At 46.5% G+C, this 57,671-nt stretch carries 61 protein-coding genes, 1 riboswitch and 1 other annotated feature (1 of these 63 running past the window's edge); of the genes, 2 read left to right on the top strand and 59 right to left on the bottom strand.

The window, feature by feature from the left end:
* The 22 genes from ACXX53_RS20395 to ACXX53_RS20290 all read right to left on the bottom strand — a co-directional run.
* Positions 1-797, bottom strand: the 5' portion of a protein-coding gene (locus tag ACXX53_RS20395; RefSeq protein WP_458570533.1) for a methyl-accepting chemotaxis protein. The gene continues 940 nt to the left of window position 1, outside the view; only the first 797 of its 1,737 coding nucleotides appear in the window; the start codon lies at positions 795-797; the stop codon falls past the left edge of the window.
* Positions 798-1,116: 319 nt separating this feature from the next.
* On the bottom strand, positions 1,117-1,866 hold the full coding sequence (locus ACXX53_RS20390; protein WP_458570532.1) for a hypothetical protein: 750 nt from the start codon (positions 1,864-1,866) through the stop codon (positions 1,117-1,119).
* Positions 1,860-2,207, bottom strand: coding sequence for a 2Fe-2S iron-sulfur cluster-binding protein (locus tag ACXX53_RS20385; RefSeq protein WP_458570531.1), 348 nt, complete (start codon positions 2,205-2,207; stop codon positions 1,860-1,862). The genes ACXX53_RS20390 and ACXX53_RS20385 overlap by 7 nt, the downstream gene beginning before the upstream one ends.
* Positions 2,204-2,830 carry a hypothetical protein gene (locus ACXX53_RS20380; protein ID WP_458570530.1) on the bottom strand — a complete coding sequence of 209 codons (627 nt, stop codon included), beginning with the start codon at positions 2,828-2,830 and terminating at the stop codon, positions 2,204-2,206. The genes ACXX53_RS20385 and ACXX53_RS20380 overlap by 4 nt, the downstream gene beginning before the upstream one ends.
* A gap of 57 nt (positions 2,831-2,887) precedes the next feature.
* Positions 2,888-3,187 (bottom strand): 2Fe-2S iron-sulfur cluster-binding protein, encoded by a 300-nt coding sequence (locus tag ACXX53_RS20375; RefSeq protein WP_458570529.1) that lies wholly within the window; start codon positions 3,185-3,187, stop codon positions 2,888-2,890.
* A gap of 12 nt (positions 3,188-3,199) precedes the next feature.
* The gene (locus ACXX53_RS20370; protein ID WP_458570528.1) at positions 3,200-3,379 is read right to left on the bottom strand and encodes a DUF2768 family protein; all 180 of its coding nucleotides are present in this window, start codon (positions 3,377-3,379) and stop codon (positions 3,200-3,202) included.
* 136 nt (positions 3,380-3,515) lie between these two features.
* Positions 3,516-3,794, bottom strand: coding sequence for a stage VI sporulation protein F (locus tag ACXX53_RS20365; RefSeq protein ID WP_458570527.1), 279 nt, complete (start codon positions 3,792-3,794; stop codon positions 3,516-3,518).
* A gap of 64 nt (positions 3,795-3,858) precedes the next feature.
* The gene (locus tag ACXX53_RS20360) at positions 3,859-4,890 is read right to left on the bottom strand and encodes an NAD(P)H-dependent glycerol-3-phosphate dehydrogenase (protein WP_458570555.1); all 1,032 of its coding nucleotides are present in this window, start codon (positions 4,888-4,890) and stop codon (positions 3,859-3,861) included.
* Complete coding sequence (gene plsY, locus ACXX53_RS20355) at positions 4,880-5,494, bottom strand: glycerol-3-phosphate 1-O-acyltransferase PlsY (protein ID WP_458570526.1); 615 nt, start codon at positions 5,492-5,494, stop codon at positions 4,880-4,882. The genes ACXX53_RS20360 and plsY overlap by 11 nt, the downstream gene beginning before the upstream one ends.
* Before the next feature lie 12 nt (positions 5,495-5,506).
* Positions 5,507-6,829 (bottom strand): ribosome biogenesis GTPase Der, encoded by a 1,323-nt coding sequence (gene der / locus ACXX53_RS20350; RefSeq protein ID WP_458570525.1) that lies wholly within the window; start codon positions 6,827-6,829, stop codon positions 5,507-5,509.
* Between the two features lie 68 nt (positions 6,830-6,897).
* On the bottom strand, positions 6,898-7,509 hold the full coding sequence (locus ACXX53_RS20345) for a hypothetical protein (RefSeq protein ID WP_458570524.1): 612 nt from the start codon (positions 7,507-7,509) through the stop codon (positions 6,898-6,900).
* An 83-nt stretch (positions 7,510-7,592) separates the two neighbouring features.
* The gene (rpsA, locus tag ACXX53_RS20340; RefSeq protein WP_458570523.1) at positions 7,593-8,804 is read right to left on the bottom strand and encodes a 30S ribosomal protein S1; all 1,212 of its coding nucleotides are present in this window, start codon (positions 8,802-8,804) and stop codon (positions 7,593-7,595) included.
* 115 nt (positions 8,805-8,919) lie between these two features.
* Entirely contained in the window at positions 8,920-9,510 is a 591-nt protein-coding gene (locus ACXX53_RS20335; protein WP_458570522.1) for a lysophospholipid acyltransferase family protein, read from the bottom strand.
* A gap of 5 nt (positions 9,511-9,515) precedes the next feature.
* Complete coding sequence (gene cmk / locus ACXX53_RS20330) at positions 9,516-10,217, bottom strand: (d)CMP kinase (protein ID WP_458570521.1); 702 nt, start codon at positions 10,215-10,217, stop codon at positions 9,516-9,518.
* A 425-nt stretch (positions 10,218-10,642) separates the two neighbouring features.
* Entirely contained in the window at positions 10,643-11,290 is a 648-nt protein-coding gene (locus ACXX53_RS20325) for a flagellar brake protein (protein WP_458570520.1), read from the bottom strand.
* A gap of 96 nt (positions 11,291-11,386) precedes the next feature.
* Positions 11,387-12,727 carry a germination protein YpeB gene (gene ypeB / locus ACXX53_RS20320; protein WP_458570519.1) on the bottom strand — a complete coding sequence of 447 codons (1,341 nt, stop codon included), beginning with the start codon at positions 12,725-12,727 and terminating at the stop codon, positions 11,387-11,389.
* Positions 12,728-13,039: 312 nt separating this feature from the next.
* On the bottom strand, positions 13,040-13,843 hold the full coding sequence (gene prsW, locus ACXX53_RS20315; protein ID WP_458570518.1) for a glutamic-type intramembrane protease PrsW: 804 nt from the start codon (positions 13,841-13,843) through the stop codon (positions 13,040-13,042).
* A gap of 144 nt (positions 13,844-13,987) precedes the next feature.
* Positions 13,988-14,599, bottom strand: coding sequence for a genetic competence negative regulator (locus tag ACXX53_RS20310; protein WP_458570517.1), 612 nt, complete (start codon positions 14,597-14,599; stop codon positions 13,988-13,990).
* A gap of 290 nt (positions 14,600-14,889) precedes the next feature.
* Positions 14,890-15,459: a hypothetical protein gene (locus ACXX53_RS20305; protein WP_458570516.1), complete on the bottom strand. Its 570-nt coding sequence runs from the start codon at positions 15,457-15,459 to the stop codon at positions 14,890-14,892.
* A gap of 72 nt (positions 15,460-15,531) precedes the next feature.
* The gene (locus ACXX53_RS20300; protein ID WP_458570515.1) at positions 15,532-16,383 is read right to left on the bottom strand and encodes a metallophosphoesterase; all 852 of its coding nucleotides are present in this window, start codon (positions 16,381-16,383) and stop codon (positions 15,532-15,534) included.
* Positions 16,384-16,389: 6 nt separating this feature from the next.
* Positions 16,390-16,767, bottom strand: a complete 378-nt coding sequence (locus ACXX53_RS20295; protein WP_458570514.1) for a hypothetical protein — start codon at positions 16,765-16,767, stop codon at positions 16,390-16,392.
* Positions 16,764-17,354, bottom strand: a complete 591-nt coding sequence (locus ACXX53_RS20290) for a CPBP family intramembrane glutamic endopeptidase (RefSeq protein ID WP_458570513.1) — start codon at positions 17,352-17,354, stop codon at positions 16,764-16,766. Before ACXX53_RS20290 ends, ACXX53_RS20295 begins: the two co-directional genes overlap by 4 nt.
* A gap of 528 nt (positions 17,355-17,882) precedes the next feature.
* Positions 17,883-18,123 (top strand) — a binding site (T-box leader).
* Between the two features lie 136 nt (positions 18,124-18,259).
* On the opposite strand from ACXX53_RS20290, the gene serA reads away from it, so the two are divergent.
* Positions 18,260-19,846 carry a phosphoglycerate dehydrogenase gene (gene serA / locus ACXX53_RS20285; RefSeq protein ID WP_458570512.1) on the top strand — a complete coding sequence of 529 codons (1,587 nt, stop codon included), beginning with the start codon at positions 18,260-18,262 and terminating at the stop codon, positions 19,844-19,846.
* A gap of 147 nt (positions 19,847-19,993) precedes the next feature.
* Here the strand turns inward: serA and ACXX53_RS20280 are convergent, their stop codons facing one another.
* The 31 genes from ACXX53_RS20280 to ACXX53_RS20130 form a co-directional block, all read right to left on the bottom strand.
* Positions 19,994-21,418: a HAMP domain-containing sensor histidine kinase gene (locus tag ACXX53_RS20280; protein WP_458570511.1), complete on the bottom strand. Its 1,425-nt coding sequence runs from the start codon at positions 21,416-21,418 to the stop codon at positions 19,994-19,996.
* A complete protein-coding gene (locus ACXX53_RS20275) occupies positions 21,419-22,135 on the bottom strand; it encodes a response regulator transcription factor (protein ID WP_458570510.1) in 717 nt (238 codons plus the stop codon).
* A gap of 87 nt (positions 22,136-22,222) precedes the next feature.
* Positions 22,223-23,467, bottom strand: a complete 1,245-nt coding sequence (ccsA, locus tag ACXX53_RS20270; protein WP_458570509.1) for a cytochrome c biogenesis protein CcsA — start codon at positions 23,465-23,467, stop codon at positions 22,223-22,225.
* Positions 23,464-25,128: a cytochrome c biogenesis protein ResB gene (resB, locus tag ACXX53_RS20265; protein ID WP_458570508.1), complete on the bottom strand. Its 1,665-nt coding sequence runs from the start codon at positions 25,126-25,128 to the stop codon at positions 23,464-23,466. Before resB ends, ccsA begins: the two co-directional genes overlap by 4 nt.
* Before the next feature lie 19 nt (positions 25,129-25,147).
* On the bottom strand, positions 25,148-25,681 hold the full coding sequence (gene resA / locus ACXX53_RS20260; RefSeq protein ID WP_458570507.1) for a thiol-disulfide oxidoreductase ResA: 534 nt from the start codon (positions 25,679-25,681) through the stop codon (positions 25,148-25,150).
* Between the two features lie 158 nt (positions 25,682-25,839).
* Positions 25,840-26,574, bottom strand: a complete 735-nt coding sequence (locus tag ACXX53_RS20255) for a pseudouridine synthase (protein ID WP_458570506.1) — start codon at positions 26,572-26,574, stop codon at positions 25,840-25,842.
* A 123-nt stretch (positions 26,575-26,697) separates the two neighbouring features.
* Positions 26,698-27,231: a spore maturation protein gene (locus tag ACXX53_RS20250; protein WP_458570505.1), complete on the bottom strand. Its 534-nt coding sequence runs from the start codon at positions 27,229-27,231 to the stop codon at positions 26,698-26,700.
* 36 nt (positions 27,232-27,267) lie between these two features.
* Positions 27,268-27,909: a nucleoside recognition domain-containing protein gene (locus tag ACXX53_RS20245; RefSeq protein ID WP_458570504.1), complete on the bottom strand. Its 642-nt coding sequence runs from the start codon at positions 27,907-27,909 to the stop codon at positions 27,268-27,270.
* Between the two features lie 93 nt (positions 27,910-28,002).
* Positions 28,003-29,115, bottom strand: coding sequence for a D-alanyl-D-alanine carboxypeptidase family protein (locus ACXX53_RS20240; RefSeq protein WP_458570503.1), 1,113 nt, complete (start codon positions 29,113-29,115; stop codon positions 28,003-28,005).
* A gap of 172 nt (positions 29,116-29,287) precedes the next feature.
* Positions 29,288-29,734: a GerW family sporulation protein gene (gene ytfJ / locus ACXX53_RS20235; protein ID WP_458570502.1), complete on the bottom strand. Its 447-nt coding sequence runs from the start codon at positions 29,732-29,734 to the stop codon at positions 29,288-29,290.
* Positions 29,707-30,309 carry a DUF2953 domain-containing protein gene (locus ACXX53_RS20230; RefSeq protein ID WP_458570501.1) on the bottom strand — a complete coding sequence of 201 codons (603 nt, stop codon included), beginning with the start codon at positions 30,307-30,309 and terminating at the stop codon, positions 29,707-29,709. Before ACXX53_RS20230 ends, ytfJ begins: the two co-directional genes overlap by 28 nt.
* A gap of 148 nt (positions 30,310-30,457) precedes the next feature.
* Positions 30,458-31,183 carry a metal-dependent hydrolase gene (locus tag ACXX53_RS20225; RefSeq protein ID WP_458570554.1) on the bottom strand — a complete coding sequence of 242 codons (726 nt, stop codon included), beginning with the start codon at positions 31,181-31,183 and terminating at the stop codon, positions 30,458-30,460.
* A gap of 108 nt (positions 31,184-31,291) precedes the next feature.
* A complete protein-coding gene (scpB, locus tag ACXX53_RS20220) occupies positions 31,292-31,900 on the bottom strand; it encodes an SMC-Scp complex subunit ScpB (RefSeq protein ID WP_458570500.1) in 609 nt (202 codons plus the stop codon).
* The gene (locus ACXX53_RS20215; RefSeq protein WP_458570499.1) at positions 31,869-32,660 is read right to left on the bottom strand and encodes a segregation and condensation protein A; all 792 of its coding nucleotides are present in this window, start codon (positions 32,658-32,660) and stop codon (positions 31,869-31,871) included. Before ACXX53_RS20215 ends, scpB begins: the two co-directional genes overlap by 32 nt.
* A 63-nt stretch (positions 32,661-32,723) precedes the next feature.
* Positions 32,724-33,191 carry a 6,7-dimethyl-8-ribityllumazine synthase gene (gene ribH / locus ACXX53_RS20210; RefSeq protein ID WP_458570498.1) on the bottom strand — a complete coding sequence of 156 codons (468 nt, stop codon included), beginning with the start codon at positions 33,189-33,191 and terminating at the stop codon, positions 32,724-32,726.
* A gap of 54 nt (positions 33,192-33,245) precedes the next feature.
* Complete coding sequence (locus ACXX53_RS20205; RefSeq protein ID WP_458570497.1) at positions 33,246-34,487, bottom strand: bifunctional 3,4-dihydroxy-2-butanone-4-phosphate synthase/GTP cyclohydrolase II; 1,242 nt, start codon at positions 34,485-34,487, stop codon at positions 33,246-33,248.
* A gap of 57 nt (positions 34,488-34,544) precedes the next feature.
* Positions 34,545-35,219 (bottom strand): riboflavin synthase, encoded by a 675-nt coding sequence (ribE, locus tag ACXX53_RS20200; protein ID WP_458570496.1) that lies wholly within the window; start codon positions 35,217-35,219, stop codon positions 34,545-34,547.
* Positions 35,204-36,349, bottom strand: a complete 1,146-nt coding sequence (ribD, locus tag ACXX53_RS20195) for a bifunctional diaminohydroxyphosphoribosylaminopyrimidine deaminase/5-amino-6-(5-phosphoribosylamino)uracil reductase RibD (protein ID WP_458570495.1) — start codon at positions 36,347-36,349, stop codon at positions 35,204-35,206. The genes ribE and ribD overlap by 16 nt, the downstream gene beginning before the upstream one ends.
* A 336-nt stretch (positions 36,350-36,685) precedes the next feature.
* Positions 36,686-36,840, bottom strand: a riboswitch (FMN riboswitch).
* 211 nt (positions 36,841-37,051) lie between these two features.
* On the bottom strand, positions 37,052-37,315 hold the full coding sequence (locus tag ACXX53_RS20190; RefSeq protein ID WP_458570494.1) for a hypothetical protein: 264 nt from the start codon (positions 37,313-37,315) through the stop codon (positions 37,052-37,054).
* Between the two features lie 102 nt (positions 37,316-37,417).
* Entirely contained in the window at positions 37,418-37,846 is a 429-nt protein-coding gene (locus ACXX53_RS20185) for a peptidylprolyl isomerase (protein WP_458570493.1), read from the bottom strand.
* Between the two features lie 146 nt (positions 37,847-37,992).
* Positions 37,993-39,324, bottom strand: a complete 1,332-nt coding sequence (lysA, locus tag ACXX53_RS20180) for a diaminopimelate decarboxylase (RefSeq protein ID WP_458570492.1) — start codon at positions 39,322-39,324, stop codon at positions 37,993-37,995.
* Between the two features lie 129 nt (positions 39,325-39,453).
* Positions 39,454-41,115, bottom strand: a complete 1,662-nt coding sequence (locus ACXX53_RS20175) for a spore germination protein (protein ID WP_458570491.1) — start codon at positions 41,113-41,115, stop codon at positions 39,454-39,456.
* 228 nt (positions 41,116-41,343) lie between these two features.
* Positions 41,344-42,099, bottom strand: coding sequence for an RNA polymerase sporulation sigma factor SigF (sigF, locus tag ACXX53_RS20170; protein WP_458570490.1), 756 nt, complete (start codon positions 42,097-42,099; stop codon positions 41,344-41,346).
* 11 nt (positions 42,100-42,110) lie between these two features.
* A complete protein-coding gene (gene spoIIAB, locus ACXX53_RS20165; protein WP_458570489.1) occupies positions 42,111-42,563 on the bottom strand; it encodes an anti-sigma F factor in 453 nt (150 codons plus the stop codon).
* The gene (gene spoIIAA / locus ACXX53_RS20160) at positions 42,563-42,916 is read right to left on the bottom strand and encodes an anti-sigma F factor antagonist (protein WP_458570488.1); all 354 of its coding nucleotides are present in this window, start codon (positions 42,914-42,916) and stop codon (positions 42,563-42,565) included. Before spoIIAA ends, spoIIAB begins: the two co-directional genes overlap by 1 nt.
* A gap of 89 nt (positions 42,917-43,005) precedes the next feature.
* Complete coding sequence (locus tag ACXX53_RS20155; RefSeq protein ID WP_458570553.1) at positions 43,006-44,139, bottom strand: D-alanyl-D-alanine carboxypeptidase family protein; 1,134 nt, start codon at positions 44,137-44,139, stop codon at positions 43,006-43,008.
* 430 nt (positions 44,140-44,569) lie between these two features.
* Positions 44,570-45,898 (bottom strand): pyrimidine-nucleoside phosphorylase, encoded by a 1,329-nt coding sequence (locus ACXX53_RS20150; RefSeq protein ID WP_458570487.1) that lies wholly within the window; start codon positions 45,896-45,898, stop codon positions 44,570-44,572.
* A gap of 63 nt (positions 45,899-45,961) precedes the next feature.
* Positions 45,962-46,795: a purine-nucleoside phosphorylase gene (locus ACXX53_RS20145; RefSeq protein WP_458570486.1), complete on the bottom strand. Its 834-nt coding sequence runs from the start codon at positions 46,793-46,795 to the stop codon at positions 45,962-45,964.
* Positions 46,796-46,895: 100 nt separating this feature from the next.
* Positions 46,896-48,077 carry a phosphopentomutase gene (gene deoB / locus ACXX53_RS20140; protein ID WP_458570485.1) on the bottom strand — a complete coding sequence of 394 codons (1,182 nt, stop codon included), beginning with the start codon at positions 48,075-48,077 and terminating at the stop codon, positions 46,896-46,898.
* 68 nt (positions 48,078-48,145) lie between these two features.
* Complete coding sequence (locus tag ACXX53_RS20135; RefSeq protein WP_458570484.1) at positions 48,146-49,087, bottom strand: tyrosine recombinase; 942 nt, start codon at positions 49,085-49,087, stop codon at positions 48,146-48,148.
* An 84-nt stretch (positions 49,088-49,171) separates the two neighbouring features.
* The gene (locus tag ACXX53_RS20130) at positions 49,172-49,408 is read right to left on the bottom strand and encodes a DUF4227 family protein (protein ID WP_458570483.1); all 237 of its coding nucleotides are present in this window, start codon (positions 49,406-49,408) and stop codon (positions 49,172-49,174) included.
* Positions 49,409-49,623: 215 nt separating this feature from the next.
* Between ACXX53_RS20130 and ACXX53_RS20125 the strand changes: the two genes are divergently transcribed.
* Positions 49,624-50,943, top strand: a complete 1,320-nt coding sequence (locus tag ACXX53_RS20125) for a S8 family peptidase (RefSeq protein ID WP_458570482.1) — start codon at positions 49,624-49,626, stop codon at positions 50,941-50,943.
* 121 nt (positions 50,944-51,064) lie between these two features.
* Here ACXX53_RS20125 and fur read toward each other — a convergent pair whose 3' ends face one another.
* The 6 genes from fur to ACXX53_RS20095 all read right to left on the bottom strand — a co-directional run.
* Positions 51,065-51,532: a ferric iron uptake transcriptional regulator gene (gene fur, locus ACXX53_RS20120; protein WP_458570481.1), complete on the bottom strand. Its 468-nt coding sequence runs from the start codon at positions 51,530-51,532 to the stop codon at positions 51,065-51,067.
* Positions 51,533-51,662: 130 nt separating this feature from the next.
* Positions 51,663-52,280 (bottom strand): stage II sporulation protein M, encoded by a 618-nt coding sequence (gene spoIIM / locus ACXX53_RS20115; protein WP_458570480.1) that lies wholly within the window; start codon positions 52,278-52,280, stop codon positions 51,663-51,665.
* A gap of 107 nt (positions 52,281-52,387) precedes the next feature.
* On the bottom strand, positions 52,388-53,578 hold the full coding sequence (locus tag ACXX53_RS20110) for an endonuclease Q family protein (protein ID WP_458570479.1): 1,191 nt from the start codon (positions 53,576-53,578) through the stop codon (positions 52,388-52,390).
* A 22-nt stretch (positions 53,579-53,600) separates the two neighbouring features.
* Positions 53,601-54,188, bottom strand: a complete 588-nt coding sequence (locus ACXX53_RS20105; protein WP_458570478.1) for an NUDIX hydrolase — start codon at positions 54,186-54,188, stop codon at positions 53,601-53,603.
* A gap of 267 nt (positions 54,189-54,455) precedes the next feature.
* Positions 54,456-55,097 carry an NUDIX hydrolase gene (locus ACXX53_RS20100; RefSeq protein ID WP_458570477.1) on the bottom strand — a complete coding sequence of 214 codons (642 nt, stop codon included), beginning with the start codon at positions 55,095-55,097 and terminating at the stop codon, positions 54,456-54,458.
* 137 nt (positions 55,098-55,234) lie between these two features.
* Positions 55,235-57,671 (bottom strand): S-layer homology domain-containing protein (locus ACXX53_RS20095; protein WP_458570476.1); only part of this gene is annotated, 2,437 nt, incomplete at its 5' end.

Below are 57,671 nucleotides of genomic sequence, written 5' to 3'. Positions count from 1 at the left end.
TGACTGATCATCGTATTGACTCCTGCCGATAAGCGGCCAATCTCATCATTAGTTTTGACAGGAACAGATACTGTAAGATCGCCTTCTGCAGCAAGATGAGCAGCTTTAGCAAGTCTCTTTAACGGGAGCATCATGGCATAAATAAACCAAATAATCAGTCCAACGAAAATGACGCTTACCGCAATTCCAACTAATACGTTTTCTTTCAGCATGGCATCAAGTCCATTCGAGATTAGACCACTGTTCAGATCAAGTACAAATATAGCGACTGTCTCATTCCCCGACTTAATTGGAGAATAGATAGTCATCCATTGGCCGGAATCAGTCTCATATTCTCCGCTGAATCCTAAACCTTCAGCTTTATATTGTTGATACGCTACTTCTGATCTTTCCATAGGCTCACCAATCTTGTGGCCGCTCTTCAACATGTCATCATTGGCGGCAAGTAACACATTAGACTTCTTGCCGTCTTTTTCAACCTCATGCGTTGAGAGTATGTATGTATTTCCGATAATTCCATGATGGCTCATATTGCTTAATACTTTCGTAAACCGTAGAACATTCTGATCCTTCAGGTAAGCTTCAACGCCACCTTCTTTTAATGCGTTATCCAATTCCTTGATGTTGTCTGCCTCTAGATTAATCTCGCGCTGCAATATTTCAAACGCTGTAATTAGTCTAGTTTCTTCATGTAGTTTACCTTCCTTATAAGTCCGATAGGTGTAAATCGTGTTCATCGCCAAAGTCAATATGGCGACAACAACTGTTAGTTTAACAATTATACTCGTGTTTTTCATAGAGTACAGCAGCTCCTCTCACTATTATTTATATTTTTGAGTAGTCAATATCGAACATTTCTTTATCGACATTTTAAGATGATAAATTTATATATTCATCAATTCCCAACAATCCTCTTCTTCATTTTTACGCCAAAAATCGACAAATTTCACAGTTCTGACACAGTTTTTCTGACCATCAATCTATTTATTGAAATACAGATTTTTTTGCGTACAAAATGGTTCTGATGAATATAAAAGGTACAGCCAATCACTTCGAAAGCATAAAAAAGAGGCTTGCCCCAGTACTTCTGGGACAGCCCCTGCTTAAATCTTAACGTTATGTAGTCTGCGGCCACGGAGCATTATCTCTCCATATATAAGGCACAGATTTAATTGGTGAATACAAACCTACCTCGACTAAGATCTCGCGAAGATCAGTCAGCTCCTTGGCAGCTGCTGGATCAGCGGTCCGTTCCATAGCTTGCATCAGATCTCGTGCATAATCTACATAAATGTTACCTTTCTCATCCATCATAAACTGCAGCGGTTCACCGCTGTAAGGACTCTTCACTGTGACGTCGCGCGCTCCTATATCAGATAATGGAATCGTATAATATCCAGGATACAGCTCATCACCTCGCGGCGCTTGCCCCTTCTTCGACTTCGCCAGGTCCATAAGCCGCTGCAAATCATTGGCACGCTGTGCGGTTACAAGATCCATCACCCTTACAGTTGGATTCGTTTCTTCATTCAAGATGAGGTATTGATCTGTGCCGCCGTTCTCAAATGCATTCTGAGGTATGCTGCTCAACAGTCCAGCAGTTTCTAATTCCTTGAGATTCACCTTAAACTTTTCATACTCAGGCGTTTCCATATCTGCGTTAATAAGCGGTAGCAAGCCGTCAAGCTTCTGATATTCATCCACAGCATTCTGCACGAGCAATATTCCGTCCTTCACCGCTGCTTGATTATCCTTTCGAAGTTCCTTCGGATATAAACAGCCTTGAAGCAGCCCGCTTATCATTAGGATAATCGTTATTAATGCTAATCCATTGATTTTGCTTCGATTAAACCTAATATTCACCACAAACGGTCATCCTCCTGTTGCTCTAATTGTTTTCGCACGGCGGCTTTAAGCGGATCTTCTGGAATCGTAACGATCAAGTCACATGGTCCCGATGTATTGATCTTCGCCTGACAGGCTAATCGCAAGCCGTTGCTCTTCGTGATGCCTAATTTGCGTCTTTCCGCATCTGAAGGGGGCATTATTCCTTCACCCTGCACATCAACCTTGCACATCAAACAACCTGCTTTCCCTAAACAGCGGGTTCTTATCGGAATACGGGATTGCTGCGCCAGATCCAGCAGCGACCTTCCAGCCTTAGCTTCAACTACTTGTTCTCCAGGAAGAAATCGAACAAGTCTCATAGGTGATCCAGCTCCTTATCATACGCTAGCCTATTCATGAGATCCGGCAGCAGCGCTTGAAGCTGATTGATTATCGCATTTGTTGGAGCACATTGTTCTAGTACGGCCTTCATCGCGTCTACATGCTGCTCTACATGCCCACTCATAGCTCCGGCAATCGCTTCAACCCGATCCTCACGTTCGCGCAATATATTGAACACAAGCTCGTGAGATAGCGGCATTAACGGTATGCTTACGCCATCCAGCTCAGCAGATGAGCGATGCTGCCACAAAACAGTAGTAACCTTCGTCTCATAGCGGCACCAATCCGTAGCGATGATAAATTGTCCGACAAGCTCAACAGATGAGTCAGAGCACCCATAATGACTTAATAATGAGCGATAGATCTTGCTCTCGTTCCATTCCTGTTCATCTATCGCAGCATCTCGCCAGTAGTTATGCAATGTGGCAGCTTCTTGCGAATCAGCATAAATATCAATGTCCCTCGGCGGCTTCGCCATATGTACACCTTGCAAGAGCAGGCTGCAGCTGCCGCCAAGCAGAAACTTTTCATGTGTCTCGTTGTGTTCGCTCAGCCACTGTAGCGCGCGGACAATGGAGTTAGGCATCTCAGTACAATTCATCATGTAGGACTCCAATCCAGTCTTAAATAATTATCAAGGCATTACTAAGCAAACCTATTAGATATAAGGCTTGTTTGTTGCACGAATGTCGCCTTCTGTTTCAATCACCGCTTGGCATGCGAGACGATATCCTTGATCGAACTCACCTTCCTCTAAACGGTTCCATTCTGCATCCGTTACTTCACCCAAATACTGCGCGCCTTCCTCCACGATACAGCGGCATCTTGCGCATGTCCCCTTCGTGCATCTATGATTCCAATCCACATCTTGATCAATCGCAGCGCGAAGTAAAGTAACTCCTGTAGGAGTTTCAATCTCCACTTCTTTAGTCAATCCTCTTAATACTGTTTTTCCCATGCTGCCACTCCTCTATATGATTGATATTAAGCCATACAACATACCTGCAAGAAGCAAAATAAACGCTACAAAAGTTAATACGCTTCTAATCCAACCTTTCGTCTTATATCTAGCAAAAGCTACGATTAAAGCAGAAAGCGCCATGAGGCCAATTCCGATTAAGGATACCCACATCTTAGTTAAAGCGTCCATTGCCAAGTCTCCCATCCCCCAAAGTCTACCTTATTATACCATCCGACTTATGGAAACAAAAGACGACAATGTCCGCTTACAAGCGGGCTTTGCCGTCTTTATACTTTCAGTATGAATGAATCTGGGACTGTGCAATCTACTTCTTCAAGATAAATTTCATTAATGCTTCCATCGAATTGGCATTTACGCCGCTCTTTTTAACTGCAGCCACGATATCATTCACTGTTGATTCCGTTACCGGAACATTAGCCATCTGCGCAACTTGTTTGATGAGCTGACGAAGCTGTGTTTCATTCTCAAGTGTCGACGGCTTCACCGATTCGCCCAATTTTTTAATTTGCTTTTCGGTTATTGGCTTCTTAATTTTTTTATTGATAGCATTTAATGCGTCCTTGGGGATATTGTTGTTCGACATTTCGTCCCTCCTTGTGTCTATACTCCGTATAGTGTATGAGCATACGGGTATAGAGGTGAGACTACTAGGTCCATTCCGTCTGGATAACATCCTCATTCTCATGTTTGCGGACGCGACCCATCAACTGCTCAACAGCAATCCTTGGGTTAAGACCTTCGAATAATACACGATACAATACATCCGTTATTGGCATCTGGATATGATGTTTCTGTGCTAGGAAATGAGTTGCCTTTGTCGTTCTGATCCCTTCGACGACCATTCCCATGCTTGATAGCACATCATCTATCTGCTTGCCTTGTCCAATCATCGACCCTGCTCGCCAGTTGCGGCTGTGCTTGCTCGTTGAAGTAACAACTAAGTCTCCAACCCCAGCCAAGCCGGCAAAGGTTAGTACATTGGCGCCGAGATCAACACCAAGTCGCGCAATTTCGGTTAAACCTCTCGTGATGAGCGCCGCCTTGGCATTATCTCCGAAGCCTAAGCCATCTGACATTCCCGCTCCTAGAGCAATTATGTTCTTTAAAGCACCTGCAAGCTCCACTCCAAGTACATCTGTATTCACGTACACACGGAAATACGAGTCGTTCATGAAAAGGTCTTGTGCTCGTTCAGCTGTTGTAACTGAAGTGGATGCAATGACGACTGTCGTTGGACACTTGTGAACGACCTCTTCCGCGTGGCTTGGGCCGGATAAGACAGCAATTCGATCCATACCACACGACAGCTCCGATTCCAGCACTTCCGACATTCTAGCTAGTGTCTCCGTCTCAAAGCCTTTTGTCGCATGTACGACGAACATATCATCTGTCAGATAAGGTTTCATCTGTGAAGCTACCTGCCGCATCGCTGCCGAAGGTGCGACAACGACACAAGCTTGTGCGCCATCCATAACCTCTTGAACGGATGTGGTCGCTTGTATGTTAGGATGCAACCTGATATCCGGCAAGTATTTGGCATTTGTATGCCTTGTATTGATCTCCTCTGCTTGTTGTTCTGATCGAGTCCAAACCATCACTTGATGGCCGTTATCCGCCAGAACCTGACAAAGCGCGGTCCCCCAACTACCGGCTACAAATACAGCTACTTTACCGGACACGAGATACTCCCCCTTTATTCGATCCAAGCTTATTCTCCGTCCCTTGTATAAGCTTGATAATATTCGTACGATGTCGATAGAACGCAAATAAGCATAGAAGCAAGCTGCCGATAAAGATGCTCATATCCATTCTAAACAGCAGGATGAATATTGGTGTTAATCCAGTGAACAATAGCGAGCCTAGTGAAACATACCGCTTCCATACAATAGAAAGAATCGCAATGATTCCTGCAATAAGAGCTGGATAGAACGCTAGTAAAGCTAGTACACCAATTGTCGTCGCAATCCCCTTGCCTCCACGAAATCGAAAGAAAATCGGCCAATTATGTCCGATGATGGCAGCGATTCCGCAGGCGACCGCAACCCAAGATTCATCAGACACTAAATATCCAATCAGTACAGCCGTAATACCCTTAAGCACATCTAACGCCAGTACTCCAATAGCTGGACCTTTACCAAGAACACGCAGCGTATTCGTTGCCCCTGCGTTGCCGCTGCCATGATTACGGATATCGATGCCTTTTACCCACTTGGCAATCAGCACACTAAAGCTAATTGATCCAAGCAGGTAACAGCCGACGATTGCAATGAAGGATAACGTCATTGTCGCTCGCTCCTATCCCTCGTCAGATTTACGCCGTGTAAAGAGACGCAATGGGGTTCCTTCAAAGTCAAATGAAGCCCGAATTCGGTTCTCTAAGTAGCGCTCATATGAGAAATGCATTAGCGATGGGTCGTTAACGAATACGACCAACGTTGGCGGCTTCACAGCAACCTGGGTTACATAATTAATGCGCAAACGTCTGCCCTTATCTGTTGGAGGCGGGTTGTAGGCAACAGCATCTCCAATGACATCGTTCAACAGATGTGTCGGAATGCGCTTAGCGTGCTGTTGAGCCACGTGCGCAATTACCGGAAGCAACTTATGTAGACGCTGCTTCGTCTTAGCTGACAAGAATACGATCGGCGCATAGGTCATAAACAGGAAGTGGTCACGAATCGATGTTTCGAATTGATGCATCGTCTTGTCATCCTTCTCGACTACATCCCATTTATTGACGACAAACAGTGCCGCTTTTCCAGCTTCATGCGCGTAGCCAGCTACATGCTTATCTTGTTCAATAATGCCTTCCTCACCGTTAATTACAATTAGAACGACATCTGCGCGTTCAATCGCTTTCATCGCGCGCATGACACTGTACTTCTCAGTCGTCTCATACACTTTGCCGCGTTTGCGCATACCAGCTGTATCGATGAGAACGTACTTCTGGCCATCCTTCTCGAACGGTGTATCGATCGCATCGCGAGTCGTGCCCGCTATATCACTGACGATAACCCGATCTTCACCAAGAATCGCATTTACCAGAGAAGACTTTCCAACGTTCGGACGACCGATAAGTGCCACTTTAATCACATCGTCATCGTATTCATCATCTGTCAAGTCTGGCATTTGCTCCACTATGACATCAAGAAGGTCGCCAATTCCAGTACCATGGGAGCCGGACAGTGCGATTGGTTCACCGAATCCCAGGCTGTAGAATTCATACACATCGTCCATACGATTCAAATTATCGACTTTATTCACAGCGACGATGACCGGTTTGCCGGAACGGAATAGGATCTGAGCCACTTCTTCATCCGCCTGTGTAACACCAGTCTTAGCATCGCACATAAACACGATTACATCCGCTTCTTCGATCGCGAGTTCCGCTTGCATACGAATAGAGCGCAGGATAACATCCTCGCCGTCGATCTCAATGCCGCCCGTATCGATGATACTGAACGGCTTCCCGTTCCATTCACCTGTTCCGTATATTCTATCTCTAGTTACGCCAGGTTTGTCTTCCACGATTGCCAAACGGTCGCCGATGATACGGTTAAAAATCGTCGACTTTCCGACATTCGGCCGCCCGACGATGGCAACTACGGGTTTTGCCATGCAGTTCACTCCTTCATTATCTTAAACATATACACGTACAACATCATATCAAAAAATGACCCGCTTGGCTAACTATTATCGATTTTAGCGCGAGGCATTTGCAATACATACACGACAAATATGACAAAAACCCGTGCTGTAGCAAAAGCAACCCACCAAGCATCGAACGTGTTCAGCGAGCCGAGAGTGATGATCGAATCCTCAAGCGTTCGAGATTGTACGATTCCCTCGCCAATCGCTAAGCTAAGCGTTATGATGATCCATTGACGAAGCACATTCGCATACAGCATACCACATATTAAACCCAAACCAATGGCGATCAACCAAGATGGAATATTAGGCAGTCTGGTGTATCCAGCGACCTCCCAGAATTCCACAAAACACCAGATGGATCCAAGCAAAAATAAATGTCCCAACAGAAGCGCGCTGAGCGATATATCATGTTGGTGATAGATGCAGACCACTAAACCAATAGCAGCGGCAACAACCCACAATGCCCAAGCCATATCAAGCTGCACTTGTCCAATCGTAAACTGACGCCCCGCACACAGCGCCCACACGAGGAGCACGGTCAGTATTGTATAAGGTGAATAGCCTCGAAACAAGATGCCGCACCAGCCGCTTAAGATAAGAATACCGATGCAGATGACGATGATCGTAGACAGCATTCCCGGTATCATGATATCCCCCCTTATCTACATTAGTATGGGATTCGAGGGAATATAATAAACGGCGGACCCAGAAGGATCCGCCGCCGCGTTAATTATTTCAATTTGTTCAGGATATCGCCGAAACGCTCGCCAAGCGTAACGTTCATCGCCTGCTTTGTTAAGGAAACATTAGGATTGTTCAATTCTTCCTTCATCTTCTTCTCTGGCTTAGCCGTTGGAGCAGGTGCTTCTTCCGTTTCCTTAATGCTCAAGCTGATACGCTTCTCAGCAGGATTGAAGTCAAGCACTTTCACTTGAACTTCTTGTCCTTCTTTCAGAACTTCGAACGGAGTTGCGATATGGCGGTGGGAGATCTGGGAAATGTGAACCAGACCTTCAACGCCAGGCGCAACTTCAACGAATGCACCGAAATTCACCAAGCGCTTCACTGTACCTGTAAGCACATCGCCGATGTTGACAGAAGCAGAAGATTGCTCCCAAGGACCAGGCAGTGTCGCTTTCATGCTAAGGCTGATCTTACCGTTCGAAGGATCAACTTTCAACACTTTAACTTTCACTTGTTGACCTTCTTGTACAACATCAGAAGGCTTCTCAACATGGCTCCAAGCCAATTCGGAAACGTGCACCAAACCGTCGACTCCGCCTACATCGACGAATGCGCCGAATTGAGTCAAGCGCTGAACTGTACCGTCAATTTCTTGACCTTCCTTCAGGCTCTCCATTACGCGCTGCTTATTGCTCTCGAATTCCGCATCCAATACGTCCTTCTGGGACAGAATCAGCTTGTTGTTCTCACGATCTACTTCTTTAACTTTGACACGCAATGTGCGGCCTTTATAATCAGAGAAATCCTCAACAAAATGACGTTCTACCATCGAAGCAGGAATGAAAGCGCGAACGCCTACATCTGCAACTATTCCGCCTTTGACTACGTCAGCGACAGTAACTTCGAACACATCTTGGTCTTCAAAGTGCTTCTGCATGGCTTCCCAAGCGGATTCACTATCTACTTGGCGCTTGGAGAGTACTAGGCGCTCTTTATTATCGTCAACTGTTACAACTTTAGCTTCAACTTCTTGACCTAGTTCTACTAGATCAGATGCTTTGTCTGCAGATACGGAAGACAGTTCACGAATTGGAATAATACCGTCATATTTATATCCAATGCTTACTACAGCTTGGTTGTCTTCAATTTTGACAATCGTGCCTTTGACGGTATCTCCTTTTTTAAGAGACATGATATTCTCCATAGCCTCTTGATTTGCCGTTTCGGCAGATGCATTTACATTTGTTTCTTCGGACATGAAATAACCTCCTCAAATAAAACCCATTTATAGAAACCTGCAATACGCAGAATCCATAACAATAACTAGTTAAATAACGAATATAATACCTGTAGTATCCTACCAATTCGTACAATTATACACGTTTCATCTCTTCTTGCTTTATGATGGTATGAATGCGATCCATGATCCGATCAGTCGCCTGCTCCAGCATATCACTGTCTTTATTGGCCAGCAGATCTGACATGTCGATAGGAGGTCCGTATACCACGTATGTCTTGCGGAACAAGCGATACTTGCCGCATACAGCTACTGGAACAACTGCTGCGCCGCTCTTCAAAGCAATCATGGCCGCACCCTTCTTAGCGGCAGCGCCTCCCATATTGCGAGTTCCTTCTGGAAATATACCCATGATCTCGCCGCTCTGGAGCAGCTTAAATGCCGTCTTGATCGTTTCTTTGCCTACTCCGCCTCGCTTGACAGGAAAAGCACCTAATCCTCTGATCAATGTACCGAACACCGGTATCTTGAACAACTCCTGCTTCGCCATGAAGTTGACTTTGCGTTCAAGCAATATGCCAATGGATGGCGGATCCAATAAGCTGATATGATTCGAACACAGTACAACTCCCCCTGTGTCCGGAACAAGTTCAGTTCCCTTTGCTTCAAAGCGGAAGAAGAACCGGTATAGGATACGCAACACTGCGCGACAAAATCTATATAACATAATGGCTATTGCTCACCGTCCATCTGTAGTTTGGCTTCATCAACGATATGCTGAACAATCTGTTCCACCGATAGATGGGTAGAGTCAAGCAGTACCGCGTCTTGCGCCTGTCGTAAGGGAGAAATAGCGCGCGTTTCGTCCTGCTTGTCACGCTCTGCGATGTCACGCATGAGTTCCTCCAGAGTGATCGCTTCTGAACCGTTCCACTCTGCGAATCTTCTTCTAGCACGTTCCTCGACGGAAGCGGTTAGAAACCATTTCATCTCCGCGTCAGGAAGCACTTGCGTTCCAATATCTCGACCGTCCATCACGACACCTTTATTCGCAGCAAGCTTGCGCTGCATATCGACAAGATGTTCACGAACCTCGGCGATCTGGGCGAATAACGATGCATACTTGCTGACATCCGCTGTACGAATGGCGTCCGTTACATCTTCATCGTTCAACAGTACAAGTTGTCGTTCTTGGCCGGGTCTAAGCGCTATATGAACATTCTTCATCTCTCGGACCGCACGATCTGTCTGTTCTGGTAAAATATTTGCGCGCAGCATATGTAAGGCGACTGCACGGTACATGGCGCCTGTATCGATATATATATATCCTAATACACGAGCAACATGACGGGCAACTGTACTTTTACCTGCACCTGCAGGTCCGTCGATGGCAATATTTATTCGATTATGGTTATGCTGAAATGATTGATTCAACAGGTCTTACTCCTTCCATCAAGATGAGCGCAACATTTCAGGCCTATTCAATAAAAAAGCAGGCTGTGCCTGCAGACGTGTAAATTATACCACACCTCAATAGGTGTTGCAAAACAGCTGCATCCTCATCCTGCGATTATCTTTAGTTTTAATAGGCTTTATTCACTAGCTAAGGAGTTATTATTGGAACACCTTCCAAGCGTTCGACTAGAATGATCCACTGCCGAAGAGCGGGTATTTGCAACAAGCATTGGATCAGTATACACAGAATCACAGCTGCAATACATATTCGCTTTAAAGCAGTGCATATCCTGTCCCATTTCGCTATCATACGCTGTTCTTGCAATGACCGTTTCAACCGACCACCGTCTTCCATTAATTGGTGATGCTAGTATGCGGTATTTATCAGAGATTTATGTACGACTTTAAACGCGTTTTCGAGCTTCCAATTGCCGTTCGAAGCAGTATCGAATCACCTTCTGCTGATCGCCTTCACTAATCTCAGAGAACTTCAGCATGACAACAGAATGCTTGTCCGTTTTCGCCTGAATGCGAACAATCTCAGCATTGAATTGAACATATTCAAGCTCATCGTTGCGAAATGGAAGTACGATCCAACAGGATAAATGCTGCTGCTCTTGCAGCCCCCATGCGGTCTCGGCAATAAAGGAAGCACCGCCGCCGCTAATGTCTTCGGTATGGACAACAAACCGGATATCCTCTGGCGTACGAATCGCAAGCTCTAATGAAGAGTCCACACGCAGGAACGATCTCCGCTGCATCTTTGTAATATGTTCTGGATCCGGCTTCGACAAGGCAAGCATGCGTATGCCATCTTGACGACTGCCGACTACGCTCGTCAGAAAGTGGCACTTCATGCCGTCCGGTTGAATATATGTAATCTCAAGAATTTCACCTGTATGGAATAATCCAAATTTTCTCGTTTGCTCTTGAAGCGGCACCTCTATCCATATACGAGTCTCGTCCAACTCCGAGACGCGAGCCTTGTACTCAGGCTTATCCGCGGCAGATGCTGGCAATATATACAGTACGTCATTAATATTCGGCAACATACGAATCTCCCCCTCCTCTCGATTATATCACCATATTCGTACATATCACTACAAAAAAGACCGTTATTCCACTAAGGAACAACGGTCTTCTAGAAGCTATGTTTTGGAAACCGATTCAACTATTTCTTCATTGCCGGTTTCAGCGTTTATATAGATACGGTAGTTCTGATCGTCGGTTGTACCACCAATCTCATAACATAAAACAGGTTGGGAAACCTCATTCTTAATGACAACCAAGCGATCATAGGATACCTTCATATTCGGGTTGACTCGTGCAAGAGCCTGTTCTTTCGTGAGCTTGGGCTTTATGGAGACCGATTTCATATCCGATGCGCCATAGATGTAGTCTGCTGCTTGTACTCCAACGATATCGCCAGTATCCAAAGCTACTCGGACCAGAACCTTCATCGGATACAGCAATACATCTTCTTTTACAGGTACGTAAGTAAAGGTTTCTAAGCCGTCATAGGATTGAGAACGAACTTTGTTCATATTCTCGAATCCGTGCCGCTTGATAAAGCTGGCTGCATTATCAGCGGCTTCATCGATGCTAACCTGCTTCTTACCGATGCTGCGGGTATCCATGAACGACAGAACCACGCCCTGCTTCGTGAAGTCAATCGAGATTTCACCATCACCATTTTTATGTTCAGCTCGAGCCGTATACGTCATGTGATCAGGTGAATTTCCATTTTTACGAATCGTAATCTCTTTCATCTCATGCGGCTTCATCAGCTTGGCTGCTTTTTTCTTGATCTCATCCTCAGAAACCTCGGGGCCTTCAAGCATCGTTAAGGTTCGTTTCGAAAATAAGCTCGCCACAGAAGTTCCCCAGTCAATCTCAGGATATTCACTGACCTTGCCATCTAAAGATTTAAAGCCGTCTGTAATAGCAGTGTTTCCTGAAGTCGATTTGTTCGACATCGCGGATTGCACATCCATCCAACGCAGTCCGTTCGCCAACACCTTATTTTGAACATCTTGAAGATCGGCAGATATCTGCTTAGAATTCGCATACAACGTCTTCAGGGTATTCATTTCTTCATTAGTCAACGGCTGCTTCGTCATATCCCGGACGGATGCTTGATAAGCATAGCTGGAGATTCTAGACAGAAATTCCTCAGTCTGTTCGAACGGAAGCGTGGATAGAGGCAGTTGACTAATATCACTCTGGGCTTCACTCGTTGTTTTCCATACATTAGCTAGGCCTTTTCGGTGCATTCCCTGTGATGTGGAGTGTACCGCTAGCGTCTGGCCCAACTGATCCTGAAGCTTGTCCATGTGGAAAGTCAAATCATGAAAAGCTCGTTGGTATTGATTCTCTGCTTGCACCATCAGCGCATTCTTTTGTTGAAACTCTTGATAGCCCCACAATGCGGTTCCGATAAATAAAAGCGTGACGATCGGAAACATCACAGCACTCAGTCGTTTATACATCGTACAAACGTCTCCTTTCACAGCAAAATTAGGATTATGCCTATTGTGCTGGAAATAGGAAGTCTTTATGCATCACTGATGAACCTTCGTCACGCTTTTATTGGGGAAGCTCCTCGATTAAGAAATCTTCCCGATTATCGCAAACACATTGTTTAAATCCGGTCTCAATTCGCCCTTTCTCTCTCTTACCCCGAAGTACGAACTTCTCACCGCAATTTCTGCACCGAATCGTTACCTTAACTCGCACGCTCTCGCCACCTTTATCATCACTAGCTGGAACAACGTATATACGTGCAAGTATGACCAGATTGGTTAAGGATTAATCTCTTCCGATGCTATTTGCTTGGATGCGCTTGATGCTTGAGCACGATTACGATCATTTCTCCATCCATTATCGTGCTCCTCGTCATGTTTCAACATGCGAAACGGTGATCTCAGATTGGCTCTGCGTACCATCGCCATCCCAAAGTACCATAGAGACACCATCAAAGGAACAGCAGCCCATATCCAATAACGTGTAAAAGATGTCATGATCATATCGTAAACACCATGCCAGAAGATTGGAACTATCAATGAAATAGCCAAATACTTCTTCGAGGTGTTATCGTTCGTAAACTTTGCCTTGCCCATATAATATCCCATCAAGATACCGAACAGCGCGTGTCCAGACACAGGCAATAAAGCTCGGGATAACAGAAATCCGAACGAGCTGTTGTTAGATAATGCATACATTACGTTCTCTATTGTAGCGAAGCCTAGCGAGACCGCAACAGCATATAGAATACCGTCATAATGTTCATCGAACTCAACGTGGTTATATATCATATGATAAAGCACGAACCATTTCACAGCTTCTTCCACGCCGGATGATATCACAAATGAGTACATCAATCGATTACTGCCCCACCACATCGTCAAGCCATGCTGGATAATCATAATGGGAAATACGATCAAGAAGCCAACAAGAAATACGCGGAGAACCATGGATATCGGTTCAGCAGCATATTTATCCTTCAAGTAAAAATAGATGAGCAGCGCGATACCAGGAGCCACTGCTGCGGTCAGCAAGGCAATAATCGGTGTTGTTGCAGAAGTAACCTGAACAGCTAAATTCATCTTGTATTTGCTCCTCCTATGCTATCCAGATTCTTGACTCACACACCAATAGCTTGCTCGTCCCACATTACTGAACTGCCTAATTGATATGACACGAAAAAGGAGCCCTAGTCCTTCAACCAGGAACTCCCCATCGACGGTTTATTATTCACTGCGCGGCTTAAAGTGTTCACAGGTGACGGCAATTGCATCTTCACGCATAATGCATGTACCGTATTCCTCTAGAACTGCAGTAGTCACCGACGTGGCTTCACCATACTCAGCCAATATCGCAATTAACGCCTGAAGTCGGTTAGATTCCAAGGAAACCGGCTCGACGTAATAAATCCATTGACTATTATATTGATATAACGCGCCTGATACGGAAAAATGTCGATTTACCGCATGAGCAGCTTCAATAAAGTGCTCAAAATCGCGGAATGAAAATGCGACAGTATCGCTTTCCTCCAACGTCACTTCCATCTCGTAAACGTCATCCATGTCTTCGTCGTCCGTTTGAGGAGCGCCCTTCTCCCAACGAGAGCGAGTAACGATAACAACCATGCCTTGCGCAGGCATAGCAAACACTTCCACAGCTAATGGCCCAGTCGCGTCAAATCCGAGTTCAGTATACGCCTGATCCATCATTTCTACGAATAAATCCTGCAGTTTCGTCATTTCTCGCCACAAGTCATCGCGTTGGATCCCGCGCTCAGATAAATCGTCGAACGTAAGGAAAATGCGAATCTTATCTTGACTTAAGCGTTCGATCTTCATGACAGGACCCTCCTTTGCAACTTCGGTTATAACAGATTATGAAGCAACATATAATATGTGCTGAAAATGGTTCTATGTAATCAATGTTATCATTAATTGCTCCAATTTGCACCTACTAAAAATGAGAAGGTTTCAAAGAGTCTGCATTGGCAAAGGAGCAATATAAAAGAGGCAGCCACCAATGGCGGCTCCCCTTATGGGTATTCCATATTCTCTTGGGCTGATTACAACATAGTGCCACTTTTGCGTCTATGACGCTTCTGGCTTCTTATGCGGTCATGCTTGCCCTTTCAATGGGTAGTACTGGACGCAGAAGTTGGCTTGGAGCTTGTTGAAGTAGTCGATTTCGCTGCACCCGCCGTCTGATTAGCCGATTGGCTAGCTGCATTCGAAGAACTTCCAGCTTCCTGCAAGATCGCATCGACTTGACGCTTTAATTGCGGATCGCGAGCAATCAATTCTTTAATGCGTTCTAGGCTGACGTTGTCTTGCTGCGAGCTCTGCTGCTGTGTTTTTTGCTGCTGCGCGCCACCAGCCTGAGCCTGCTGCATGCTACCTGCTTGAGCCTGCTGCTGGTTGCCTCCAGCCTGAGCTTGCTGCTGATTGCCGCCGGCTTGAGCTTGCTGTTGTGCGCCACCTTGAGCTTGCTGCTGTGACTGACCGCCCAAAGCAGACACTTGGGACAAAGCTGTCATTGCTGTATCCATCACCTTGCCGCCTGCCATGCCAACTACATCAGTAACTACATCCCCAGCTAATTGAATCCTCGATTGAAGATTGGTCAGTGTGCGGCGATCTGCCAAACACATGCCTGCAAGCGCGCCTACTGCCATACCTGCTATAAACGTTGTAACTCTCACTGCTGTTCCCTCCTTCAGTAATGGGATCAACAGTATTGTGAGCCGTATAGCGCAATCACATTCGATTCAATTTTAGGAAAACGACTGCCACGAGCGAAGGGTGATAAAACTCGCTTCTGGAGGTGCGCCTAAGCGAAGTGGTAAGTGCGTCGTTCCGAACCCCTTGCTGATAAATAGTTGAACCTTCCGTCCATTTTGTTCAGAATTTACGTTTAACGTGTGCCAACCATGCAAGTATTTTCGATAAAAGGGACTTGTTCGCACAGGTCCGTACATAGGCAAATTAATTTGTCCGCCATGGGTATGGCCAGCAACGACTAGATCAATCAGCGGATGCAATGGCCGCTTTAACAGCGCAGGATCATGAGTTAACAAGATGCAGAGGTGCGGATCGCTTTCCGGCCCATCCATCGCAAAACGCATATTAGCACGACCCGATCGAAGATCGTCAATGCCTACGAGCCATATACTTTCGCCTTCTTGCTCAAGAAGAACAGCATCATTATCCAACACTTTGACGCCCATATCAGCGATAGCCGTATCCAATGTACGGACATTGGCCTTGTAATCATGGTTGCCGTGTACCAGATATGTTGGACCTAATTGACGTATTAATCGTATGTTGGCAATCGCTTGTTCGAGGTCCCCTTTTTGCTCGGTGACATCTCCCCCGATAAGATATAGATGGGCAGGGCTATGCTTCGATATCTCTTTCATATGGGATTCAGTCAACGAACGGCGATGAAAGTCGCTGATAAAAAATAATCGCATCCCGTCAAATGCTTGCGGGAGCCGTTCTAGAACAACTTCTTCCTCTGTGACTGTAAAACTGTTTGCTTCTCGGTACATCAGGTAAATGAGAGCAAAGATGAAAGCTATGATCAACAATAAGCCTGCAGCCGCGATAATGATGACATCCGCCATCTACGATTACCCCTCCGTCGTCATCACATGATTTCCCCAAAACAGTAGAAATACTAATAACCCAAAGAACAGCAAAAACAGAATATTGTAAAACCATTTTGTCAGCTTGCCATAATTAGAAGGGAACAAGGCTCTTCTCGGAGGTAATGTCCGATCCTCTTCCTCCTTGACTTGCTGTGGTTCAAGCTCAGAATTCATCGCATCAACATCTGCAGCCTCCTCTTGAGATCGCTGCGGTTGTTTCAATTGCTGCAGCGCTGCAAGTGCCGGGCTGTTACTGAATGTTTCATCTTTAGTTGAGTTGGGAGAAGCGTTAGACTGATAAACTTTCTCTTTCTCTTCCTGTTCCTTAAAGCGACGACTTGAATAATACGACTTGCTCATACTTCCCTCCGGTAACGCAATATTAAGCCCATAATAAAATCAATCAAGAAATGCGCGGCAATCGGAGCCCATAAGGAGCCGCTCCATTCGTATATATAGCCTAATCCATAGCTTATACTAAACACCATCAATGTAGGCAGCCAATGTCTTAAATAGCGCACATGAATCGCGGCAAATGCTACACTCGTCCAGTAGATGCCAAGTGTATGCTGCACAGCACCCCGAAACAACATCTCTTCACATATACTTACAACAAATGCTATCACAAATATATGCCAGAATGGCCGATTACGGAACAAGCGCTCATTAATGCCACCATCATCTGTCGCTTCTTCCGGCACAAACTTGGATATTAGAAGATCCAAAATGACGACGATTACCGAGAGTCCTGCCCCCAATAACCACGGCTTGTATCCCTCTGGAGGCTGAAGCAGCAACAGCGGGTTACGACCTGAAAAAAGAATCCAGACGGAGCCTATAATCAGTGTCAGAGCCTGCGTCAAATAAAGATTCAACAGCAATGTTTTATCATCTATTTGATCAATTTGAACTTGTTGTTGTTTGAACCTTTTCCACTTTTCTTTCATTTCATCACTACCTGTAAGTTATCGTCTAACTATTTTACAATAAAAAACTATACTAATATTCGAAATTAATAGACATATCATGCACATAAATGGTAACTAATAGTTAATTATCCATTACATGCTCCTCGCTTCACCCGCTTTCCCTTTCAACAGCACCTAAGGAGTGGTATCGTGGATCGCAGACCGAAGAACGTTTCAATAAGAAGCAAAAGCATCGATGCGCAGAGTTTACCAATGATAAATACGATAAACAAGTAATCGTCTTATCTAATCATACCGTATTGTTGCCATATCGTGAAACTGCTCTTCACGCTTAATATCAAACCGTATGTAGGACAAGTGATCATACCATCACAGTCGTTATTTGGTGAGCCAGGATCAGCCTGTTTTAGCATCATATCAGAAACAATGAACAGTATTCAACCACACCCTGTAACTTTTACTGTGCTGCAGCCAGCTAACAACTTAGAAGTACAACCTATTGACACTAGACATGAACCGTGTTAGATTTTAAATAATTTCATGATGATAAACACGGAGAAGGAAACGAACCATCTTATAAAGTCCCCAGAGAGCCGATGAATGGTGTGAATCGGCGGCGTTGAGATGGATTCCAGCAGTCCTGAGTTATTGTACTGAACGATGATTACTATTAGGTACAATCGGTTAGAACCCGTTAACGTTCTGCGTCTTTCATTAGACGTCAAGGCTGAATCGCGCGAGCGGTTAGCGAATTAGGGTGGTACCACGGTCAACTCTCGTCCCTTACTACGGCAGTAGTATGTGATGAGAGTTTTTTTGAAACGTGGATTTTTAATTATCTAAAGCATTAGCGCGTCGAAGCGGTGATAACAACTGCCTTTGCGGTTGACACTATATAGATGGATATGAGGGAGGAATACGTAATGTACAAAGTATTAGTTTCAGATCCGATCAGCGATTTTGGTATTCAGCAATTGGTAGATGCTGCAGATGTAATCGTGGACAAAAAGACAGGGCTTTCGGAAGATGAACTCATCTCCATTATTAGTGAGTACGATGCACTTCTCGTGCGTAGTCAGACGAAGGTTACCCCACGCATCATGGAAGCAGCCAAAAAGCTCAAAGTGATAGGACGCGCTGGGGTCGGCGTCGATAACATCAACCTAGAAGCAGCCACACAACGCGGAATTATCGTCATTAATGCACCTGACGGCAATACCATCACAACTTGTGAACATGCCTTTGCGATGATGATGGCACTTGCTCGACATATCCCGCAGGCGTATAACAAAACGATTCAAGGCATCTGGGACCGCAAATCGTTCCTCGGTGTAGAATTGCGCAACAAAACCCTTGGTGTAGTCGGCATGGGGAGAATCGGAAGCGAAGTAGCTAAACGCGCTAAAGCATTCGGCATGGAAGTCATTGGATATGACCCTTTCATGACAGAAGAGCGTGCAGAGAAGCTTGGCATCAAGCTTGGAAGTGTAGATGATATCATCCGTCAGGCTGACTTTATGACATTCCATACTCCGCTTACTGCTGAGACGAAGCATATGATTGCTCGTCCACAATTCGAGGTTATGAAACGCGGGATGCGCCTGATCAACTGCGCTCGCGGCGGTATCGTCGATGAATTGGCTTTAGTTGAAGCTATTAATGAAGGCATCGTCGCAGGTGCAGCATTTGACGTATTCGAGCAAGAGCCGCCAGCGGCAGATCATCCTTTCTTAAATAACCCTAACATCATCGTTACACCTCATCTTGGAGCATCAACGGTTGAGGCCCAAGAGAATGTCGCGATTGATGTTTCGGAGCAAGTGCTTCACATTCTGCGCGATCAACCGTTCAAGAATGCGGTTAATATGCCGCCAGTGCCAGCGAATGTATTGAATAAGATCCAGCCTTACTTCCAGCTGGGAGAGCGTCTTGGCCAGTTTACTGCACAGATGGCGAAAGGACCTTTGCTTGAGATCGTAATCAATTATTCCGGTGATCTTGCTGAAGTAGATACTGCCCAACTCACCCGCTACATCGTTAAAGGCGTGCTGCAGCAGCATCTTGGACCAGATGTCAATATTGTCAACTCAATGCATCTGGCAAAGGTAAGAGAGATATTGATAACAGTTCAGCAAACGCATGTCGCTAAGGGCTTCACGAATCTTGTCTCTGTCACTCTGCGTACGAAAGATGAAGAACGCATGGTAGCTGGCACATTATTGAACGGTTATGGCGCAAGAATCGTACAGATAGACAAATATCCGGTTGACGTCGCGCCAGAAGGTCACCTGCTGCTAGTCAAGCATAACGATAAGCCTGGTATGATTGGATATGTTGGAACGCTACTAGGAAACAATGACATCAACATTGCTACGATGCAGGTGGGACGCAAGATTGTCGGCGGCTCCGCTATTATGGTTCTAGCTGTTGATCGCGCCGTACCGAAAGAAGTCATTTCCGACCTGAAGAACATCTCGGGAATTAATAAGGCGAAGGAAATTGTATTTTAACATCTGATTGTTTCACGAACAACAAGATTAGTTTCTCTATTATGACGTCTGCCAACTGCAGACGTCATTTTTATGCCGCATACTTCGTTATTTGCTGTCGGAATGTCATGAACTCACACAAAAAGACCGACACAACCGTGTCGGCCATTAGGCTCGTCGTTCATATGGAAGTCCTATGGAGAATGTCGTTCCCATTCCTAACGCACTCTTCACTTCAATAATGCCATGATGAACGTCTATAATATTTTTAACAATGGCGAGCCCAAGACCAGTCCCTCCGCTCGTTCCTCTAGTTCGGGCTTTATCCGCCTTATAGAAACGTTCAAAGACATAGGGTATGTCTTCATGCGGAATCCCTTCTCCATGGTCTTCGACATGTATCCAGAGCCGTTCTACATGTCCACTAACCTTGCGTTCGGTACGGATCACGATCTCCTCTCCAGCTTGAGAGTGTCGAATCGCGTTATCAAGCAGATTCGTAAGCACCTGCTCCAACCGATCTTCATCCGCCTGACTGACAACCGGATGCGCTGCTAGAAATTCATAAATAATCGGTATCTCACGTTCTTTAGATAGAACAGAGTATTTACGAATAACACGAATAATCAGATCATTAAGATTAACCGGTCCCAATTGCATCTGAAGATGGCCGCCTTCCATTCGAGCCAGATCCAGTAGATCCTTTACAAGTCTGCCCATACGAAGCGATTCATCGTGTATCACCTGTGCCAGTTCCTTGCGCTCTTCAGGTGATGCCGCGATATCATCCAACAAAGCTTCGCTATAGCCTTGCAGCATCGACAGCGGCGTGCGTATCTCGTGCGATACATTGGCAACGAAGTCCTTGCGAAGCTTCTCCAGGCGGACCTCTTCCGTCACATCGCGCAGTACAGCTACAACGCCTCGAACCGTATTATCGTTATACAATGGTCCCATAACGACCGACCACACTTCTTGCTGGACATGAATTCGGCTGACAACTTCAACAGCCTCAGAACGGGCCTTATGATACAGCGGACGAAGCGGTTCAGGAACAGACGATAATTGAAACTCATCATCCGGATCATTCCATCCAATCTCGCTCCACTTCTGCAAATTGATTTCCCCTTGCGGGTTAGCCAGCAGCACATTTCCATTCGCATCAAATGTGATCACGGCATCCGTCATGCTTCGCAAGATGCTGAACAGCTGCTCCTTCTCCTGATGTAAATCACGTATGAGGAAATTCAGCTCTTCAGCCATGTGATTGAACGTGCTCGACAGCTCGCCAATTTCATCAGAAGATCGCAATTCCAGCCTAGTCGTATAATCGCCCTGCCTTATCGTTTCAGCCGCCTTCTTCAGCTGGCGCAAAGGCTGCGTAATCTTGGTGAATAGAAAGAAAGCAAAAAACGTCGTTAACGAAAAGCCGATAATTCCTGTATATATAAAGAGCAGCTTAATGTCATTCGGATGGGCGAAATTGCTGTCGATGTATTGAAGCAGGTAAGTTCCCAGTGTCAACAGCACTAACGCCACAAGTCCGATGATCGTCATCCACAATTTGCCGACTACACTCCGCCAGAATTTCACTTACTTCGGCACCTCTAATTTGTATCCGACGCCCCATACTGTAGTGATCATAGTTGCAGCCTCTGGCGATACTTTGTTCAGTTTCTCTCGCAGACGCTTCACATGAGTATCCACCGTGCGAAGATCTCCGAAAAATTCATAGTTCCATACATCCTTAAGCAGTTCTTCCCGACTGAACACTTTATCAGGAGATACAGCTAAATAATGAAGAAGCTCATACTCCTTCGGAGTCAAGCTGATCTCTTGTCCCCCCGCTGTTACGCGATGAGCATCATGTTCGATAATCAGGTGCGGAAATACGATGTTATTGCTCGTTTTCGGATCATTCGTCAGGAATGCAGTAGCCGAAGAACGACGCAGCACCGCCTTCACCCGGTAAATGACCTCTCTAGGGCTAAACGGCTTCACGACATAATCATCAGCACCAACCTCGAACCCTTGAACCCGGTTCATTTCCTCACCCTTGGCTGTCAGCATAATAATCGGAGTCGCTTTGACCTGACGCAAGCGAGTGCATACTTCGATACCGTCAATGCCAGGCAGCATCAGATCGAGCAGAATTAAATCATAATCCTCGACAACAGCTTTACGAAGTGCATCTTCGCCGTCTTCTGATTCAGTTATAATGAAGCCTTCCTTCTCTAGATACATCTTGAGCAAACGTCTAATCCGTTCTTCATCATCCACTATAAGGATACGATTCTCTTGTTCGGACATGTACGATTCCCCTTTCCTGATCGAAACGAGCTATATGTAAATAAGTGGTCATCTTGTACAGCGCATCCTTCAAGCATCCGCTAAACATCAGACGCCAGCATATGAATGCAGCCCTGAGATAATTAGGTTCACACCTAATAAAGTAAACATAATAATGATAAAGCCTATTACGGAAAACCATGAGGACTTGGAGCCTTGATATCCGCGTGACAATCGTAAATGTAGATATACACTGTAGAATAGCCATGTAATGAGAGCCCATACTTCCTTCGGATCCCATCCCCAGAATCGTCCCCAAGCAACCTGTGCCCATATCATCGCAAATATTAGCCCGCCAAGCGTAAAGATTGGAAATCCGATTGCATTAGCCCGATAGCTGATTTCATCTAAATCATCCGGGTCAATACCACGCAGCATCGGTTGAATCACGCGTGCAATAGGTTTACGGATAATGAGCTGAATTAGAGCATATATCACAAGACCTGCGATAACAGACCAGACAACAGTGTTCAGCTTACGTGCGGCATTCTTGCCTTCCATCCATTCAGGAGCTTCAAACAATGGAAGCGGTATGCCTGCGAGAGAAACTCCCTCTAATTTTACACTATTATATGGTGCTACCAAAGGCGGAATCGTATAGGTGACCGATTCTATTTTACTATTGATTTGACCCTTGTCAACAGTTTCAACAGTTTGCTGCACTTGCACTTCGTATGAAGCAGCGCGGAAGCCAAAGATAACGGCTATGAAACCAATGATAATGACAATGAGTACCATTGTACCTTCCAGAAACAACCGGGAGCGTTTAGCCGAAGGATCGTCCCATCGCACTGTTCTCAGCAGATACATTAAGCCTGCAATGAAGCCAATCCCGAAGAATGCGTAGGACACCGCAGCCAGTGTAACATGAATCTTCAGCCAGACTGAATCCAACTGAGGGATCAACGGCTGAATTTCACTTGGAAATACAGACGCATAAGCCATAATCAGAATCGCCAGCGGCAAAGCGAATACACCAAGAATTGATTTGCGGTAGATGATATATATAATAACATAAGCGCCAACTATCATAATAGCTAAGAACGACATGAACTCATACATGTTGCTTACTGGAATATGCCCTGCTGCCCATCTCGTAAAGAAATAGACGAGCTGTGCTGCAAAAGCAACTAGCGTTATAATGAAAGAAACGTTAATCCATCTCTGTTGGCGCTTCTCTGAATTCTTCATGGTGCGCGTTGCCATTGAGAATATGTGCACGATAAACGCGATACATAATAAGAAAAACGCGATTAAATAGGCATCCTGACTAATCTCTAACAAGCGATTCACGCTTTATTCCCCCCACGGTCTATGGCTTTGACATCTACTTGAATATCGCTGTCGGCTAGCGCTCGCGCAACCTCATGACGCATTCCGTACCAATTCTTATTGGTATGTGCGCCTAACAGCAAATTACTGCCATCAATCTTGAGCCAGATGCGTCTATGCTGCCAGTAGAACCCCATAACCAACCCTACCATGCTGATGAGCGCACCTACCCAGATAAACGGGAGGGCTGTATCTTTCCTAACGTTCAAGTAGCTGACGGATTGTGAAATATTCACATCTTTCATCGACTGAACTGTAATCCGAAGCTTGTCGTTAATCTCCGCGTTCACGACATCTTCCTGGAAAGCAGCCTTATCCTTCTGCAGTGGAAAATACATATAAGGCTCGCCAGTTTCCGCTAAGCCTGGTCCTTTGATCAAAAATACAAATACCGGGGCATTCGGATCTGGCGACTTCGTGTACGGCTTGCCATCAGCGCCGAAACCGAAGTCCATATATTTTTCTCTTAGCTCAAGTGTGTAAGGGCCTAGTTCATAAAGCGTTTGTGTATTGTTCATCTTTAAATCGAATGAACCATATACTTCGCCGGTTTCCGTGTTTTCTAATATCGGCTTGACCGATACTAGCTTGGGAGTTAGATCAAAGTCATATTGATAAATCATTAAACCATCATATTCTAATGGATCATTCACTCGGATATCGTGCTTATATACTTCCTCAAGCACAGGATCAAGTATCGGATCATCACAGTTCGCCGTACAACGATATAAGGTTGCTTTCGTCTCAAACAGCTTAGGGACTACTCGACCTTCCTTGACGAACTTCTCCGGCATCTCATCATCCGTGTAATACTCAACAGTAAATTGATCATTCTGCAAATAATAAGGCGTATTCGGGATTGGCGTTGGCTGACCTTGCGGGAAGCCAGAGTAGAACTCCATATGCCAGCCTGGGATGCTTCGAGCCAGCAGCGCCAGCAGGAAGATGATCAGTCCTATATGATTAATATAGGGACCCCAGCGGCTAAAGCGATTCTTCTCAGCCATTAATGCGCCTTCATTTTTATATATGCGATACCGTTTCTTACGAAGAGACTTCTCCATCGTGTTCAGCCATGCATTGGCTTCCGTCGGCAGTTCGGTCTCAACCACGATTCGCTGACGCCGCAAAAATAGATCATGCTTGCGTACATGCTGCTTATGCAGTGCACGATATAACGGCAGAACGCGATCCAGACTGCAGATCACGAGCGATGCGCCGATCATAACCAGCAGCGTTATAAACCACCAGGATCCATACGTATCTGATAAGCCTAATACGTAGTACCAATGTCCCAACGGTCCGTAGTTATCCAGATAATAGTTCTCTGGAACATCACCTATAAATTGACTCTCCTGTGGAAAGATCGTCCCAAGCGAAGCGCCAATCAAGGTAATGGCTATAATAATGACTGCAACCTTAACCGAGGAGAAGAAATTCCACACCATATCAATTACATTAGGATTTGCTTTTTGAGACTTGCGTGCAACTCCGTCGTATCTCATCTCTAATACGGATTGTTCTGTATCGTCATCATCCTGCGGCTTACCGCATGCTTCGCACAATACCGTACCGAGCGGGTTCTGATGACCGCATTCACATTTAGTATTCTGAAATGCCATTACAACTTCCCTCCCATGGCTACGAAGACTTCATGCTTATCATTTGCTTGATCAGAACGTCCAGTTCTTCGGACGTTACTTCACCAAGCTTAATATGATGCACTTTGCCTTCAGGATTGATGAAGAAAGTCGTTGGCAGCGGTCGAATGCCAAATTCTTTGGATGCGGTCTTCTTGCGATCCAACCAGATTGGAAAGGTCACATCCATTTGCTTTGCAAAATTACGAACTACAAGTTCGTCTTCCCCATAATTGATGCCGATAATTTCGACACCTTGATCTTTCCATTGCTCATAAGCCTTGGAGAGAGCCGGCATCTCACGTTTGCACGGCTCGCACCAAGAGCCCCAAAAGTTAAGTACTACCGCTTGACCCTTTAGGTCGTTCAAAGATCTGACGTCACCGTCCAACTGCTGCAGTTTAATGTTTGGAACGGAACTGCCTACTGTCGGAACAGCACTAGACTCGAACAGCGTTGGAAAAATTGCAATCCCACCCAGCAGTAAAGTAGCGGCCAATATGATGATCTGTACCGCTTTATTACGTTTGGCCATGCCACATTCGCCCTCTCTATGACAAATATCACAATTTACAGGAAAATACGCACAATTTGATCGAAGTGTCCATGTCCATTATAATCCAACACCAAGTGCCTATATCTTCCTTAATTATGAAATTTGTGTGTCATAGAGCGAGTTATATGCTATTCATGTCAGGAATTTTTCTTAACAGCCTGTTTAAGCTCATTCACTTCAGATTTCGTTAGTTGACGCATCGTCCCCCGCGCTATTCCTTGCAAGAAAATGTTGGCGAAGGATACCCGTTTCAAGCGAGTAACAGGATGACCGATTGCTTCAAACATGCGTCGAACCTGACGATTACGGCCTTCATAGATCGTAATACTGATCGTTGCCACCTTATTCTCCATATCGACATCCTGGTATTCCACCTCAGCTGGCTGTGTCATGCCGTCGTCCAGCATAATTCCTTGACTCAACTGCTCCAGCTTGTCTCCATGCGGAATTCCCTTAACTGTCGCCCAATACGTCTTAGCTACATGATGACGCGGATGCGTTAGCAAGTTAGCCAAATCCCCATCGTTCGTGAGAAGCAGGAGCCCTTCCGTGTCATAATCCAATCGACCGACTGGATAAACACGTTGTTTAACTCCCTTAATGAAATCCTTAATCGTCTTGCGGCCTTCGGGATCAGACATGCTCGTGATCACACCCTTAGGCTTATGAAAAGCAAGGACGATCTTATCGAGCTGCTTCGTAATAGTTCGGCCATTAACCGTTATCACATCAGTATCGGGATCTGCCTTCGCACCTAGTGTGTTCACTACTTCCCCGTTAACCTCAACTTTACCCTCTGTAATTAACTGTTCACATTTACGTCGGGATGCAACTCCTGCATTCGACATAATTTTCTGTAGACGTTCTTCCATTTGTAACATTCACCTCAACCTTATGATAGCAGTTTTGTGAACGAAACCACAAGCTAATCGTCCAAATACTTGCCTCTTGATACAAAAAAACCCGGATGTTGGAACACCGGGAATAATTTATGATTATGTAAATATCCATAAACAAATCAGGATAGCTGCTGCAAATCCGATCAGGTCGGAAAACAATCCTACTTTTAACGCATATCTTCCTTTAATAACACCCACAGCACCGAAGTATACGGTCAGCACATATAACGTTGTATCCGTGCTTCCTTGGATCGTTGAAGCGATTCGACCAATCATTGAATCTGGTCCATACGTTTTAATTAAGTCGGTTGTATACGCTAATGATCCCGCTCCCGTTATCGGTCGAAGAAACGCGAGCGGCATAACTTCACCTGGAATGCCCAGCCAATCCAACAGCGGCTGCATTAAGCCTACAATCCAATCCATCGCACCTGAAGCTCGGAAGACACTGATCGCGACCATCATGCCAACGAGTGTCGGGATAATGTTGATCGAGGTTTGAAACCCGTCCTTGGCTCCTTCTACAAACGATTCATACACAGGCACCCGCTTAAAGTATGCATACAGCGGAATCAATACGATAATGGCAGGAATCGCCCATGTTGATATCGCGGATACGAATGTGTACATAGATCCCCCCACCCTCTCCGTCAATCAATGCATTGTCTAGCCTGTATGAGGCAGCTGCGGTTTATCCAATGGCTGTTTCGGCAATGAAGGAGCTGCAGGCGGCGCATGTCGGCTTCGGAACCAGCGATCGGCCAATATCGCCGCCATCGTGGCTACAGCAGTCGCAAGCAGCGTGGTGCCGACGATCTCAGCCGGATTCGCAGAGCCGAAGTTCATGCGAATGGCGATTAGCGTCGTCGGAATGAGTGTTATACTCGACGTATTGATAGCTAAGAGGGTGCACATCGCAGGCGTTGCCGTTGCTTTATCAGGATTCAGCTTCTGCAGCTCCTGCATCGCGCGAATCCCCATCGGTGTCGCTGCGTTGCCAAGTCCTAATAGATTGGCACTCATATTCGACATAATGTATCCTAGAGCGGGATGATCCCGCGGTACGTCTGGAAATAAGAAACGAACGATTGGTCCGAGCAGCTTGGCCATTTTCGTCAGCACACCCGCATCCTCCGCAATTCGCATCATACCAAGCCAGAACACCATGACACTGATTAAACCAAGACTAACGCTGACACCCGTCTTCGCTCCATCGAATACCGCTTCCGTTACAACCTCTATTCTTCCTTGCGCGGCAGCTGCGATAAAACCAACCAACAACATGAACATCCAGATCAGGTTGATCAATATTCTCCCCCCCATACTGCACTTTCATAGCCCTCTTGCTGCTCAGTGTTCTCAGATGGTTCTTCCTTATCACGAACGTCATGCAGCTCCACATTACTGTTTAAAAGGAACTCTGACGATCTTCTTATCCTGCCAGTACACATCGATCATGCCTCTATGCCCTAACTTATAATCCAAGCTATGAGGGGAATGAATCTTTACTTTGTAGCTAATCTCCCCCTGCTCTTGGTCCGATAACGGGTATTTTACTTCTTGTGCAGCGAGAAACGGATACCCTTCGATCGTTTGATTCGGACTTACAATTGTTCGCAGTGGAAAGTTCTTAAAGCCATAGTTAAGCATCTCCTGGTGATCTGCCCAATCGCTGCCATCGTTAAGCGTAACCGCTGTTAATTGTTGCCCATTGCGCGTTGCTGAACTGACAAGGCAGCGAAGTGCTCCTGATGTATATCCAGTCTTGACACCGTCTGCCCCTTCATAGAAGCGCAGCATTTTGTTTTTATTCATCCATTTGTAATCCCACTTATCGATAGGATTCGGAGCGGTCCTCTGCTTCGTCTTTACAATCTCACGAAAGGTCGCATTATGCAGCGCATACGCACTTAGTTTAGCCAGGTCGATTGCACTCGTAACATGCCCTTTAGCATCTAGACCATGTGGATTGCGAAAATGTGTCTGATCCAAACCAAGAGCCTCTGCTTTACGGTTCATGAGGTACACGAAGCCTTCTTCTGAGCCTCCAATATGTTCAGCAATCGCAACCGCGGCGTCATTGCCGGAGCGAAGCATCAACCCATACAGCATATTCTCAAGCGTCATTTCTTCCCCTAGACGCAGATATATCGATGATCCCTCTTTACCAACTGCTTTTGCACTCGTTTTGACGACATCATGGAGATTTCCTAATTCGATTGCAACGATCGCTGTCATGATCTTCGTGGTGCTTGCCATTGGCATGGGTGCATTCCCATTCTCATGAAAGAGTACTCGTCCACTTGTAACATCAACTAAGGCGGCTCCTCTTGCGCGCGTGTTAGGAATGACTGCACGTTTGTGACTCGATTCCTTAGAGCCCTTCACATGATGTGCTCGCGGTTTAATATGCACCGATATAGCATGTACTTGTTGCGGCAGCACCGGCAGACCATTACAAATCAAGCAGACTACTACTAATATTGCGGTAATTCTTCGCTTCAAATGTGACACTTGGTCCTCCTTCAATCATATGGCGCCTACCCGCGATGTTATTTCATTTGTATGCAACATCGTACGGGGGTATGTCCAACAATTAGATTTAAAAAAAGCGTCAACCTTCGCACTACTTCCCCTGTAAATAAAATCTCGGAGGTCATGCACAGCATTGACGCTTCAATATGGATTACGATTCGGCATTCGGTTTATCGCTTGTCTTGCCTACTTTAGGTGTTTGTCTAAACATCGACTCGAATCGATCCATTACTTGTGGTGCGGAATCAATCAACTTCTCCAACAGATGAGTATTATTGTCTACCGACACAACCTGTACACCTTGTTTTCCAACGATAAGGAAAGCGATTGGAACTAAAAATACACCGCCGCCGGCGCCGCCGCCAAAAGGCTTATCTGACGGTTGATGCGCACGATCCCGATCTGCTTGCTGACGCCGTTCAAACACTTTAAATTCGCTACCGCCTGCAGCGAAACCGATCCCCACTCTGCTGATTGGAAGAATCACGCTGCCGTCCGGCGTTTGAACTGGGTCACCTACGATCGCGTTAACGTCAACCATCGCTTTAATATTTTCCAATGCTGCACGCATTAAGCCTTCGATTGGATGATCCGCCATGGATTAGATACTCCTTTCGCCCGCATTAGACGGGTAATCAACAAATAAGCTGCACCTATAGAATGCACTACCCTAATACGGGATATACACACAACTCGTGTAGAAAAAGCAAGCTCATTATATCTGGGGATCACATCCAGCGAGGGCATGACGGTAAACTTAAGAATATGTGTAAGTGTACCTGTCGCATATGACATAATGGACCAGATCACTCCTGATCCAATAGCCGTATGCGGTGCTTCTCCCAAGCCGAGTTCGGTATCCCATATAAAATGCTTTATTTCGGTTTTTTCCAACAATCCAGTTATCAGATTCAATATCATCCTCAACTGATGCCTATCCAATCCAAGTTTCCACTCTTGATCAAGTCCTTGAAAGTCAACCGTTCTGACCTCCTTGCGCCAATTAATGAGTCCGTGGCACATCCTAAAACCAACCCATATCCGTTCATAAGAGCCTGACTTTTGCAAAATAATCTTCAACTCTACAAAAGACATAAGTACAACAATAGCAGCAATAGCAATCCCAACAACTACTAAACCAATTACGCTGAGTATGATCAGCCACGTACTCATTTCACGCACCCGCCTATTTCCAATCTATCGCTATTATGACCTGCGGAACTGGAAGGCATGCAAAAAGTTACCTGCTGACACACAAAAAACCGACCCTATCCTGCTTCACTAAAACGTGAATAGAATAGAATCGGTTCTGTGACGTGAATTATTCTGTTTCCGGAACTCGTTGTTCAACCTGCCAACTTAGGGTGTCTAATACATCGCCAGGCTCCATCACATGCCCTTGAATGCCGAATGGTTTCAAGTCGTGTGCGAAAGCTTGGGCGTCCTGCTTGATTGGAGGAAATGTGTTGAAATGCACTGGAACTACATGCTTGGCTCTTACCCACTGAGCAGCTAGAAGCGCATCCTGCGGGTCCATCGTAAAGAAGCTGCCTATAGGAAGTATTGCTAGATCAGGTTGATAACGTTCTCCAACCAGCTTCATATCACTGAATAACGCCGTATCTCCTGCGTGATAGATCGTGATATCCTCAAGCTTCAGTACGATCCCAGCGGGATTGCCAAGGTAGACATTCCGCCCATCAACCTCGATAGAAGAGCTGTGAAGTGCCGGTACCCATTTTAATAAGCCAAATGGGAACTCTGCTCCTCCTCCCAGATTCATCCCAATCGTAGATGAAACACCTTGACCAGACATATAATCAGCAAGCTCAACAATCGAAATAACTGTTGCCCTGCATCGCTTCGCGATTGCTGCTGCGTCCTCAATGTGGTCCCCATGTCCGTGAGTCAGCAATATGTAGTCGGGATTCAACTCATCAGCTGAATAAACAGCCTTCGGGTTGCTCGTTAAAAACGGATCAATTAACAGCTTGTGCGTGCTCGTCTGAATCTCAACACAAGCATGTCCGTGAAAAGTAACCTTCACCATACAAAGCATCAGCCCCTATACCAGATATACATAAATTATATCAAGAAATGGTCTGATCATTCCAATGCCAAGTGTCGTATACACTATCCATTCTCACCATCTGCTTTACTTATCACTATTGACATCTTCAATGGTAAGCTGTCTGCCCTGCATCTTATCGAATAATAGCTGCGTTTCCTCTTCCAGTCCGTCGGTCTGCTCGAACAGCATCGCCTCTGGAAGCTCCTTCAAGCTCGCTAACCCGAAATAGTCTAGGAATGACTTCGTCGTGCCGTATAGAATCGGGCGTCCGATCGCTTCCGCGCGTCCCACTTCCTCGATAAGATCCTTGTGCACGAGCGTTTGGATCGCGCGATCCGACTTTACGCCCCGCACTTCTTCAATCTCCACTCTGGTGATCGGCTGACGATAAGCTACAATCGCAAGTGTTTCCAATGCCGCCTGGGACAAGGAGGAACGAGATGGCGAATAGGCCATCCGTTCAAAGTATACGGCGTGCTCCTTCAAGGTTGTCATATGAAACATACCCGCGATCTCCAAGAGCTGAATCCCGCGCATTCCGCGTTCAAGCTCACCCTTCAAGTCCTGCAGCGCTTCTCTTACAACCTCAGCACGCACCTCGGTTATTTCAGCCATCTGCTTCAGGCTTAATCCTTCATCCCCCGCCATAAACAGCAAGCCCTCAATAATCGACTTCAACGTCTGAAACTCCATCTTCATCCAACTCCCCATGCCATTGAATCACTATATCCTCAAACAACTTATCCTGATAACAACGTACCCGCTTCATCTTCATCAGCTCCAAGATCGCTAAGAAGGTGACGACGATCTCATGCCGTGACATCTCCTGATGCAATAGATTCGTGAACATCAGCTTCGTTCCTCTGCCTGAAGGTTTAAAGAGCGCAACAATATCGCGTATCCGATCCTTTACCGATATTTCATCCCTATGGATGGTCGCAACTTGAGTTCTCCTTGCAGCCTTCTTCAGCGCCTTCTGAAACGCCTTAATCAGATCATCTACGTGCAAGCCCTCAACGGGATTGGAAGGGACATCCGCAATGTAGGGAGCAAGATCCTCAGGTTCTTTCGAAAAGATCAAGCTGCGGTCCGTTTCCTTCTCGCGGAGATGCTCTGCAATTCCTTTGAACTTGCGGTATTCGATCAGCTTACGAATCAGATCCGCCCGAGGATCATATTCCTCTTCCTCGTATTCAGGGTATTCCTCCCATTCCATCACCGGTGGCTTCGGCAGCAGCTGATTCGACTTCATCGCAAGGAGTGTAGCGGCCATGACGAGAAACTCGCTCGTAATATCAAGCTCAAGCTCCTGCATATTCTCTAGATACTCCATATATTGATCGGTTATTTCATGGATCGAAATATCTTGGATATCAATTTCCGACTTATCAACCAGATGAAGCAGCAGATCGAGCGGACCTTCAAACGTTTCTAATTTATATGTAACCGACACCCGGCAACCTCCTGAAAAAAGCAAATGTAGCACCCTAAGAAGGGTACTACATTAAGATAAGCATTATTTGAACTGTTTCGTCAAGTTCGCCATTTCAATTGCAGTCGCTGCAGCTTCCCAACCTTTATTGCCAGCCTTCGTTCCAGCGCGTTCGATCGCTTGTTCAATTGTGTCTGTAGTCAGTACGCCGAAGATCGTTGGGACCCCTGTCTTCATGCCGACTTGAGCAACTCCCTTAGCCGCTTCGTTGCATACGAAGTCAAAGTGCGGAGTTGCGCCGCGAATGACTGCGCCAAGCGTGATAACCGCATCGTACTTACCGCTTTCAGCCATCTTCTGTGCGATGAGCGGAAGCTCGAAAGCACCTGGAACCCAAGCTACATCAACCTCGTCCTCTTGAACGCCGTGACGCTTAAGTGCGTCCAACGCACCCGAAACGAGCTTGGAGACGATGAATTCATTGAAACGACCTGCAACGATACCGTATTTTAATCCTTGGGAAATTAAGTTACCTTCATAAATAGTTGCCATAATAGCAGCTCCTCCTCAATATGTGTTCCTCATGATTTATAGTTAATATTACAATTACTCACTGACTCGTTCGCTTTGCTCCAGCTCGTCAAAGCGAAGCAAATGCCCCAGCTTCTCCTGCTTCGTATGCAAGTATTTCGTGTTGTCGACATTTTCTTGAATCTGAATTGGCACTCGCTCAACCACAGACAAGCCGTAGCCTTCAAGACCTTTGATCTTGCGCGGATTGTTCGTCATGAGACGAATCTTCCGCACACCGAGATCTTTCAGAATCTGAGCGCCAATACCATAGTCGCGTTGATCCGGCAGGAATCCAAGCTTCACGTTGGCTTCTACTGTATCGTAGCCCTGCTCTTGCAGCTTATAAGCCTTCAGCTTGTTGATCAAGCCAATGCCGCGGCCTTCTTGACGCATATAGAGAAGTACGCCTGTGCCTTCTTGCTCAATGAGTTTGAGCGCTGCCTCGAATTGAGGTCCGCAATCACAGCGGTGTGAATGGAATACATCGCCAGTCAAACACTCGGAATGCACGCGTACAAGCACTGGCTGAGAAGGATCGATATGTCCTTTTACGAGCGCGACATGCTCTTTATTATCCACTTGATTCGTGTAGGCTACGACACGGAATTGACCGAAGTCAGTCGGCATCTTCACTTCCACTTCGCGATGTACAAGGTTTTCCTTTTCATTGCGGTAATGAATCAAGTCTTTGATACAGATCAGCTTCAGGTCATGCTGCTTCTTGAACTCGATCAAGTCTGGCAATCTGGCCATGCTGCCATCTTCCTTAATGATCTCGCAGATAACGCCTGCAGGTGAAGCACCGCACATCTTCGCCAGATCTACTGCAGCTTCTGTATGGCCGGCGCGGCGAAGCACGCCGCCTTTCTTCGCGATCAACGGGAAGATGTGACCTGGACGGCGGAAGTCTGCCGCCTTCGAATTAGGGTTGATCAGCTGCTTTATTGTCAGCGACCGTTCATGAGCTGAGATACCTGTTGTCGTCTCCACATGGTCGATAGATACAGTGAACGCAGTACCATGATTGTCCGTGTTATGTGTAACCATCGGCGGTAGATCCAGCTCTTCTGCGCGCTCTGGTGTAATTGGCACGCATACAAGTCCTCGACCCTCCGTGATCATAAAGTTAATGACTTCAGGAGTTGCCTTGTCCGCTAAAGCGATGAAATCCCCTTCATTTTCCCGATCCTCGTCGTCAACTACGATGATTACCTTGCCTTGCATCAAGTCATAGATGGCTTCTTCTATGGGATCAAACTTAAATTGTTGTTCCATGATAGCTTCTCCCTTCGTTTCGAACATATATATCTACAAGCTTGCTTAACTCTTCAATCAGATAAAGCCGTTATCCGCCAAGAATGCCATACTCAAGCCAGAGGATCGAGTACTCTCCGCTGTTTCTTCCGGCTGTTTGCTTCCATATCGAAGCAGGTGTTCGACATATTTGCCTAATATATCGCATTCAATATTTACCGTGTCACCCGGCTGTTTATGCTGCAGCGCGGTTTGAGCCAGTGTATGCGGAATGATAGAAACTCCGAATACGCCATCCTCTGCCTTCGTTAAGGTTAAACTGATTCCATCTATCGTGATGGAGCCTTTCGGTATGAGATATTTGCCAAGGTCAGTGCGTTCCGCTTTAAATTCAAACACAACCGCATTCTGATCCGGCGTACGCCGTGTAATCTCAGCGATGCCATCCACATGTCCCTGTACGATATGCCCTCCAAATCTGCCGTTCGCCGCCATCGCGCGTTCTAGATTGACTGGCGAGCCCGGCGCTAGATCTTTCAGATTCGTATGCCTGAACGTTTGAGGCATCACATCAACCATAAATGAGCTTCGATCATAAGCGGTTGCCGTCAAGCAGACGCCGTTAACCGCTATGCTGTCGCCTAACGCGATGCCTTCCAGCACCTTCTTTGCTCGAATATGCAGCACCATCGCCTCGCCGCGTCTCGTTATACTCTGCATCGTTCCAATCTCTTCGATTAATCCGGTAAACAAGTCTCCCCCTCCTCTCTGTGTGTTCGGTTAACGGGATATCCAATTACCACGATATTGTCATCCAGCATCTCTACCTGGATACGTTCTAATTCAAGCGCTTCGCTCATGAGCTCCGGCCCTTCAAAGCTAAAGCTCCCAGGTGCTGATGGATGACCTACAATCTTCGGTGCCATCATCAGTACGACTTGGTCGATCAGCCCTGCTCTCAGCATAGAGCCATTCAGGCGGCCCCCGCCTTCCAGCAGGACGGAGCCAATCTCACGCTGTCCAAGCTCGACCATCGCCGCGGTCATGTCAACCTCTTCACCATCGTTGACAGCGATAACTGTAACTCCATGCTGTTGCAGAGCCTCTGCCTTGACCGCATCCGCGCTGTTCGTTGTCAGCACCCATGTTTCCGCGTGCTGATCTGCTACGACCTTGGAATCCAGCGGCAGGCGCAGCTTGGAATCGACGATGATGCGGACTGGATGCAGGGCAGGCACCGATAGGCGCGTCGTCAAGGAGGGGTTATCGGCTAATACGGTGCCGATTCCGACCATGATCGCCTGATGGCGATGCCGCATCGCATGAACATGTTCACGAGCCATGCCATTCGTGATCCATTGGCTGTGCCCGCGATGCGTAGCAATCCTGCCGTCGAGCGTCTGCGCCGTCTTCATCGTCACATATGGCATTCGCGTCGTAATATACTTCGCGAATATCGAGATCAGACGATGATAGGCCTCACTCTGCAATACGCCTACGGCGACTTCAATGCCGTTGTCCTGCAGCAGCTTGACGCCGCTGCCCGACACAACCGGATTCGGGTCCGTGCACGCGATAACTACGCGTGACACCCCCGCTTCAATCAGGCGCAAGCTGCATGGCGGCGTCTTGCCGTAATGGCTGCACGGCTCAAGCGTAACGTAGGCCGTTGCCCCCGCAGCATGCTCTTGCGCCATGCGAAGAGCATGCACTTCGGCATGGCCTTCTCCGCGCTTGAGATGTGCGCCGAAGCCGACTACTCGGCCTTCCTTCACGATCACGCAGCCTACCGCAGGATTAATACTTGTTTGGCCCAGTACGCGTTCCGCCATGTCGATCGCCAATCTCATATAGTATTCATCATTAATAACAGGCTGCAGCATGAAGGACGCCTCCTTTAATTCCCGATCGTCTGTACCTTTATGCTTCACCTTCGGGGTAATTCAATATGTACGGCATATCGAATCTATACAAATAGCCCTCCGGAACAGGTTCCGCAGGGCATGGTCGTCATCGATTCAGGATTGTACTCTTTTTCACGATGTATGCTGACTCTAAATAGAGATCTAGAATCGAGCATATTCAAATACATTGAGGTTCTCAGCAAAAATCGCCTAGATGCACCCAAAGCCATACACCAACCGGATCGCCGGATCGACATATGTTTGTAGTGTGAAAAAAAGAACTATATGAGGTCAAGCTTAAGCTTAACCGATCCTGACTCCCTTCTCCCATCCAGACTATACTGTCGGCTCTGGAATTTCACCAGATCCACCGCTTGAATGCTTCGATTCGCACGGGTCACGGACTAAGAATGAACGACTGTCCACTCATCACCGCCGGTCGGGAATTGCACCCTGCCCTGAAGGTTTGTCATATATTGTAAAACAAGTATAAATGAATAAGTTACTATTGCAAAGCAAGTTTAACACCAGTCTCGCTGTTTTGCAACCTTGCACATCACTTTCGTAATTTCCAAAGTTAGGGATATTACATATGCGAGCTCATATGAACATTGCTATGAGGAATCTCATAGCGGCGCCTTGAAAACGCCAAATTATCCTCAACGATCCGCAGTGCAGCAGCTATAATGGCATAAGGTCCTTGCGTTCCGCAAGCGGCTTGCACTCTTTACATAATCCGATGATTGAACCGTTATGATCCGCATAGAATGTCAGCTTCTTAACCTTATGCTTGCAATTAGAACATTTCTGATCACCCGCTACTGGCTTCTTAACGGAATGAATCGATACTACCTTAGGATTAGCAGATCGACGAGCTCGAATCCTTACCCAGATGACAATGGACACCACGATTAACAAGACGCAGATGATCCATAATGCTGTCATTTCTTACACCTCTTTTATGAAGTAATGAAGTTCCGATCTAAAGCAAACCCCTCCGCTGCACGAGGCATAAGAGGGGTCTGCACAATCTATATTCCTACACAATTACTTTACTTCAACTGTTGCCATCTTATCGCCTTGCTTGATTCCGTCAACGATATCCATGCCTTCAGTCACTTGACCGAATACGGTGTGAACGCCGTCCAGATGCGGGAATGCGCTGTAGCAGATAAAGAACTGGCTGCCGCCCGTGTCTTTACCAGCATGAGCCATGGACAATGCGCCGCGCACGTGCTTATGAGGGTTTCCTTTAGTTTCGCATTTGATCGTGTAACCAGGGCCGCCGGTGCCTGTTCCATGCGGGCATCCGCCTTGAGCAACGAAATCTTTAATGACGCGGTGGAAAGTTAGTCCATTATAGAAGCCTTCATTGGCTAATTTCTCAAAGTTTGCTACAGTTCCAGGAGCTTCGTTCTCAAACATTTCGATGACGATCTGGCCGCCCTTTTCCATCGTGATTGTTGCTGTTTTCATTATGATAAACATCCTCTCTGATATGCGATATGTAGACATCCTTAACAGTATATCATTGGATTGTCGTTAAACACAACAGCGCCATGATCGGATCAGTCGGGAGTTCTCCCGAGCTGTCGATCATGGCGCGATCCAATGCTTGTTGGTTATACATGAACCGGCTGTTTCAGCAAACGAGCAGGAATCACGTCCTTGCTCACAATATCTCCATGAGTTTCGCGACCTACAACGAGATCAGCTTGGCCTCCCTGTACGAACACGACTGCAGGTCTGCGGATTCGATTGTAGTTGCTTGCCATCGAATAGTTATAGGCACCGGTACAGGATACTGCGAGCAGGTCATTCTGGTTGACACGCGGCAGGTTAAGATCCCATATCAGCATATCACCGCTTTCACAGCATTTGCCGGCGATCGAAACAACCTCAGTTGCTTTTTCCGACGCGCGATTTGCGAGCAGCGCTTCATAGCGGGATTCATACAAAGCAGGTCGCGGATTATCTGACATCCCGCCGTCAACAGCTACGTACTTGCGAACGCCTGGGATCTCTTTTACAGAACCCACGGTATATAGCGTAGTTCCCGCATCGCCAATAATGCTGCGACCAGGCTCAACCCAGATCTCCGGCAGCGCGTCATACAATCCAGTAAAATGCTGCTTCACAGCATCCGTAATAGCTTTCACATATTCGGATACAGCAAGCGGTGTATCCCCTTCCACATAGCGAATGCCGAAGCCTCCGCCCAAGTTGACGACTTTGAAGCTGATGCCACTCTGCTCCATCACTTGACGAGCAAACTGGCCTACTCGCTCAACTGCCAACTGAAAGCCTTCAACCTCGAAGATTTGCGAACCGATGTGAGAATGTATACCCAATAGCTCTAAACTTTCTGCATCAGCCGCTTGCTTCACTGCTTCGTATGCAGCTCCATTCCCGATATCAAAGCCAAACTTCGAATCTATTTGACCTGTTGAAATATACTCATGCGTATGCGCTTCTACACCGGGAGTTACACGAAGCAGAACACTTGCTTTACAACCGCGCTCTTTCGCCATTGCGTTAAGAAGATGAAGCTCCGTAAAATTATCTACGACGAAGCAGCCAATGTTGGCTTTGAGTGCCATTTCGATCTCATCAGGTGTCTTGTTGTTTCCGTGAAAATGAATACGCTGTGCTGGAAATCCTGCTTGAAGTGCCGTATACAACTCACCATCGGATACGACGTCAAGCGATAATCCTTGTTCTTCAACAATTCTGCACATCGCCATGACGCAGAATGCCTTGCTGGCGTACGCAACTTGAAAGTTCAAGCGTGATGCGCGGAACGCCTCCATGTACTGGCGGCAGCGTTCTCTAACTAATGCTTCGTCCACGATGTACAGCGGGGTACCAAATTGTGCTTTCAAGTCCGCCGTATCAACGCCGCCAATTGCCAAATGACCTTGCTCATTTATTACGCTGGTTCCGTGTAAGTACATTGATCCATTCCCCATTTCCTATACCAATCCCATTATTATTCAGAGTATAACAAGAATGCTATAGGCGAAAGAATGGACAAATTCGCTCAACATTTGCATTAATTTGCCACCGGGATGTCCATTTCCTTATTACTTCTTCGCCTTACGCATCTTCGTATTATCTCTCGTCTTATTGAAGCTCGGACGATCTTTGCTGTATGTCACCGGCAGTCGTATTATCACACTATACATGGCTTTGGCATTAAAAGGAATAAACGGCCACAAATAAGATGAATTGTACGAGCGATGGGTAGCAAGCCAGACGATAAACAGCGTGATGCCTACGACCAAACCCGGAACCTTGAAAATGGTGACGGCTATGAGCAGCAGCAATCGTACAATCCGATTCGCTAACGATAACTCATAGCTTGGCGTCGCAAACATGCCTATACCCGCAACGGCCGTGTATAAAATAACCTCTTGAACGAATACCCCTGTCTTCACCGCGACATCGCCAATTAATATAGCTGCTACTAAGCTCATTGCTGTAGCGAGCGGCGTTGGGGTGTGAACAGATGCCATCCTCATCAGATCCAAACCAAACTCAGCTAGTAAAAACTGCATCAGAAGCGGCAGTCTTCCATTTTGGTTCGGACCTAATACCGTCAGTTCAGGCGGCTTTAGACCAGGCTCAGTAACGAGCAGCAGCCAGAGCGGAAGAAGGAACAGAGAGGCGAATATCCCGACGAATCTGACCCATCTGAGGTATGAACCGATAAATGGTGTCTGTCTGTTTTCTTCCGCATGCTGACATAGATCAAAGAATGTCGTAGGCATGATCATGACAGATGGCGAGGTGTCAACCATCAGAACGACATTTCCGTCCAACAGATGCGCAGCTACAGTATCCGGACGTTCCGAATATCGAACTAATGGATATGGATTCCAGCCCTTCTTAAAGATCGCTTCCTCCAGCTGCTTGTCTGCAAGCGGCAAGCCAAAGAGATCCACCTCATCAATCTTCTTCCGTATATTCTTGACGAGCTTAAGATCAGCGATGTCGTCGATATACATAACGACGACGTCCGTTTCCGTACGTCGACCTACTCTCGTGATCTCGACTTTTAGCCCTGGGTCACGGATACGCCGACGAACAAGTCCAATGTTCTGCATTAACGACTCGGTGAAGCCGTCGCGTGAGCCACGAATAACTTTCTCTAGAGATGGCTCTTCCGGTCCGCGCGCTGGATATTTACGCGTATCCATGACGATAGCGGCACCTTCATGATCGATAAACATTGCACTGTTGCCTTGCAGTACCTTAGCAATGACCACGCTCAACTCGGTTACTTTTTCCGCTTGCACGTGAGTGATGTAGGTTTCGATATACGACTGCAGCAAGTTGGTGTCTATCTGCTTCTTATCTAACAGTGATAACCGCATCAGAAACAAGTCCATTAACGGTTCATTTGCAAAGCCTGACAAGTAGAACAGAGCCATCTTACGGTTAGAGAACGACAACTCGCGGAAATTGACATCAAAGTTATCACCTAATCCAGCGACATTCGTCAACATTTTCTTAACATCGGATAAGTGCCGCGGTACGGTATCGTTCCCCTGCCAGTATAAGACAGATTCTTTTAGGCTGTTAGCATATTCACTACTTTTTGCTCTCAGAAGTGCCTGTTCTTCTGACTTGCTGCCTTGATCAGACGATATGCTGTATTCATCATAAACTTGCGTTTCAGGTTGATCTTGTTGATCCTCTAGCTCTGATGCCTCCGGATCGGATCCGGGTGGCTTATTGGACATCTCATCATCCTCCTCATCCATATCGACTTGCAGCCATAAGGCCTATGTACATCCACTCGTCCCTCTTAGTATGGATCTTCCACTCTAAGTTCATGAGTGCGAATGGTAATTAGTTGAGGATTGGTGACAACGAGACTATTCCAACAGTAGATTTTTATTTGGCAAAATTAAAGGTGCTGCCCATTAGTCATCTGTTAACGACTAATGGGCAGCACCCGGTAAGCATGGTTATTGAGCGATCTGCGACTTAATTAACTGCAATATCTTCTTCTCCAGCCGCGAGACCTGTACTTGAGAAATGCCAAGCCTGCTAGCAACCTCCGACTGTGTCTGATCACGAAAATAACGCAAATATACAATTAGGCGTTCTCGTTCGCTCAAGCCCTCAATAGCTTCATTCAAAGCAAGCTTGTCGAACCAGCGTTCCTGCGATTCGTCCGCAATTTGATCCATTAGGGTGATCGGATCCCCATCGTTTTCAAACACCGTTTCATGAATAGAGGTCGGGGGCTTATTTGCTTCCTGTGCAAAGACAACATCCTCTGGTGTTATTCCGAGTTCATCCGCTACTTCTTTAATGGTTGGCAGACGATCGAGCCGTTTAGAAAGCTCGTCCTTCGTCTTGCGCACTCGATTCGCCATTTCCTTCAGTGAGCGGCTAACCTTCAACGTCCCATCATCGCGCAGAAAACGTTGAATCTCACCAATAATCATCGGAACCGCATAAGTAGAAAATTTAACATCGTATGACAAATCAAATTTGTCTACTGATTTTAACAAGCCGATACAACCGATCTGAAACAGATCCTCCGGCTCATAACCCCGATTCATAAAGCGCTGTACGACCGACCAGACCAGTCGAATGTTACAATTAACGAGCCGATCTCGAGCAAATGTATCGCCCGATTGACTCAGCGCAATGAGACGCTTGACTTCAGCGTCGTCCAGATACGTGTTTGACGATTGCTTCAAGTCGACCTCCATGGCATCAACCCCTAATTATAGAGCGCCTTTTTCGATTCAATCCGCTTTTTCATGCGAATCGTTGTACCTAGGCTGAGTTCGCTGTGAACCTCAAACTCATCCATGAAATTCTCCATAATCGTAAAGCCCATACCTGAGCGTTCCAAGTCCGGCTTTGATGTGAAGAGCGGTTGTCTGGCCATGTCCAGATCTTCAATACCTCGCCCTTCATCCTTTACAGTAATCGTAACCGACTCATTTTCAATGATTGCTGAGATCGTTACAACACCATTAGGGTCATTGTCGTACCCATGGATGATACAGTTAGTAACTGCTTCCGAGATAACGGTCTTCAAGTCCGTCAATTCTTCTAATGTCGGATCGAGCTGAGAAACAAAGGCCGCTACTGTTATGCGTGCAAATGCCTCATTCTCCGAACGGCTCGCGAATTGCAATGTCATGTGGTTCGTTCCTGAATTAGCCATTATGATACGACCTCCAGACCGTTAAGCGCCATGCGCTCGTTATCATAAACACTTACAATCTTGAACATCCCTGACAATTCGAACAAGCGGCGAACCGCTGGGTTCATATCACAGACGACCATCTTACCGCCCTTGGTCTTGATCTGCTTGTAACGACCTAATACGACGCCGAGCCCAGAACTATCCATGAAAGTTAGATCCTTCAGACTAAGCACAACATGGTTCACCTGGCCTCGTTGAATCGCTTCATCCAATTGGATGCGCACAATTTCAGAAGTATGATGATCCAACTCACCGCGTAAACGAGTAATTAATATGTTGCGATGCTGTACCAATTCCACATGCAAATTCATCCGTCTCACTCTCCTCCCGAGTTGCCGTAATCATTCGCTATCGCCATAACCAATTCCTGCTCGATGACAAAACTAGAAGCACAACGCCTTTAGTTGACAAAAAACAACTTGCCCGTAGTCCGCTTGAAAAGTGTCCACCAGCCAGCTTTCTCTATGGCTTCTGTTGATTCGACAGGATATTCCCGTATCGCCTTATCACCTTGGTAGACAACGATCTTGCCAATATTCTGTCCAACTGACACCGGGGCTTTAATCGACTTTGGCGCCTGCAGCTCATAGCGTATCTTGCTAGCGTCTTCGCCCTTCTTCATTAGCAGATTGTACGACTGCTGAGCAGAGAGGTTCAGCTTCTCCTTCATGCCTCTTTCAATCGTAACGGTACCGATCTGATCATCCTTTTTGACCAAAGGAACGCTCATGTATTGAGCAAATGCATAATCGAACATCTGGGTTACTTCCGCATTGCGAGTCTTCGTGTTCGGTTCGCCAAGTACAACTGCGACAACGCGCAGATTGTCACGCTTAGCGGTTGCGGAGAGGCAGAACTTGGCTTCTGATGTATAGCCCGTTTTCAAGCCGTCAGCTCCAGTATAGAAGCGTACCAGCTTGTTCGTATTCACGAGCCAAAATTTTTTACTCGTATTTTGACGAAGATAATCTTCGTATTTTCCCGTGTATTTCGTCACATCAGGGTATCTCATAAGCGCTTGCGACATCAAAGCAATATCGTGCGCTGAACTATAGTGGTTATTCGCTGGCAGCCCATTACAGTTCGCAAAGCTCGTGTCATTCATGCCCAGCTCTTTCGCCTTGGCATTCATCATCTGTATAAAAGCTTGCTCCGAACCGGCAATCTTCTCTGCCATAGCAACAGATGCATCGTTGCCCGATGCCATAGCAATCCCTTTCATCATCTCTTGAACCGTCATTTCTTCACCAGGCTCAAGAAAGATCTGTGAACCACCCATCGAAGCAGCATATTCACTAGTTCTGACCTTATCAGTCCATTTCAGTTTGCCATTATAGACTGCTTCCATGATTAGCAGCATCGTCATAATCTTGGTTATACTAGCAGGTGGAAGTCGGTCGTGACTATTCTTCTCAAATATAATGGTGCCTGTATCCGCATCCATCAGCACCGCTGAACGCGCACTGGTTGCGAGCTGCAGAGATTCTCCTGCAGTTGTCTCTGTTGGTATAGCTTCTGGAGTACCAGAAGACATAACAGAGGAGTCTATGGCTGGTACATCGAGCTGATATGCTGCCAGTGGAGCATGAAAGCTGATAGCTCCGATCAAAGTAATACAGATGCACACGTAAATCCATCGATTCCATCGATTGTTACGGCTCAACATCGTTCCCTCCTAAAATAGCAATGATGCTGCAACTGCCCTCTTTGTAACTTAGAACCAATTTCAAAGATAACAAAAAGCCCAAACAGATGCGCCTTATAACCATTGTCTCCTGTATCAAGTAAATTATTCCACATTTTGCTCGAAGACTTCATCTGTTTATCATCTCTTGCTATAAGGAGTTTGCAGAATTGAGTTAGTGGGAACGTGAACTCAACCGTCCTCGCATACCAAAAAAGCGACCCCCACTCCAGTAAACTAGAGGGAAGTCGCCTTCGAATAATCAAATTATTATGCTATATCAAACAAATCGCTCTACACCTGATTTGGTTACAATCGCATATACGAGCGGTTTAGCACCGATAGGATCTGGATTGATCCGATACGCATCCACGATTCGCTTGCGCGCATCTTCAACACGTTGGTCGTCGTTTACATGCATAATCGCGAGAATATCTCCTTTATGCACTGCATCCCCAACCTTCTTGCGAAGATCAAGTCCGACTGCCGCATCGATAATGCTCTCCTTCGTTTCACGTCCTGCACCAAGCAGCATCGCCGCGATGCCGATACTCTCCGCTTCTATCGAAGATACATAGCCGCTTATTTCAGCGGTCACTTCAATACGTTTAGCCGCATGCGGCAGCTTATTCGGATCCTCGATCATGGATACATCTCCGCCCTGCCATTGCACCAGCTCTTTTAGCCGCTCTAATGCTGTGCCGTCAGAGATATGCGATTCCAGCTTGGCTCTCGCTTCATCGATCGATGCCGCCTGATGACCAAGCACCAACATATGCGAGCCAAGAATCATACACAACTCGTGCAGATCTTCCGGACCTTCGCCGCGCAGCGTGTAGATAGCCTCTTCCACCTCTAGCGCATTGCCGATCAGATGACCGAGCGGTTGATCCATATCGGAAATAATCGCGACTGTATCACGTCCTACTTCCGTACCGATATCCACCATAGCCTGAGCAAGCGCGATAGAGTCATCCAGCGTCTTCATGAACGCGCCGCTGCCTGTTTTGACATCGAGCACGATCGCATCAGCACCTGCTGCTATCTTCTTGCTCATGACAGAGCTTGCAATCAACGGGATAGATTCTACAGTAGCCGTTACATCCCGAAGGGCATATAGCTTCTTGTCCGCAGGCGTAATATTGCCGCTCTGTCCAATCAAGGAAACTCCTATCTTATTTACCTGCTCGAAAAATTGCTCACGAGACTGCTCTACCTGATAACCTGCGATCGCCTCAAGCTTATCGATCGTTCCACCGGTATGACCAAGTCCACGTCCGGACATTTTGGCAACTGGAACACCCGCTGCTGCTACTATCGGCGCCAGCACGAGCGTCGTCTTATCGCCAACACCGCCAGTCGAATGCTTATCGACCTTAATCCCTTTGATCGGGCTTAGATCGATCTGATCGCCTGACTTCGCCATTTCCAATGTAAGCTGGGCGGTCTCCTGCGCATTCATACCCTGGAAGCAGATCGCCATCGCCCAAGCTGAAACCTGATAATCAGGTACAGTTCCATTACTATAGCCCTGTATCATAAATGAAATCTCTTCGTTCGTTAAGGTCTGCCCTTCGCGTTTCTTATGGATAATATCCACAGCTCTCACCAACAGCACCTCCTCTAATAATAGAAAACGATCAGATCAGCTAGATTATACAGGCAGTCAATCTTACGCCATTGCAGGTATAATGCTGACGACAAGCTTTAGGAACTGCGCTTTCACTTTCTCTGCTGTTTCCATGACTTCAGTATGCGACAAAGGCTGGTCCAAGATACCTGCCGCCATATTACTGATACAGGAGATTCCCAGCACCTCGATGCCAGCATGACGTGCAATCAATACTTCGGCTACCGTCGACATTCCCACCGCATCAGCTCCTAGAACACGCAGCATGCGAATTTCTGCAGGTGTCTCATAGTTCGGTCCGAGCATGCCTGCATATACCCCTTCTTGGAAGGTAAACCCTTGCTGCTCAGCTACCTGTTTCGCGATACCGCGCAGTCGCTTGCTGTAAGCCTCGGACATATCCTGAAAACGCAGCCCAAGCTGATTATCGTTTGGTCCAACGAGTGGATTCAACCCTTGCAAATTCAGATGGTCGCTGATCAGCATCAGATCGCCTGCTTGAAAAGACGTATTTACGCCGCCTGCGGCATTCGTAACTAATAGCTGCTTGACGCCGATTGCTTTCATGACACGAACAGGGAATGCCGTCATCTCCGGACCATAGCCTTCGTACATGTGGAAGCGGCCTTTCATCAGGACAACTGGACGTCCATTAATAGTACCGATTAGCAGTTCTCCAGCATGACCTTCAACAGTCGATTGCGGAAAATGTGGAATATCACCGTATGCGATCGTCACAGGATTCTCCACCAAGTCAGCCAATACTCCAAGACCAGAACCAAGTATTAAACCCACTTCCGGCTCTACTGTCGTTACACTGCGGATATAAGCCGCTGCTTCTTGAATATGTGAAAAGGAAATCTTTACTTCACTCATCTTATTACTCCTTCATGTTCCCCATTAAATAGTTAGTTCTAGCATAGAATGTACTTGATCAGATCTTATCATCGACCTATGATTTGAGCTGTTCCTGCAATTAAAGCTCGTTCAGGAAGCTCCGTCCGATCTTCGGCATCGCCGCATCGAAATTGTCGGCAATTGTCGCACCCAGATCAGCGTACGTCTCACGAATGCCCAACGTTTTTCCTGCTGTGATAGACGGGCTGTACATTAATAACGGCACATACTCACGCGTATGATCCGTTCCTGGGTGAACAGGATCATTGCCGTGGTCAGCCGTGATCATGAGCAGATCTTCAGGACCGGTCAGTTCTAATAGTTTAGGAACGGCGGCATCGAATTCCTCTAATGCGGAAGCGTAGCCTTCTGGATCGCGACGATGTCCATATAAGGAGTCGAAGTCAACAAGGTTAGTGAACAGCAGTCCTTCGAAGGATTGACCCATCTGCTCAATCGTTGTCTCAATACCGTGCGCATTGCTCTTCGTCGGATAGGAAGCTGAAACTCCTTCTCCTGTGAATATGTCGTTAATCTTGCCCACTGCGATAACCGTCTTGCCCTTGTCGACCAATGCATTCATAACGGTTGGCTCCGGCGGCTTCACCGCATAATCATGACGATTCGGTGTGCGCTTGAAATTGCCCGGCTCACCGACATATGGCCGCGCGATAACACGTCCGAGCGTATACGGCTCTTCCAGCGTAAGTCTGCGCGCAATCTCGCATCCGCGGTACAACTCTTCTAGCGGGATCACATCTTCATGCGCCGCGAGCTGGAACACACTATCGGCTGACGTATATACGATCCAAGCCCCTGTCTTCATCTGCTCTTCGCCATACTCTTTAATGATCTCCGTACCGGATGCTGGTTTGTTCCCGATAACTTTACGCCCAGTCTCCTTCTCGAATTGCTGAATCAGCTCATCCGGGAAGCCGTCAAATACATTAAACGGGGTCGTAATATGTAAGCCCATCAACTCCCAATGCCCTGTCATTGTATCTTTGCCTGCCGAGATCTCCGCCATCTTGCCATATACACCTAATGGTTTATCAACTGGCTTTACCGCTCCCAAGTCAGCGATGTTGCCAAGTCCGAGACGCTGCATATTCGGGATTCGGATTCCGGGAACACGCTCCACGATATGTCCAAGTGTATGAGAACCCAAGTCTCCAAACTTCTCGGCGTCAGGAAGCTCACCAATTCCTACACTATCCAATACGATTACGATTATTCGACGAAACTTTTTGCTCATGCCCATCACTCCTCTATTTCATATGGTGTATTCTGCGTAGATTGACGGTTTCACATACTTCGATCAAGATGTGGTTAATGGTCTGTCTTATTCTGCGCGAAAGCTCTAGGATGCGCCATTGTATAGACATCCTTCATGTTATGACGCTTGTCCGAAACTACAGCATATCTCTGTGTCGTAGCAGCATCCGCATGGCCTAGCATTTCTTGCACAGCGTGCAGATCAGCGCCATTACTCAGTAGATGCGCGGCAAATGACTGACGAAGCGTATGAGGGGTTAAGGATATATCCAAGCTCAGGTCGGCAGCGTACTTCTTCAGCATCTTCCAGAAGCCTTGACGGGTCAATCGCTGACCGCGCATATTCACAAACAGCGGCTTTTCATCTCCAGCCATGTTGTCTGCTTCCTCCGTAACCCATTCAGGTCTGGCCTGCTCTAGGTAGTTACGTATCGCTTCAATCGCTACCTGCCCTAACGGTATTACCCGCTCCTTACGATTCATGATACATCGGACAAATCCCAGCTGCAAATGAACATCTTCGTAATTTAACGCGATAAGCTCTGTGATACGCATTCCAGTTCCATATAAGGTTTCTAGCATCGCGCGATCGCGAATCCCTTGGGCAGAATGCGGATCAGGAGTGTTCAACAACTGCTCTACTTGCTCAATCGTCAATAAAGTTGGCTGCTTGCGTTCTGTACGAGGCAGTTCAATCTGCATCGTCGGATCCGTAACCGCATCACCTTCCTTAATCAAGTACATAAAGAAGGATCTCACCGCCGCTTTGTGGCGCGAAATGGTAGATGCAGCTCGACCACTAAGCCTCAGTTGGCCGAAATAGTGCCGCATATGCACTCCCGTCACTTGTGAGACATCTTCTAAGCCATCTTCCCGGACATGCGAAATAAAGGATCGCACATCTCGCTCATATGCATCCTTCGTATGAGGTGAGAGATAACGATCCTCCGTCATATGCTGTAAGTATTGCTCTAATTGTTGTTCTATTCGCGACATAGACTCCGGTCTCCCTTAAAGCATTCACTGGATTTATTCATATTGTACACCAGTCAAGGACCGAAGGCGAACGATAAGTGTGACTTATTCCCCCAGCCAATAAAATAGTCGCAAGCGATCCGCAAACGTATTCGGATCCATATTCATATTTGGGTCATGTTGAAAGGCCTTAACGGCCCTGCCGTGAGGTTCTCGATACTTGTCCACTGGCGCAATCCATACGCTGACCGTGTTTAGCAGTTCGAACATCAGATAGGTGCCGATGATAAAAATAGAAACGAATTTGATTCGCGACATCCATCTTCTGACTGAAATGATCATAAAGTGTCCTCCTCGGCTAGACTGAACTCTCCAATGTATTGCTTGTCATCTCTCATATGCTACGAATAACGTATGAATGAGCAAGCCCTTATATGACATGCAGCATAAGGATTGGGTTCATGTCCATAACACTTCCGCATGTATCCTCATACGATATGGATACAACGATGCTAATAATGCGATATCCCCGTTTATTATGGGAGGTTTTATGCCCGATGGCCAAATTGCCTAACATGTTGACCGCGGTAGTGCACAGCACGCCTTCACGCGACACGATACGCAAGATGATCTTATTAGAGGATCGCCAATCTTATAAACTGTGTGCCAGCGCTTTGAAACAGCAAGGCATCGTTCCTGTTAAGCAAGTGGAAGCGGCTAATATGCTATGCTGCCACTTTGACAACTCTAAGCCGCTGTGCTCACTAATCCAACATCCCAGTATAAGGCGCATAGAAACAGATATTAGAGCAAAAATACATGACATTTCTCATAAGAGGAGATCCGCTGCTATAAGAGAGTCGAAAGCGGCAGCGCGAATCCCTTGGGGTTTAAAGGATATTCACGCTCCTGAAGCCTGGGGCGAGTCACGAGGACAAGGCATTAAGATCGGAATAATAGATACTGGAATTTCTCGACATAACGATTTGGTTATTGCAGGAGGATATAATACGATTCGTAGAAATCATTCTTATGAAGATGATAACGGACACGGGACTCATGTTGCAGGTATAGCAGCCGCTGCTGGAAGAATGAATATGCCTTTTGGAGTTGCTCCTAAGGTATCACTGTATGGCGTTAAAGCACTTGACAAACGTGGAGATGGATTTCTTTCCGATATCATCGAAGGTGTGGAATGGTGTATTGCGAATGGCATGAACATCATCAACATGAGTCTTGGACTTGACGGACCCAGCCATTTACTGCGTGCTTCTATTTATAAAGCATATCAGCAAGGCATTATCGTGATCGCTTCCGCCGGCAACAGCGGTCCTAACAACCTCACAATTGAGGAGCCTGCAATCTACCCTGAAGTCATTGCTGTTGCGGCAACCGATCGTAAAAAGCAAATTCCGTCATTCAGCAGCCGAGGATACGGTATCGATGTCAGTGCTCCCGGTAACAGAATCGTATCCACGAATCATAAGCAGGGCTTCTCCGTTGATTCAGGCACATCGATGGCAGCGCCACATGTCAGCGGCACGGTTGCGCTTATTCTAGCGGTCAATCCAACGATTACACCCGATGAAGTAAGAGAGCTATTGAGATCGACAGCTCATCGCTTGCCAGATATAAGCGAGTACGCGCAAGGCGCTGGTATCATTGATGCGAAGCAAGCTGTGCAAGCAGCCGATTTCAGCGCTTCTTCCGACAAACGCCGACGCAAGGCAATTCCAGCTCACAATCCGAATACTGCATCAACAGCAAAAGCTGCCGCCGCACAAGTTAGTCAGCGACGAAGCCGTGTTTATTATGCTTCAACACCGAATGCGCTCATCAAACCTTCTACTGGCCGAAAATTGAGACGTAAACGATGATCGCTTGTGATACCTTTCAATAGTTAAGAGCCACGAACTATAGGTCCGTGGCTCCTCTTATGTCACCGTCTGTTCACAGATGGTTTCCGTTCAATTGTAAGTATGCAAGTCTCTAAATAAGTTACTCTTGTCCGTTCAGCTTATCGTGTTCTTTCTCTTGGCAGTTCTTGCATATGCCTTGAAAATCAAGCCTATGATCAACAACTTGAAATTGAAACTCCAGTGCCAAGCGCTCCTCTAAAGGACCTAACCAGTCTTCAAGCACTTCTTGCATACTGCCGCACTGAACACATATCAGATGATGGTGATGATGCTTCGAGCTGTCACCTCTTAGATCGTACCGAGCTACACCATCGCCGAAATTAAGCTTATGAACGACATGCAATTCGCTTAACAATTCTAATGTACGATACACGGTGGCAAGACCGATTTCGGGTGCTTTTTCCTTTACGAGCATGAATACATCCTCTGCGCTCAGATGATCTTCTTCATTCTCTAACAGTACGCGTACAGTAGCTTCACGCTGAGGTGTCAGCTTGTATCCTTGGGATTGTAATTGTTGTTTAATCTTCTCAATCCGCGATTCCATGGTCTCCCCCCTTGCCGCCTAGCCGTAAATCGACTAACTTCTATCATTATAGGCGGTGACAGCAACGAGTGTCAAATCATTTGCTAGAAGTCAACTGCATAACTTTAGTGAACGTCTAAGGTGTGTAACTTTATAGTATGACTAAAGAAGAAACCCAATACATTAATATTGGACTAACCCAGGTAACAAACGCTGCGACCCCAATCAATCCAACTCCTGAACCGGCTTGAGCCAATGCATAATCAAGAAACTGCTGCTTAATTGATCGTAACTTCGGTACGAACAGCCTGTGCTTAAGTATATGTAATGCGAATGCAATTGAAGCTACACTCGCCATGAGCAGGAGCGGTATGGCAAACATATTTTGCGGCGCTACGGCAGCCAGTGCAACAAAGACGCCCTTCCAAGAATATTGGGAGACGAGCGTTCCTACTGTGAATCCGATCAGCACCCCTTTTAGAAAATCAACGATCAATATAAGGGGGAAACCGATAATGGACAGGCCAAGGAGCGCAATGATGGAAACCCAACGCCAATACGTCCATAGGGAGCTCCAGAAGCTTTGGCTCCCTTCAGATACACTGATATTGACAAACACCTGACTAACTTGCCTAGACAGCTCCTCCTGCTGCTCTAAGGTAAGGGCATTCACAAGTATGGCACCGAAGATGACGCCAACGATGAACAACACGGATACAAAAATATAAAGATGAACATACTGGCGTACATTAGGAATCATGGATGGCATCGCGACAGACTCCCTTCAAAGGTCAAGGTAAACTGTTGGTTCAGTTCATACTCCTACCAATGTATGCGTGAGCCTGTCCTCATATGCCCATCTAGCCTTATCCAACTCTATTGTCGGCTTACTACTTTCCCGTACTTGCCACCGCCACCGCTCTGAATGATTAAGCGTCCTTCTCGCGCACTAACAATTCTCTCAGCCAACACTTCTCCAACTGTATCCGTCAGCTGTGATGGAGTGGCGCAGTGGAGCACATTCATTTCCGTACCATATTGATCCAATAAACGATTCAGCACTCTTGGACCAATTCCCGGAATATATTCAAGCGGAACCTGATGAATATATGGCGGGCGATGCAACGCTTGCTGCTGTACTTCCGCCTCGCTGCGATCCGCGATCCGATCGATACGATCCGCAACACCCGCGATCTGACGAGCACTGCCGCATGATGGACAGGAGGCCAGGTCAGCATTAGGCATCAGGTGGCCGTTTATACAGGTCGTCCGATGATACTTACCAAGCAGCGGATTCAAGCCATAGTTAGCGGCAACACATCGTCCTTTATCTTGTCGCAGCGCCTTCTCCCATTCGGAAAATGTAGGCTCTGCCAATTGAAGCGCGTTGTATTCACGCGCGATCTTAGCCAGCGAATGAGCATCAGAATTCGTCAGAAAGGAATAGCTGTCCAACTCGGACAAATGTGAAGCCATAGCTGTATCGGCACTCAGCCCAAGCTCCACTCCGTCTATGAGCACCGTATCCGCGACGTCAGTGATACGATCGCAGCACGAGCCGTATAAGCTCTTATGCGGAGTGAAGATATGTGCGGGAATAAATACCCCGCCTCTAGCAGCGGTCTCCTCCTGCAGTTCTCTCCATGTCACATAAGCACGTTGTGTCGATAGGTTCATGTTCCGAATATGCCTCGACAACCAAGCGGAGAAATGCTGCATCGCTTCAAATGTCGGCATATAGCATAGGACATGCGCTGGACCAAAGCCCGGTTCCTTCAGTTCGATCTCCGTACCCAGCATTATAGTTGTCCGGCGATACCTGATTCCACCGCCAGAGAGCTCGATCATCTCGCCATTGTCCAAGAGCTGAGCGATATCCTGCAGGACACCTGGAGCATGGCAATCAATGATGCCGATCAGGTCAAGACCCTTTCGTTCAGATGCCTCATGGGCAATGGCCTCAAATGTTAGATTTCTGCTTCCGCTAATTTTGACGGGTGAGCCTGACGAAGTCGCGCCAATATGGATGTGAAAGTCTCCATAATACGTTTGAAGCGGTAATTCCATCGATCATATTCACTCCTATGTGTTACACAGGCCAGCTGCCTGTCAGCTTGTACAAATGCCATGCATAGAGCGCATGGATCGTCTTCGCATCATGTATTCTGCCCTTACGCATAGCTTCATACGCTTCCTCTAGCGTCATTTCACTCACGGATAAGAATTCGTCTTCATCTGGATTCATTTTTCCCTCAATAAGATCTACTGCCGCATACACGTAAATGATCTCATCAGCGAATCCAGGAGATGTATAGTAAGAGCCTAATGGGATCAGCTTCTCGGTTGTATAGCCCGTTTCTTCTTCAAGCTCGCGCATCGCCGCTGCTTCAGGCAGCTCGCCTGGATCCAGCTTCCCTGCTGGAATCTCAACTTCGGATTTGCCGAGTGGTTTTCTATATTGTTCGACGACAATCATCTTGTCATTACGAATAGCTAATACTGCTACAGCGCCAGGATGACGCACAATTTCTCGTGTCGCTTCACTGCCATTAGGAAGCTTCACTGTATCTACTTGGAGAGATATTATTTTCCCCTTAAAGATCGATTGCGTATCCACCGTCACTTCCTCAAACAGCGTTCCGTCACTCTTCGCAATATGTTTATCAGATGGTTTCATCATACTCTCTCCTTTATATTCTGGAATCCTGTGAAATGAACACATATTTTCGTATCGATACACATACTCATTATAACAAATGAGCCTGTCCAATTCGAAGCTTGCACCTCTATCGAAAGGAACGATAATGAATGAAGCTAATGAAATATGAATCTCAACTATGGATGAGTGGAACCAGCATGGAAGTTAAAGCTCAGCTCCGCCGATTGATGATGCAAGCAGGGGAACAAGCCAAGGTTGTAGACATACTCCGAGATCATCGCCCTATTAAAATGAACCAAGCGAAAAACAGTTAATAGCTTCAAATAACTGCCGATAATAACCCGGAGGATGCGGTACAAATTGATCCTGTTGCACATGGATGACATGATGGTCTGAATAGCAGCCTCGTTCGTCGATGCAGAATCCATATGCAGGGATGATCTGATCGCCGTCCTCCATAAGTACATGCGCATCTTTTATGGATATCCAATAAAGTCCTGATACTTCTTCTAACTGTACCTTATACTCCTGTAAAGGTTTATTGCACCTCAGTGCATATACGTGACTGAACTCTCGATCCATCCCACTATTCGGCAACTCGCTTTCTTCCAGATACATGCCACAGCTCATAAGCTGACCGAAGTTGACTTGAAGGCCAAGCTCTTCTTCCAGCTCACGTACACCATCTTCAACAGTCTCCCCTGACTGTAAATGTCCTGCACATGAGATATCGAGCAAGCTAGGAAATGTATCCTTCGAAGGATGCCGAAGCTGGAATAGCAGTTGCTGCTCACCGTTGTACTCATTAATAACCCAGCAGTGAAAAGTTTGATGCCATAAGCCTAATCGATGGACATCGCTTCGGTTTGCTGTTCCGATCCCGTTCAACTGTCGGTCATATATATCAAATATTTCTACATTGTCCACTATGATCACTCCTCTTGCCGCTTATTATATCATGGGGTTCTGTCGAATGAGGGGAAATGAAGGAGATGCAGACTCGCTAAATACAAAAAGCTCCATTCCAGTCAGTGAACTGGAATGGAGCTCTTGTGTATTGATGCTTATGGATAAATCCGTACTGGTTTAACTTCATCCCAGATTTCCGTTTCATCCTCTTCTCTTGCATATTCATGATGGTTGGTTGCCTCAAGCACATCGAGGTAGTACCACTGTCCAGGCAAGTTGTCCGGCCATTGGATCGTATCCTCATGCAAGCCGTCAGTCGTTACTTTACGGTTCAGAACGCTGTTGATGAAGGTCATTGCTTCTGCGCGCGTAATGTATTGGTCCGGCTTGAAAGTTCCATCTGGATAGCCTTTGATCCATCCTTTGTTAGCAGCTGAAGCAATATACTTCTCAGCCCAGTGACCGGAGATGTCTGAGAACATCGTGTTCGGTCTCTCATCCAGCTTATCGAAGCGAGCCGCAATTGCTGCAAATTCTGCTCTTGTGATCGAGCGGAATGGATGGAAGGATCCATCTGGATAGCCTTCGATGATACCTGCATTTTGCATCGTAGAGATGTACTTATTGGACCAGCGTGTTGCTTCTACATCTGAGAACGTATTGGTCGTCTTCATGTACGTTTCACGACTCTCATCATCCATCAGACGATAGAATATGGTTGCTACCTCTTCACGGTTGATCAGCTGATTAGGTCTGATCATTCCATCTGGGTAACCTTGGATATAGTTGTAGTGATTCTCAAGATCGAGCACAGGCGGTTTCGGCGGCAATGGCGGAACCGGCGGTCTAGGATCTACAGTAGGCGGAGTATACGTATTTTCATAATAGAAGATATACTCTTGACCTGCTGCCTCCGTGATCTTATAGCTTGTGCTGCTTTCCAGAGCACGGTAGTTGTTGATCGACTTCGCCTTCAGCTCTATCGTTGATCCAACCTTACCACTTAAAGTTTGGGATTCAGCGAGTACGCGATTCGTGCCTTTTTCCAGGTATTTAACCGTTACGTTCTGTACGTCTTCCTTAAGATTGTAGTAGAACGTGTAGGACTGTTCCGGACTATTCGTCAATGTATACAGGTAGTTATATTGTTCAGGAGCGTAGACAACCTTGGTAACGGTCTGCCCACCGTCAGGGTTGTATACGGCAATCTCAACGGTAATATCGCCTGCACGCAATTGAAGCTGCTGTCCTTCATATCCACTGATTAGATCTGCTGCTTTCAAATGTTCACCGGTGCTGCGATTCACGTAGAACACATTTACGTCGTACTTTTCAACCGGTTCGTTATAAACGAAGTACTTGAAATTGTACTCTTGTACGGGTTCAGAGGTGAATGTATACACATGGCTTGTAATTTCAGGTCTGTATGTCACACCTGAGACCGTCAATTTCCCAGCAGTCAGGGTAATCTGGTCACCTTGTTTACCGATTAATTGCTCTGGAGCGATTAACTGTGCCCCTGTTACCCCATCCAAATGGTTAACAATCAGCTTCTTATCTTCATTAGGTACTTCATTCTTGATGTAGTTGAAAATATAAGTTTGATTCTCTTCCGCTGTGAATGTGTAGCTGTCGCTCGTCAAGGTAGGCGTGTATCCTTCTACAGTTGCTGCAACTAAATCTACCGTACCATAGGTGACTCCAGTTACAGTTGTTGATGCAGCCAGTTCATTCGTTGTGCCTTGCTCCATATACTTCACGGTCAGTACTTGCTTGTCCGCCGTGTAGTAGAAGGTGATTACTGGAAATGATTCAACATGGAAGAAGTATTCTTGACTTTCTTCCTCTGGAGTATATCCAGGAATAACAGCTGCCTGCAGAATTGTAGTCTGATTCATCTTACCAGGTACAGTATCTGCTGTTTTCAGAATACGCTCAGTGCCCTTTTCTAAATACTGAACAGTTACCGAAAGATCGTTAGCTGTGTAATAGAAGATATGCTCGCCGCTGGCTCCTACACTGAATTTGTACTCTACCTTCGATGGCTCAAGTGCTGTATAGCCCGGAATCTCTTCTGCTTTGAGTTCCTTCGTTTGATCTGTTACACCTGTTACCGTGATTGGATCAATCAACTGGCGGTTGCTTCCTTCTTCCAGGTACTTCACTACTACACTTTGCTCGTTCGCAGTGTAGTAGAAGATGTGCTCTTGGTTCGATTCCGCTGTGAACGTATAGTTCACTTCAGTTGGAGCTACCTTCGTATAGCCTGCAATATCGATCGCTTCCAGCTTCACTGGTTCGCCTGTCTTACCTGACTTACTTGTTGCTGGATTCAACTCCGTTTTCGTTCCTTCCAGCATGTACTTCACTGCTACACTTTGTTCGTTCGCCGTGTAGTAGAAGATTTGCTCTTGGTTCGATTCCGCTGTGAACGTATAGTTCACTTCAGTTGGAGCTACCTTCGTATAGCCATCAATGTCTATCGCTTCCAGTTTCACTGTTTCGCCTGTCTTACCTGACTTACTCGTAGCTGGATTCAACTCCGTTTTCGTTCCTTCCAGCATGTACTTCACTGCTACACTTTGTTCTTTC

The sequence above is a fragment of the Paenibacillus marinisediminis genome, from assembly GCF_054343325.1.
Note: the sequence above shows the minus strand (reverse complement) of the source record. Positions and strands in the feature narration are given on the sequence as shown.

Excerpts from the sequence above, each read along its gene's own strand:
- ACXX53_RS20385 (WP_458570531.1), bottom strand. The coding sequence starts at position 2,207 with ATGAGACTTGTTCGATTTCTTCCTGGAGAACAAGTAGTTGAAGCTAAG.
- ACXX53_RS20380 (WP_458570530.1), bottom strand. The coding sequence starts at position 2,830 with ATGAATTGTACTGAGATGCCTAACTCCATTGTCCGCGCGCTACAGTGG.
- ACXX53_RS20375 (WP_458570529.1), bottom strand. The coding sequence starts at position 3,187 with ATGGGAAAAACAGTATTAAGAGGATTGACTAAAGAAGTGGAGATTGAA.
- ACXX53_RS20370 (WP_458570528.1), bottom strand. The coding sequence starts at position 3,379 with ATGGACGCTTTAACTAAGATGTGGGTATCCTTAATCGGAATTGGCCTC.
- ACXX53_RS20365 (WP_458570527.1), bottom strand. The coding sequence starts at position 3,794 with ATGTCGAACAACAATATCCCCAAGGACGCATTAAATGCTATCAATAAA.
- plsY (WP_458570526.1), bottom strand. The coding sequence starts at position 5,494 with ATGACGTTATCCTTCATTGCAATCGTCGGCTGTTACCTGCTTGGATCA.
- der (WP_458570525.1), bottom strand. The coding sequence starts at position 6,829 with ATGGCAAAACCCGTAGTTGCCATCGTCGGGCGGCCGAATGTCGGAAAG.
- ACXX53_RS20345 (WP_458570524.1), bottom strand. The coding sequence starts at position 7,509 with ATGATACCGGGAATGCTGTCTACGATCATCGTCATCTGCATCGGTATT.
- rpsA (WP_458570523.1), bottom strand. The coding sequence starts at position 8,804 with ATGTCCGAAGAAACAAATGTAAATGCATCTGCCGAAACGGCAAATCAA.
- ACXX53_RS20335 (WP_458570522.1), bottom strand. The coding sequence starts at position 9,510 with ATGTTATATAGATTTTGTCGCGCAGTGTTGCGTATCCTATACCGGTTC.
- ACXX53_RS20325 (WP_458570520.1), bottom strand. The coding sequence starts at position 11,290 with ATGTTGCCGAATATTAATGACGTACTGTATATATTGCCAGCATCTGCC.
- ypeB (WP_458570519.1), bottom strand. The coding sequence starts at position 12,727 with ATGTATAAACGACTGAGTGCTGTGATGTTTCCGATCGTCACGCTTTTA.
- prsW (WP_458570518.1), bottom strand. The coding sequence starts at position 13,843 with ATGAATTTAGCTGTTCAGGTTACTTCTGCAACAACACCGATTATTGCC.
- ACXX53_RS20310 (WP_458570517.1), bottom strand. The coding sequence starts at position 14,599 with ATGAAGATCGAACGCTTAAGTCAAGATAAGATTCGCATTTTCCTTACG.
- ACXX53_RS20300 (WP_458570515.1), bottom strand. The coding sequence starts at position 16,383 with ATGGCGGATGTCATCATTATCGCGGCTGCAGGCTTATTGTTGATCATA.
- ACXX53_RS20295 (WP_458570514.1), bottom strand. The coding sequence starts at position 16,767 with ATGAGCAAGTCGTATTATTCAAGTCGTCGCTTTAAGGAACAGGAAGAG.
- ACXX53_RS20290 (WP_458570513.1), bottom strand. The coding sequence starts at position 17,354 with ATGAAAGAAAAGTGGAAAAGGTTCAAACAACAACAAGTTCAAATTGAT.
- serA (WP_458570512.1), top strand. The coding sequence starts at position 18,260 with ATGTACAAAGTATTAGTTTCAGATCCGATCAGCGATTTTGGTATTCAG.
- ACXX53_RS20275 (WP_458570510.1), bottom strand. The coding sequence starts at position 22,135 with ATGTCCGAACAAGAGAATCGTATCCTTATAGTGGATGATGAAGAACGG.
- resB (WP_458570508.1), bottom strand. The coding sequence starts at position 25,128 with ATGGCATTTCAGAATACTAAATGTGAATGCGGTCATCAGAACCCGCTC.
- resA (WP_458570507.1), bottom strand. The coding sequence starts at position 25,681 with ATGGCCAAACGTAATAAAGCGGTACAGATCATCATATTGGCCGCTACT.
- ACXX53_RS20255 (WP_458570506.1), bottom strand. The coding sequence starts at position 26,574 with ATGGAAGAACGTCTACAGAAAATTATGTCGAATGCAGGAGTTGCATCC.
- ACXX53_RS20250 (WP_458570505.1), bottom strand. The coding sequence starts at position 27,231 with ATGTACACATTCGTATCCGCGATATCAACATGGGCGATTCCTGCCATT.
- ytfJ (WP_458570502.1), bottom strand. The coding sequence starts at position 29,734 with ATGGCGGATCATCCAATCGAAGGCTTAATGCGTGCAGCATTGGAAAAT.
- ACXX53_RS20230 (WP_458570501.1), bottom strand. The coding sequence starts at position 30,309 with ATGAGTACGTGGCTGATCATACTCAGCGTAATTGGTTTAGTAGTTGTT.
- scpB (WP_458570500.1), bottom strand. The coding sequence starts at position 31,900 with ATGGAGTTTCAGACGTTGAAGTCGATTATTGAGGGCTTGCTGTTTATG.
- ribH (WP_458570498.1), bottom strand. The coding sequence starts at position 33,191 with ATGGCAACTATTTATGAAGGTAACTTAATTTCCCAAGGATTAAAATAC.
- ACXX53_RS20205 (WP_458570497.1), bottom strand. The coding sequence starts at position 34,487 with ATGGAACAACAATTTAAGTTTGATCCCATAGAAGAAGCCATCTATGAC.
- ribD (WP_458570495.1), bottom strand. The coding sequence starts at position 36,349 with ATGCTGCAGCCTGTTATTAATGATGAATACTATATGAGATTGGCGATC.
- ACXX53_RS20190 (WP_458570494.1), bottom strand. The coding sequence starts at position 37,315 with ATGACAGCATTATGGATCATCTGCGTCTTGTTAATCGTGGTGTCCATT.
- ACXX53_RS20185 (WP_458570493.1), bottom strand. The coding sequence starts at position 37,846 with ATGAAAACAGCAACAATCACGATGGAAAAGGGCGGCCAGATCGTCATC.
- lysA (WP_458570492.1), bottom strand. The coding sequence starts at position 39,324 with ATGTACTTACACGGAACCAGCGTAATAAATGAGCAAGGTCATTTGGCA.
- ACXX53_RS20175 (WP_458570491.1), bottom strand. The coding sequence starts at position 41,115 with ATGTCCAATAAGCCACCCGGATCCGATCCGGAGGCATCAGAGCTAGAG.
- sigF (WP_458570490.1), bottom strand. The coding sequence starts at position 42,099 with ATGGAGGTCGACTTGAAGCAATCGTCAAACACGTATCTGGACGACGCT.
- spoIIAB (WP_458570489.1), bottom strand. The coding sequence starts at position 42,563 with ATGGCTAATTCAGGAACGAACCACATGACATTGCAATTCGCGAGCCGT.
- spoIIAA (WP_458570488.1), bottom strand. The coding sequence starts at position 42,916 with ATGAATTTGCATGTGGAATTGGTACAGCATCGCAACATATTAATTACT.
- ACXX53_RS20155 (WP_458570553.1), bottom strand. The coding sequence starts at position 44,139 with ATGTCTTCTGGTACTCCAGAAGCTATACCAACAGAGACAACTGCAGGA.
- ACXX53_RS20145 (WP_458570486.1), bottom strand. The coding sequence starts at position 46,795 with ATGAGTGAAGTAAAGATTTCCTTTTCACATATTCAAGAAGCAGCGGCT.
- deoB (WP_458570485.1), bottom strand. The coding sequence starts at position 48,077 with ATGGGCATGAGCAAAAAGTTTCGTCGAATAATCGTAATCGTATTGGAT.
- ACXX53_RS20135 (WP_458570484.1), bottom strand. The coding sequence starts at position 49,087 with ATGTCGCGAATAGAACAACAATTAGAGCAATACTTACAGCATATGACG.
- ACXX53_RS20130 (WP_458570483.1), bottom strand. The coding sequence starts at position 49,408 with ATGATCATTTCAGTCAGAAGATGGATGTCGCGAATCAAATTCGTTTCT.
- ACXX53_RS20125 (WP_458570482.1), top strand. The coding sequence starts at position 49,624 with ATGGCCAAATTGCCTAACATGTTGACCGCGGTAGTGCACAGCACGCCT.
- fur (WP_458570481.1), bottom strand. The coding sequence starts at position 51,532 with ATGGAATCGCGGATTGAGAAGATTAAACAACAATTACAATCCCAAGGA.
- spoIIM (WP_458570480.1), bottom strand. The coding sequence starts at position 52,280 with ATGCCATCCATGATTCCTAATGTACGCCAGTATGTTCATCTTTATATT.
- ACXX53_RS20110 (WP_458570479.1), bottom strand. The coding sequence starts at position 53,578 with ATGGAATTACCGCTTCAAACGTATTATGGAGACTTTCACATCCATATT.
- ACXX53_RS20105 (WP_458570478.1), bottom strand. The coding sequence starts at position 54,188 with ATGAAACCATCTGATAAACATATTGCGAAGAGTGACGGAACGCTGTTT.